This window comes from Actinomyces urogenitalis (genome assembly GCF_002861525.1).
Lineage (GTDB): Bacteria > Actinomycetota > Actinomycetes > Actinomycetales > Actinomycetaceae > Actinomyces > Actinomyces urogenitalis.
Window position 1 is genome coordinate 115,344 of record NZ_PKHA01000002.1, and the last position, 56,651, is coordinate 171,994.

General features: G+C 68.3%; 49 protein-coding genes (2 of these 49 cut by a window edge). 24 read left to right on the plus strand and 25 right to left on the minus strand.

Annotated features, from left to right (window positions below; translation table 11 throughout):
- Window positions 1-359, plus strand: partial view of a hypothetical protein gene (locus tag CYJ26_RS03225; protein ID WP_006549097.1) — the 3' end only. 610 nt of this gene lie to the left of the window's left edge; 359 of the gene's 969 nt are visible here — the last part of the coding sequence; its start codon lies beyond the left edge, outside the window; its stop codon occupies window positions 357-359.
- Window positions 356-1,183, plus strand: a complete 828-nt coding sequence (gene hisN, locus CYJ26_RS03230; RefSeq protein WP_034236609.1) for a histidinol-phosphatase — start codon at window positions 356-358, stop codon at window positions 1,181-1,183. The genes CYJ26_RS03225 and hisN overlap by 4 nt, the downstream gene beginning before the upstream one ends.
- A 20-nt stretch (window positions 1,184-1,203) precedes the next feature.
- Here the strand turns inward: hisN and CYJ26_RS03235 are convergent, their stop codons facing one another.
- Entirely contained in the window at window positions 1,204-2,718 is a 1,515-nt protein-coding gene (locus CYJ26_RS03235) for an NAD-dependent epimerase/dehydratase family protein (RefSeq protein WP_316279343.1), read from the minus strand.
- A gap of 120 nt (window positions 2,719-2,838) precedes the next feature.
- Here CYJ26_RS03235 and CYJ26_RS03240 point away from each other — a divergent pair, with 120 nt between their 5' ends.
- The 3 genes from CYJ26_RS03240 to CYJ26_RS03250 all read left to right on the plus strand — a co-directional run bounded on the left by CYJ26_RS03240 (window position 2,839) and on the right by CYJ26_RS03250 (window position 8,308).
- The gene (locus CYJ26_RS03240; protein ID WP_006549094.1) at window positions 2,839-3,699 is read left to right on the plus strand and encodes an undecaprenyl-diphosphate phosphatase; all 861 of its coding nucleotides are present in this window, start codon (window positions 2,839-2,841) and stop codon (window positions 3,697-3,699) included.
- 71 nt (window positions 3,700-3,770) lie between these two features.
- The gene (locus CYJ26_RS03245; RefSeq protein ID WP_006549093.1) at window positions 3,771-5,096 is read left to right on the plus strand and encodes a metallophosphoesterase family protein; all 1,326 of its coding nucleotides are present in this window, start codon (window positions 3,771-3,773) and stop codon (window positions 5,094-5,096) included.
- Between the two features lie 20 nt (window positions 5,097-5,116).
- Window positions 5,117-8,308, plus strand: coding sequence for an AAA family ATPase (locus tag CYJ26_RS03250; RefSeq protein ID WP_180950836.1), 3,192 nt, complete (start codon window positions 5,117-5,119; stop codon window positions 8,306-8,308).
- 5 nt (window positions 8,309-8,313) lie between these two features.
- Here the strand turns inward: CYJ26_RS03250 and CYJ26_RS03255 are convergent, their stop codons facing one another.
- From CYJ26_RS03255 to CYJ26_RS03280, 5 genes are all read right to left on the minus strand, one after another.
- Entirely contained in the window at window positions 8,314-8,781 is a 468-nt protein-coding gene (locus CYJ26_RS03255) for a DUF6912 family protein (RefSeq protein ID WP_101637936.1), read from the minus strand.
- A gap of 604 nt (window positions 8,782-9,385) precedes the next feature.
- Entirely contained in the window at window positions 9,386-9,853 is a 468-nt protein-coding gene (locus tag CYJ26_RS03265; RefSeq protein WP_180950837.1) for a metallophosphoesterase family protein, read from the minus strand.
- Entirely contained in the window at window positions 9,798-11,042 is a 1,245-nt protein-coding gene (locus CYJ26_RS03270; protein ID WP_101637938.1) for a metallophosphoesterase family protein, read from the minus strand. Before CYJ26_RS03270 ends, CYJ26_RS03265 begins: the two co-directional genes overlap by 56 nt.
- Complete coding sequence (locus tag CYJ26_RS03275; RefSeq protein WP_101637939.1) at window positions 11,039-11,929, minus strand: LamG domain-containing protein; 891 nt, start codon at window positions 11,927-11,929, stop codon at window positions 11,039-11,041. The genes CYJ26_RS03270 and CYJ26_RS03275 overlap by 4 nt, the downstream gene beginning before the upstream one ends.
- Before the next feature lie 236 nt (window positions 11,930-12,165).
- Complete coding sequence (locus CYJ26_RS03280; protein WP_101637940.1) at window positions 12,166-13,488, minus strand: CpaE/TadZ family protein; 1,323 nt, start codon at window positions 13,486-13,488, stop codon at window positions 12,166-12,168.
- 110 nt (window positions 13,489-13,598) lie between these two features.
- Between CYJ26_RS03280 and CYJ26_RS03285 the strand changes: the two genes are divergently transcribed.
- Window positions 13,599-13,820 carry a helix-turn-helix domain-containing protein gene (locus CYJ26_RS03285; RefSeq protein ID WP_101637941.1) on the plus strand — a complete coding sequence of 74 codons (222 nt, stop codon included), beginning with the start codon at window positions 13,599-13,601 and terminating at the stop codon, window positions 13,818-13,820.
- A gap of 29 nt (window positions 13,821-13,849) precedes the next feature.
- Here the strand turns inward: CYJ26_RS03285 and CYJ26_RS03290 are convergent, their stop codons facing one another.
- On the minus strand, window positions 13,850-14,383 hold the full coding sequence (locus CYJ26_RS03290) for a Fis family transcriptional regulator (RefSeq protein WP_145990756.1): 534 nt from the start codon (window positions 14,381-14,383) through the stop codon (window positions 13,850-13,852).
- A gap of 124 nt (window positions 14,384-14,507) precedes the next feature.
- Between CYJ26_RS03290 and CYJ26_RS03295 the strand changes: the two genes are divergently transcribed.
- A complete protein-coding gene (locus tag CYJ26_RS03295) occupies window positions 14,508-15,584 on the plus strand; it encodes a LysM peptidoglycan-binding domain-containing protein (protein ID WP_101637943.1) in 1,077 nt (358 codons plus the stop codon).
- Window positions 15,585-15,613: 29 nt separating this feature from the next.
- Window positions 15,614-16,252, plus strand: coding sequence for an Rv3235 family protein (locus tag CYJ26_RS10795; protein ID WP_006549080.1), 639 nt, complete (start codon window positions 15,614-15,616; stop codon window positions 16,250-16,252).
- A gap of 35 nt (window positions 16,253-16,287) precedes the next feature.
- On the opposite strand, the gene secA is transcribed toward CYJ26_RS10795, so the two are convergent.
- On the minus strand, window positions 16,288-19,065 hold the full coding sequence (gene secA / locus CYJ26_RS03305) for a preprotein translocase subunit SecA (protein WP_101637944.1): 2,778 nt from the start codon (window positions 19,063-19,065) through the stop codon (window positions 16,288-16,290).
- Between the two features lie 261 nt (window positions 19,066-19,326).
- Between secA and CYJ26_RS03310 the strand changes: the two genes are divergently transcribed.
- Together CYJ26_RS03310 and hpf are read left to right on the plus strand one after the other, a co-directional pair.
- Window positions 19,327-20,253, plus strand: coding sequence for a phosphoribosyltransferase family protein (locus CYJ26_RS03310; RefSeq protein ID WP_101637945.1), 927 nt, complete (start codon window positions 19,327-19,329; stop codon window positions 20,251-20,253).
- A gap of 206 nt (window positions 20,254-20,459) precedes the next feature.
- Window positions 20,460-21,104, plus strand: coding sequence for a ribosome hibernation-promoting factor, HPF/YfiA family (gene hpf, locus CYJ26_RS03315; RefSeq protein WP_006549077.1), 645 nt, complete (start codon window positions 20,460-20,462; stop codon window positions 21,102-21,104).
- A gap of 156 nt (window positions 21,105-21,260) precedes the next feature.
- On the opposite strand, the gene mtrB is transcribed toward hpf, so the two are convergent.
- Together mtrB and mtrA are read right to left on the minus strand one after the other, a co-directional pair.
- On the minus strand, window positions 21,261-23,183 hold the full coding sequence (gene mtrB / locus CYJ26_RS03320) for an MtrAB system histidine kinase MtrB (protein ID WP_244902002.1): 1,923 nt from the start codon (window positions 23,181-23,183) through the stop codon (window positions 21,261-21,263).
- A gap of 26 nt (window positions 23,184-23,209) precedes the next feature.
- Window positions 23,210-23,893, minus strand: coding sequence for an MtrAB system response regulator MtrA (gene mtrA, locus CYJ26_RS03325; RefSeq protein WP_006549075.1), 684 nt, complete (start codon window positions 23,891-23,893; stop codon window positions 23,210-23,212).
- 158 nt (window positions 23,894-24,051) lie between these two features.
- Between mtrA and CYJ26_RS03330 the strand changes: the two genes are divergently transcribed.
- The 5 genes from CYJ26_RS03330 to CYJ26_RS03350 all read left to right on the plus strand — a co-directional run bounded on the left by CYJ26_RS03330 (window position 24,052) and on the right by CYJ26_RS03350 (window position 29,657).
- Complete coding sequence (locus CYJ26_RS03330) at window positions 24,052-25,323, plus strand: DUF7847 domain-containing protein (protein WP_145990757.1); 1,272 nt, start codon at window positions 24,052-24,054, stop codon at window positions 25,321-25,323.
- Between the two features lie 19 nt (window positions 25,324-25,342).
- Window positions 25,343-26,005 carry a DUF4129 domain-containing protein gene (locus CYJ26_RS03335; RefSeq protein WP_244902003.1) on the plus strand — a complete coding sequence of 221 codons (663 nt, stop codon included), beginning with the start codon at window positions 25,343-25,345 and terminating at the stop codon, window positions 26,003-26,005.
- A complete protein-coding gene (locus CYJ26_RS03340) occupies window positions 26,002-27,258 on the plus strand; it encodes a DUF4350 domain-containing protein (RefSeq protein WP_101637948.1) in 1,257 nt (418 codons plus the stop codon). The genes CYJ26_RS03335 and CYJ26_RS03340 overlap by 4 nt, the downstream gene beginning before the upstream one ends.
- Window positions 27,255-28,280, plus strand: a complete 1,026-nt coding sequence (locus CYJ26_RS03345; protein WP_006549071.1) for an AAA family ATPase — start codon at window positions 27,255-27,257, stop codon at window positions 28,278-28,280. The genes CYJ26_RS03340 and CYJ26_RS03345 overlap by 4 nt, the downstream gene beginning before the upstream one ends.
- Before the next feature lie 84 nt (window positions 28,281-28,364).
- Window positions 28,365-29,657, plus strand: coding sequence for a DUF58 domain-containing protein (locus tag CYJ26_RS03350; RefSeq protein ID WP_034236580.1), 1,293 nt, complete (start codon window positions 28,365-28,367; stop codon window positions 29,655-29,657).
- Window positions 29,658-29,662: 5 nt separating this feature from the next.
- Here CYJ26_RS03350 and CYJ26_RS03355 read toward each other — a convergent pair whose 3' ends face one another.
- Window positions 29,663-30,658 (minus strand): stage II sporulation protein M, encoded by a 996-nt coding sequence (locus CYJ26_RS03355; protein WP_101637949.1) that lies wholly within the window; start codon window positions 30,656-30,658, stop codon window positions 29,663-29,665.
- 14 nt (window positions 30,659-30,672) lie between these two features.
- Here CYJ26_RS03355 and CYJ26_RS03360 point away from each other — a divergent pair, with 14 nt between their 5' ends.
- Window positions 30,673-31,524 carry an RDD family protein gene (locus tag CYJ26_RS03360; protein WP_006549068.1) on the plus strand — a complete coding sequence of 284 codons (852 nt, stop codon included), beginning with the start codon at window positions 30,673-30,675 and terminating at the stop codon, window positions 31,522-31,524.
- 341 nt (window positions 31,525-31,865) lie between these two features.
- On the opposite strand, the gene CYJ26_RS03365 is transcribed toward CYJ26_RS03360, so the two are convergent.
- Window positions 31,866-32,087, minus strand: a complete 222-nt coding sequence (locus tag CYJ26_RS03365; RefSeq protein ID WP_006549067.1) for a Trm112 family protein — start codon at window positions 32,085-32,087, stop codon at window positions 31,866-31,868.
- A 1-nt stretch (window position 32,088) separates the two neighbouring features.
- Window positions 32,089-32,523, minus strand: coding sequence for a DUF3499 domain-containing protein (locus tag CYJ26_RS03370; protein ID WP_034236576.1), 435 nt, complete (start codon window positions 32,521-32,523; stop codon window positions 32,089-32,091).
- A gap of 136 nt (window positions 32,524-32,659) precedes the next feature.
- On the opposite strand from CYJ26_RS03370, the gene CYJ26_RS03375 reads away from it, so the two are divergent.
- The gene (locus CYJ26_RS03375; protein ID WP_231550241.1) at window positions 32,660-33,121 is read left to right on the plus strand and encodes a metallopeptidase family protein; all 462 of its coding nucleotides are present in this window, start codon (window positions 32,660-32,662) and stop codon (window positions 33,119-33,121) included.
- A 75-nt stretch (window positions 33,122-33,196) separates the two neighbouring features.
- Here CYJ26_RS03375 and CYJ26_RS03380 read toward each other — a convergent pair whose 3' ends face one another.
- From CYJ26_RS03380 to CYJ26_RS03390, 3 genes are read right to left on the minus strand one after another with little or no spacing between them, the layout of a single operon-like run.
- Window positions 33,197-34,753, minus strand: coding sequence for a DUF5719 family protein (locus CYJ26_RS03380; protein WP_101637950.1), 1,557 nt, complete (start codon window positions 34,751-34,753; stop codon window positions 33,197-33,199).
- Complete coding sequence (locus CYJ26_RS03385; RefSeq protein WP_101637951.1) at window positions 34,750-38,820, minus strand: glycosyltransferase; 4,071 nt, start codon at window positions 38,818-38,820, stop codon at window positions 34,750-34,752. Before CYJ26_RS03385 ends, CYJ26_RS03380 begins: the two co-directional genes overlap by 4 nt.
- A 27-nt stretch (window positions 38,821-38,847) precedes the next feature.
- Entirely contained in the window at window positions 38,848-39,096 is a 249-nt protein-coding gene (locus tag CYJ26_RS03390; protein WP_180950843.1) for a WhiB family transcriptional regulator, read from the minus strand.
- Between the two features lie 329 nt (window positions 39,097-39,425).
- Here CYJ26_RS03390 and CYJ26_RS03395 point away from each other — a divergent pair, with 329 nt between their 5' ends.
- Window positions 39,426-40,229 carry a TIGR03089 family protein gene (locus tag CYJ26_RS03395; RefSeq protein ID WP_034236629.1) on the plus strand — a complete coding sequence of 268 codons (804 nt, stop codon included), beginning with the start codon at window positions 39,426-39,428 and terminating at the stop codon, window positions 40,227-40,229.
- A gap of 11 nt (window positions 40,230-40,240) precedes the next feature.
- Here CYJ26_RS03395 and manA read toward each other — a convergent pair whose 3' ends face one another.
- Complete coding sequence (gene manA / locus CYJ26_RS03400) at window positions 40,241-41,431, minus strand: mannose-6-phosphate isomerase, class I (RefSeq protein WP_006549060.1); 1,191 nt, start codon at window positions 41,429-41,431, stop codon at window positions 40,241-40,243.
- 113 nt (window positions 41,432-41,544) lie between these two features.
- Here manA and rfbA point away from each other — a divergent pair, with 113 nt between their 5' ends.
- The gene (gene rfbA, locus CYJ26_RS03405) at window positions 41,545-42,417 is read left to right on the plus strand and encodes a glucose-1-phosphate thymidylyltransferase RfbA (RefSeq protein WP_101637952.1); all 873 of its coding nucleotides are present in this window, start codon (window positions 41,545-41,547) and stop codon (window positions 42,415-42,417) included.
- A gap of 212 nt (window positions 42,418-42,629) precedes the next feature.
- Here the strand turns inward: rfbA and CYJ26_RS03410 are convergent, their stop codons facing one another.
- From CYJ26_RS03410 to CYJ26_RS03420, 3 genes are read right to left on the minus strand one after another with little or no spacing between them, the layout of a single operon-like run.
- Window positions 42,630-43,883 (minus strand): lipopolysaccharide biosynthesis protein, encoded by a 1,254-nt coding sequence (locus CYJ26_RS03410; RefSeq protein ID WP_244902004.1) that lies wholly within the window; start codon window positions 43,881-43,883, stop codon window positions 42,630-42,632.
- 12 nt (window positions 43,884-43,895) lie between these two features.
- Window positions 43,896-44,789, minus strand: coding sequence for a glycosyltransferase family 2 protein (locus CYJ26_RS03415; protein ID WP_006549057.1), 894 nt, complete (start codon window positions 44,787-44,789; stop codon window positions 43,896-43,898).
- A gap of 7 nt (window positions 44,790-44,796) precedes the next feature.
- Complete coding sequence (locus tag CYJ26_RS03420) at window positions 44,797-45,636, minus strand: LicD family protein (protein ID WP_006549056.1); 840 nt, start codon at window positions 45,634-45,636, stop codon at window positions 44,797-44,799.
- Between the two features lie 269 nt (window positions 45,637-45,905).
- Here CYJ26_RS03420 and CYJ26_RS03425 point away from each other — a divergent pair, with 269 nt between their 5' ends.
- The 4 genes from CYJ26_RS03425 to CYJ26_RS03440 all read left to right on the plus strand — a co-directional run bounded on the left by CYJ26_RS03425 (window position 45,906) and on the right by CYJ26_RS03440 (window position 50,765).
- Window positions 45,906-47,726, plus strand: coding sequence for a phosphotransferase (locus CYJ26_RS03425; protein ID WP_244902015.1), 1,821 nt, complete (start codon window positions 45,906-45,908; stop codon window positions 47,724-47,726).
- 2 nt (window positions 47,727-47,728) lie between these two features.
- A complete protein-coding gene (locus CYJ26_RS03430) occupies window positions 47,729-48,682 on the plus strand; it encodes a DMT family transporter (RefSeq protein WP_006549054.1) in 954 nt (317 codons plus the stop codon).
- 64 nt (window positions 48,683-48,746) lie between these two features.
- A complete protein-coding gene (locus CYJ26_RS03435) occupies window positions 48,747-49,610 on the plus strand; it encodes a LicD family protein (RefSeq protein ID WP_082144791.1) in 864 nt (287 codons plus the stop codon).
- 45 nt (window positions 49,611-49,655) lie between these two features.
- The gene (locus CYJ26_RS03440; protein WP_006549052.1) at window positions 49,656-50,765 is read left to right on the plus strand and encodes a glycosyltransferase family 4 protein; all 1,110 of its coding nucleotides are present in this window, start codon (window positions 49,656-49,658) and stop codon (window positions 50,763-50,765) included.
- Between the two features lie 10 nt (window positions 50,766-50,775).
- On the opposite strand, the gene CYJ26_RS03445 is transcribed toward CYJ26_RS03440, so the two are convergent.
- The 5 genes from CYJ26_RS03445 to CYJ26_RS03465 all read right to left on the minus strand — a co-directional run bounded on the left by CYJ26_RS03445 (window position 50,776) and on the right by CYJ26_RS03465 (window position 56,172).
- On the minus strand, window positions 50,776-51,183 hold the full coding sequence (locus CYJ26_RS03445; RefSeq protein ID WP_048684804.1) for a DUF2304 domain-containing protein: 408 nt from the start codon (window positions 51,181-51,183) through the stop codon (window positions 50,776-50,778).
- Window positions 51,180-51,917, minus strand: a complete 738-nt coding sequence (locus CYJ26_RS03450; RefSeq protein WP_101637953.1) for a glycosyltransferase family 2 protein — start codon at window positions 51,915-51,917, stop codon at window positions 51,180-51,182. Before CYJ26_RS03450 ends, CYJ26_RS03445 begins: the two co-directional genes overlap by 4 nt.
- The gene (locus CYJ26_RS03455) at window positions 51,917-53,479 is read right to left on the minus strand and encodes a DUF2142 domain-containing protein (RefSeq protein ID WP_145990758.1); all 1,563 of its coding nucleotides are present in this window, start codon (window positions 53,477-53,479) and stop codon (window positions 51,917-51,919) included. The genes CYJ26_RS03450 and CYJ26_RS03455 overlap by 1 nt, the downstream gene beginning before the upstream one ends.
- Complete coding sequence (locus CYJ26_RS03460) at window positions 53,479-54,903, minus strand: sugar nucleotide-binding protein (RefSeq protein ID WP_101637955.1); 1,425 nt, start codon at window positions 54,901-54,903, stop codon at window positions 53,479-53,481. Before CYJ26_RS03460 ends, CYJ26_RS03455 begins: the two co-directional genes overlap by 1 nt.
- A gap of 141 nt (window positions 54,904-55,044) precedes the next feature.
- The gene (locus CYJ26_RS03465) at window positions 55,045-56,172 is read right to left on the minus strand and encodes a glycosyltransferase family 4 protein (protein ID WP_006549047.1); all 1,128 of its coding nucleotides are present in this window, start codon (window positions 56,170-56,172) and stop codon (window positions 55,045-55,047) included.
- Between the two features lie 68 nt (window positions 56,173-56,240).
- Between CYJ26_RS03465 and CYJ26_RS03470 the strand changes: the two genes are divergently transcribed.
- On the plus strand, window positions 56,241-56,651 hold the 5' end (the start) of the coding sequence (locus tag CYJ26_RS03470) for a glycosyltransferase family 4 protein (protein WP_101637956.1). The gene runs 738 nt beyond the window's last position; the window shows 411 of its 1,149 coding nt (coding positions 1-411); the start codon lies at window positions 56,241-56,243; its stop codon lies off the right edge, out of view.

Consider the following 56,651-nt stretch of genomic DNA (forward strand, 5'->3'; position numbering starts at 1 on the left):
AGGCCTACGGCGATGCCGGCAACCTGCGGGCGCGCTACCCTCTGGCGGCGGTGGGCTTCGCCTTCGTGGTCAGCGCGGCGATCCTGGCTGAGCCCACCCAGGTGGACAAGGCCGTGGACATGATGCTCAAGCTGCGTGACCGCGGGGACGGCAACGGCTACACGACCACCACCCTCATCTGCTACGAGCCGCTTCCCGGCGGCGAGGTCCGCCTGCGCCCGGAGGTCTTCCCCTCAGAGCTGGGCCCGGGTCCCTTCATGGAGGCCATGATCGACACCATCCTCCAGGCAGCCCCGTCCACCCGCCACGGCCGGGTGCGGGAGCTACGACGCCACGGCACAGCTACCCTCGGATCATGAGCCCGTCCGTCTCCCCCTCCCCCACCTCGCGCCGCTGGCGCGACGACCTCTACCTGGCCCACACCATCGCTGACCAGGTGGACCCCCTCACCCAGGCGCATTTCGAGCGCCAGGACTTCGAGGTTGAGACCAAGCCGGATCTCACCCCGGTCACCGAGGCGGACCGCGAGGCCGAGCAGCGCATCCGCGACTACCTGGCCCGGGCTCGCACTCGTGACTCCGTCTACGGGGAGGAGTTCGGCACCACCGGGCACTCTCCACGGCAGTGGGTCATTGACCCGATTGACGGCACGAAGAACTTCGTCCGTGGTGTGCCGGTGTGGGCCACGCTGCTGAGCCTGGTTGAGGACGGCGAGGTGGTCCTCGGACTGGTCTCAGCCCCGGCACTGGGCAGGCGCTGGTGGGCGGTCAAGGACGGCGGAGCCTGGAGCGGCCGCTCGTTGTCCTCAGCCCGGCGTCTACACGTGTCAGCGGTCTCGGAGATGGCCGACGCCTCACTGTCCTACTCCTCGCTGTCCGGCTGGGCCGCGCAAGGCAGGCTGCGCGGGATGCTCGGTCTCATGCAGTCCTGCTGGCGCACGCGCGCCTACGGCGACTTCTGGTCCTACATGCTGGTGGCCGAGGGCGCCGTCGACCTGGCGGCAGAGCCGGAGCTGGAGCTGTATGACATGGCGGCCCTGGTCCCCATCGTCACCGAGGCAGGGGGTCGCTTCACCTCCCTGGACGGTCAGGACGGCCCATGGGGCGGCAACGCCGTGGCCTCCAACGGACTTGTGCACACTGAGGCCCTGGCCTGCCTGTCTCAGGCCACCGACCCCGTCTGACGCTGCACGGCATCAACCGGTCAACGCGGCACGACCACCTGGGCCAGGAAGGCGTTCTCCTCGGCTTGGCGCTCGTACCCCTGCGTGTCCGCAGTGCAGCGCGGGCACCAGTGGCCTGCATGCAGCACCAGCACAGGACTCGCCGTGAACTCATGCCCCTGGCAGCAGCGCCAGGTCAGCAGCCGCCTGGCCTGCCCGGCCACCACGTCCGCGCTCAGCAGCTCTCCTCCGTGGAAGGCCGCCGCCTGCCGGTAGAGCGAAGCGTCCCACTGACGCATCCCCACGGACTCGTCGTATCCGTGGTCGAGGTAGCTGGGCCGGCGCGAGGGCGCGGGTACCACGAAACCTGACCAGTCCCCGATCTCCTCCCACGCCTGCCGTGAGCCGAAGAACGCCCGCACGGCCCGCTCGTCGCCGTCGTGCAGGGCCCGCAGCGTGCCACGCGGCGCCCGCGCCATCGGGCCCGTGACAAGGGCGCGGACCAACCAGCCCGGCCACAAGCCGGCCCTGCGCACGACCCACGGCGAGGCAGCCACGCACCGCGCGATCGCCGTCGTCGGGTCCTCGCTGCGGAAGGGGACGATCTGCTCCAGGGCGTCAGAGTCCGTGAACCAGTGCCCGTGGAAGCTGCCGGTAGCGAACCAGTTCCGCTCATACCACTGGCTGATCCCCCGTGCCCCCATCGCGCGAGCCAGACGAGTCAGGATCTCCCAGTTCGTCAGCCGCCAGGCCCGGCCACCACCGACGTTGTGCACGCGTGCGAACAGGCTCTCGTCGCACTCCCCCAGGGCGATCCTGGTCAGCAACCGCGCTGAGTCGAGGTCCGAGACCCACTCGATGACCCCGTCGAGAGGAACGTGGAGGGCGATGGGATCACGCTGGCGCAGGACCGCGGGAGACAGCATCCCGGTCTGTCTCAGCCACGTCCAGCGAGGCAGGCCAGAGTCCACCAGGATCCGCTCGGCGGCGATCTTGGACTGGGTGTACAGGTCCATGTCCGAGGCGCGCAGCGGGTCGCCCGCGCGCCCCCAGTGCACCGGCTGGGGACGCGGGCCGGTCTGTGCCACCGAGCCGACCCCGACCACGGTCACCCTGCTCGGGTCGGGCAGCGCCTTGACCCCGGCCACGATATTGCGCATCGTCCCCACGTTGACTCGCCGCGTGCGCACCGGGTCCTGGTCCGCCGCCGGCGAGACCATGCCGCCCAGGTGCACGACGAGGTCAGTCTCAGCCACCAGACGGGCCATGAGGGGTGCGTCCGTGAGGTCACCGCGCACCACCCTGACGGCGCCAGGCTCGCCGATCTCCTCCGCGGCGGCGTCCTGATCGCGCGTGGGCAGAACGAGTGCGGTGATGGCAAGGCGGTCAGCATGCTGCCTCAACGCCGTCAGCGTCACTCGCCCCCAGGCGCCGGTAGCGCCCGTCAGCAAGATCCGACGGCGTCCCTCGCCCCATGCAGGGCCCTCAAGACTGGTTTGACTCACCACGACTCGCTCCCGGGAGGGGCCCTTCAGGTTGCTGGGCCTCGCCCGCACCCCCTTCCAGGGTATGCCGACGGGAGCGAGGTGAGGCGGGCACCACGACCTTCCTGAGGTACGCCACCACGCCAGGCCGGTAGCCTCGTGCCAGCCCTACCACCTCACGCTGGGAGCGTCATGAACTGGCTGCACGCCGTCATCCTCGGCATCGTCGAGGGCATCACGGAGTTTCTTCCGGTCTCCTCGACCGGGCACCTCAACATCGCGGAGAAGCTGCTCGGCTATGACATCAACACCGTGGGCATGACCGCCTTCACCGCGGTTATCCAGGTCGGGGCGATCCTGGCGGCAGTGGTCTACTTCTGGCGCGACATCGTGAGGATCGTGGGTGCGTGGATCGCGGGCCTGGCCCACGCTGAGCGCCGCAGCAACCCGGACTACGTCCTGGGATGGGGCATCATCCTGGGCTCGGTGCCGGTGGCCGTGATCGGCCTGGCGTTCAAGGACTTCATTGAGGTCACCTCCCGCTCCCTGTGGGTCATCGCCGCGGCACTGATCGTGTGGAGCGCGGTGATGTGGCTGGCGGACCGTCGCTCTAGCGCCCCCGGTGCCGCACACGCCACCACGGGCAAGGGCATGGAGCAGGTCGGGGTCAAGGACGCGCTCATCATCGGCCTCTTCCAGGCGCTCGCGCCGATCTTCCCGGGCATCTCGCGATCCGGGGCCACGATCTCGGCCGGGTTGTTCCTACGCTTTGACCGGGTGACGGCGACTCGGTTGTCCTTCTACATGGGCATCCCGGCCCTCGTGGCTGCAGGCGCCCTGGAGGCTGTCACCGCGGCCTCGGAAATCTCCGCCGAGGTCGGATGGACGCCCACCCTGTTGGCTACTGTCACCAGTGGCGTCGTGGCCTATGCGACGATCGCCTGGCTGCTGCGCTTCGTCTCCGCCAACAAGTTCACCAGCTTCTTGGTCTACCGCGTGGCGCTGGGCCTGGTCATCATCGTCCTGGTGGCCACGGGGACGGTCGCTGCCTGAGCCTGTCCGTAGAGCGGCCCCGGCGGTCTCGTGCACGGATACGTGTCGCACCCCTGTGAGAGGGTGCGTCCATGCGGATCCTGCACACCTCAGACTGGCACCTCGGACGTACCTTCCACGGCCGAGTCCTCGATGATGCCCACGCCACCTTCGCGGACCACCTCGTCGAGCTCGTTGAGGCGGAGTCAGTCGACGCCGTCGTCATCGCCGGGGACGTGTATGACCGCGCCATCCCGCCCACGGACTCCGTTCGGCTGCTCAATGACACCCTCAACCGCCTCACGGACCGCACGCAGGTGGTGCTCGCGCCGGGCAACCACGACTCCGCCCAGCGCCTGGGCTTCGGCTCGGCGCTCTTCCGCCCGTCCCTGGCCGTGCGCGCGCAGGTGGCTGAGGTAGATCAGCCGGTCATCGTGCCCGATCCGGACGGCGGAGACGGCCTGCTGGTCTACGCCCTGCCCTACCTCGATCCGGACGCGACCCGCGGGGTCCTGCCAGCACTCCTGAGCGAGCGGACAGGAGAGGTCTGGGCAGACCCAGAGGACTCTGAGGAACCCGCAGCCGGGGAGCCAGCTGGACCGCCACAACCTGCGCGCCTGGCTCGCAGCCACGAGGCCGTGGTCAGTGGGGCGCTGCGCCTGGTGGGCCAGGACCTGGCCCGACGGCGTGCCGCCAGCAGGACGCGCGTGCCGGTGGTGGTCATGGCCCACGCCTTCGTCGTCGGTGGGCAGGCCTGTGAGGACTCCGAGCGGGACATCCGCGTCGGCGGGGTGGACAGCGTGCCCTCCGAGGTCTTTGAGACCCTGGGCGGGTCTGCGGTCGCCGACTCCAGCGGCGGGCTGGACTACGTGGCACTCGGGCACCTCCACCGTCCCCAGGAGATCCACCTTCCGCAGCGCCCGAGCGCGGGATCGGGCGCATCGGCGCGTCCCCGCCTGGTCTACTCCGGCAGTCCTCTGCCGTTCTCCTTCTCCGAGGCCCCGTGGCCCAAGTCCTCGGTCCTGGTGGACCTGACGGCCGAGGGCGTGACGAGGCTCGAGCGGATCCCCACGCCAGTGGCGCACCGCATCGAGACGGTCACCGGCACCATGGAGGAGCTGGAAGGCCCCGCCTTCGACTACGCCGTAGGAGCCTGGGTACGTGCCATCGTGCGCGGTCCCCTGCCGCTGGGCGCTCCCGCGCGCCTGCGCCAGCGTTTCGGTGAGGTGCTGGCCATCGCCCGGCAGGATGATGGCCAGGCTCCCCGCCAGGCAGCGAGCGTGACCAGGGCCGCTGATCCCCTGGAGGTGGCTCATGAGTTTCTTCACGCCGCGGCGCAGAGCGAACCGACTGCCGCTGAGCAGCTGGTCCTCACCCAGGCCTATGAGGCCGTTCTCGCAGCGAGGAGGAGCGCCTGATGCGCCTGCACCGCCTGACGATGACTGCCGTTGGACCTTATCCCGGCACCGAGGTCATCGATTTTGACCGCTTCGCCGTCTCCGGGCGGTTCCTGCTCACAGGGCCTACGGGCGCCGGCAAGACGACGATCATCGACGCCATCGTCTTCGCCCTGTACGGGGACGTGGCCGGGGACAAGGACTCCTCCAAGGACCGTATCCGCTCCCGTCTGGCCGGTCCCGGCACCGAGACCGTCGTCGAGCTGGTCTTCTCCACCTCCGCCGGCACCTACCGTGTGCGCCGCACCCCGGCCTACGAGAGGCTCAAGCTGCGCGGCAGCGGAACCACCACGCAAAAGGCCTCGCTCAAGGTCTGGCGGCTTACTGACCCTGCCGGCCGGCCGAGCCAGGACGCTGCTCTGCGCCCGGATGAGGCCGGAGCGGAGCTGCTACGCGCCATCGGGCTGAGCCGTGAGCAATTCACCCAGACCATCGTGCTGCCTCAGGGCAAGTTCGCGACCTTCCTACGTGCCTCGTCTGACGAGCGTCACAAGCTCCTGCGTGACGTCTTTGGCACACGGGTCTATGACGAGCTTCAGGAGGAGCTGCGTCGCCGCTCCCTGGCGGCGCGAGGGCAGGTCGAGCAGTCGCATCAGCGTCTGCTCGCCGCTGCTGAGGCCTTCGCCGAGGTTATCTCGCCCGAGGAGGCCGACCAGCACAGTCCGGAGCGCACGGCGTCCCAGCAGGCGGGGGCAAGCGAGGCATCGCCGTCCCCGAGCGCACCAGAGGAGGCGGAGGCGCTCCACCCCACCGCCGCCGAGCGGCTGCGTCGCGCCGTCGAGGCTGCCACGCCCGGCCAGGAGGTGATCATCGAGATCACCTCGTCGGTGACCGGGCAGACGGCGGCGCGGCTGCGCGAGGCCCAGGACGAAGTCGCCTGCGCACAGCGCAGGCGTGAGACGGCACGTGGGGCGCTGGATAAGGCCCAGGCGCTGACCGAACTGCTGGCACAGCGTCGCGCTCTCCTCCAGGCTCACGATGAGCTGGAGGCTGGCGCTCAGGACGCCGCCCTGACTGCCCGCACCCTGGAGCTGGCCCAGCGGGCGGCCTCGGTGGCAGTCATGGTCGAGCGAGCTCGCAAGGATGCTGAGGCTGCCAGCCAGGTCCTGACGCAGGAGCCTGGCCAGCAGCCGCAGGACGAGGCCACGACCGTGCTCCTCGCCCAGGCGCTCAGTGAGTGCGAGCAGACCCTGGGCACGGTGCGCGACTGGGACCAGGTGGCGCACGCCCCGCAGCCGGGCACCGCTCTCCAGCTACCAGCCTCCGACCGTCTGCTCGCGCACCTGGAGGCGCAGGCGCGCGAGCAACGCAACCAGGCCGCCGCCCTGGCGGAGGCCGAGGCCACGGAGTCCCAGGTCTCTGGTCGCCGCGAGCACCTGGACGCCCTGCGCCAGGAGCAGGAGCGTCAGTCCGAGCAGACCGAACAGACCCGTCAGGCGCTGGCCTCGCTTCCGCAGCGCGGCGAACAGCTACGTGCGCTCCTGGCCACGGCGCACCAGGCCCAGGAGCGCCTGCCCGACCTTCGCTCCGCCTACGAGGCCGCCGGGCGCCGGGCCGAGGCTGCCGAGCAGGCTCAGCCCGTCTCCACCGCGCTCGCTCAGGCCCGGAAGTGCGCCGAACAGGCCCGCAAGGAGGCTGACGCAGTTGAGAAGCAGGCCCACGCCCTGCGCAGCGCCTGGATCAACGCCACCTCGGCATCCCTGGTCGGAGAACTCTCACCAGGCCAGCCGTGTCCCGTATGCGGCTCGTCCGAGCATCCACACCCTGCCTCCGCCGTCGCCGAGCCCGTCTCACGCGCGGACCTGGACGCCGCCGACCAGTCCTCGGCTCGCGCCCGCCAGAACCTGGAGGCTGCCCGCGCCGAGGTCACAGCTCTCCAGGCCCGGCTCACCCAGCTCTCCGCCGCAGCCGAGGGCCGCTCGCCCGAGCAGGCAGCAGCGCAGCTCACCGCTGCGCGCACGGCCCTGACCGGAGCCCAGGAGGAGGCCGAACCACGCACGCGCCTGCAGGAGGAGCTGGACTCACTGACAGCACGAGAGTCCGAGCTCCGCCAGCAGCTGAGCGAGCACAAGGAGGCAGCCGCAGCCACAGCCGCCACGCTCGCCTCCGAGCAGCAAGCACTAGACCGTGACCTGGAGCAGATCGCGACAGCACGAGGTACCTACACCACCGTGGCGTCGCGGCGCGCCGAGCTCGGGCGCCTCGCGCAGGTGGCTGAGGCCTTGACGGCCCACTGGCGCACGATCGGCGCACTCGTGCAGACCTCACGCAGCTCCCAGCAGGACCTCGCAGGCGAGATGACCAAGGCCGGCTTCAGCTCTCGTACTGGTCTGGAGGCGGCACGGCGCTCAGAGGCTGAGGTGAAGCATCTGTCCAGCCTCGTGCGCGAGCGCGACGCCGAGGCTGCGCGCGTGCGCGCAGGCCTGGCCCGCCCGGAGATCAGCATGCTCACGGGCCAGGAGGAGCCCGGGCTCGAGCAGGCTCGGACGGTCCTGGCCGAGGCCGAGCAGGCCTGGCAGTCCGCGGTCTCACAGCACGCCAGCGTCCAGGCACAGACTGAGTCTGTGCGTACGCGTGCGCGCCGCCTGCGCCAGGCCGCAGCCGATCTGACCACCGTGGTCGGGGACAACGCCGCCCTCCTCCACGTGGCGGCGCTGGCGGCGGGTGAGAACCCCGAGGCTACGCCGCTGGCCACGTGGGTCCTGACCGAACGATTCAAGGACGTGCTCACCTTCGCCAACCACCGCTTAGAGACCATGTCCGGCGGACGCTACGAGCTCATCCAGGTGGACGAGGAAAAGAACAGCGCCCGCCGGCGGGGCCTGGGCATGGGCGTCCTGGACCGCCTTGGCGGGGAACGGACTCGTGACCCACGCACCCTGTCCGGAGGCGAGACCTTCTACGTCTCCCTCGCCCTGGCCCTAGCCCTGGCGGACGTCGTGGCCACCGAGTCCGGCGGGATCCTCATGGAAACCCTCTTCGTGGACGAGGGCTTCGGCTCCTTGGACCCTCAGACCCTCCAGGACGTCCTCAACGAGCTCGGCCAGCTCCAGCAGGGCGGGCGCACGGTCGGCATCGTCAGCCACGTCGAGGAGCTGCGCCGTCAGATCCCCGACCAGGTCAGGGTCACCGCAACGCCTGAGGGCTCACGACTGACAGTCGTGGCCTCCTAGCCACCTCAACCGAGCTGGGACGCCAGGTGCCCTCGCTCGGAGACGTCGAACCACAGCAGGTCAGCATCCGCGGCACGCTCAAAGGCCTCCTCGTCCCCGGTGCGAGCCAGCCGGACGTCAGACTCAGCCTCAACGTCGTCAACGAGGAGGGCGGCGACGTCATCCCAGCTGACCGGGACCGTCACCTCCACCGTCCCGGGCAGGGTGTCCCCCTCGACCGCCAGCTCACGCAGGTCAGCGGGGTCAACGTCAGCCGCCACCACCACACGGCGGTCCGCAAGCCCGCTAGCCTCCGGCTCCGCCAGACGTACCAGGGAGGAGTCCGCGGCGCACAGGCTCGCCGAGACCTCCAGGCCCTCCTCGTCCTCCTCCGGCAGGGCGGCGGCCAGGGCCTGCGTTGCCGCATGGGCCGTGCGGGGGCTGATCTCTGCAGCGGACAGGTCGGCGGCTGTGGCCGGCAGGTAGATGCGCATGGCACCAGTGTGCCCTGCTATGAGGCGGGACGGCGGTTACGGCGCAGTCCCTGTCTCACGCCGTGGGGCTCTGGCTGGCGTTGCCTGACGCCAACCAGAGCCCCACGGTCACGCCCCCGGCTCAGGCCCGGCGACGTCGCAGCACGATCCCGCCCAGGACGAGGGCGAGGGCACTGACGCCCAGGAGGGTACTCGCGCCGGTGCGCGCCAGACCCGTCCGGCCCGCGGCCGCCCCTCCCCTGGCCTGGGCTGAGCCCTTGGAGCTGTGGGCCTCGCCCTTCGGCGAGCCGGCACCCTCGGCACAGCCTTGAGAGGAGTCACCGCTGCCCGATGCCTCCACGGCACCGGAGTCCACTGCCCCGGAGCCGGAGCCGCCACCTGCACCGGCTGCACCACCGGTGGAGCCTGAACCTGCGTCTGTTGTCCCGTTCCCGGTGCCCGAGTCGCTGCCCGGATCCTGCGGCTTCTCACCCTCGCCTCCAGGGGCGGGCTGCTCCGGCTCGTCGTCCTGCCGGCCTCCGGTGCCAGCGAAGACCGAGTACTGGATGATGCCGCCTTCCTGAGCGAGGAGCGTCTGCTCCTGAGCGGCCCGGGCGCTGGCGCCCTACCCCAGGTCCCTGCTCACGGCGAACCAGCCGTAAGGCGTTCCCTCCGTCAGCCCACTCCACTCCACGCTCGCCGGCTGGCCGGACTCTTGGCGCGCGGTCCCAATCAGCCGGTCGCTCGGGGTCAGTCCCAGCAGGGTGTCCGTGGTCAGGCTCGCGGTCCGTCCGTGGAAGGCGATCGGCAGCCGCAGGTCATCCTCGGTGCCGTTGTAGCGCTTCTTCGTGTCGTACTCGCTGGCCCCGAAGTTGTCGAGGTAGGCGGAGTAGGTGTCCACGCTCATCTGCCCGGCCTTGAGGTCGAACTGAAGAAGGCGGAAGAAGGAGGAACCGAACCGCAGGCCGGTGTTCTTCCCGTAGCCACCGATCCTCGTCAGCCCCAGGTCGTCGGAACCGATCTCGTAGAACTGGTAGTCAGCGAGCAGCTCGGCGACGTTGTGCCCCGCGCTGCCCACGTCCTTGCGCACCATGATGCTCACCCCGTGCTCGTGACCGGACAGGACCAAGGCCACATTGGAATTGTCGGCGATCACCAGGTCGTTGATGATCTCGCCGTCGTGAGACAGCTTGGTACCGCGCCCGTCCGGGCTGGAGGAGTACGCGTGGTAGGCGTGGGTGGATGATCGCGTTGCGGGTGGAGTACTGCTTGAGGACGCTGGAGGCCCACTGCGCCTCCTCCGGCGTCACGTCGTAGCCCAGGTTGACGGTGACGAAGTCCTGACCGCCAGCGGAGAACAGGTTGTAGCTGTTCTGGTTGTCCCCCTCCTTCCACGGGTGGTACTGCGCGCCCGCGGCCTTCCAGGACTCAGAGGCCGCCAGGGCCTGGTAGCGCTCAGGACCGAAGTAGTCGTTGTAGACGCTGGCCTCTCCGACGTCGCCGCCTGCGAGGTTGTCATCGTTACCAGGAAGGATGGCGTGGGGAACGCCGGTGTCCTCCAGCAGTTTCTGGGTCTGGGAGGCGAACTCGAGCTGCTTGCGCGCCCGCGCCTCATCACTCGCCCCGCCGTTCCAGTTCTCGATGATGTCACCGGTGTGGGCCACAAAGGCGATCTTGCGCGTGGCGGCGTTGTCCGCCAGCCACTGGTAGGAGTCACGGTAGGCCTCGGCCCACTGGCTGCGCTCGGCCTGCCCTCGCCACACCACTCGCTGGCCGGGGCGGGCGTAGTCAATCTCGCCGACCAGCACCGGAAGCTCACTGGTGGCCGGTGCCTGTGCCGTGCGTTCGTCGTCGGGGCTCAACGGGTCCTCCAGGGCAGCAGCGTCCTGGACCTGGATATCGGCGGCCACGCTCTGCCCATCGAAGTCGGCCACGTGGATCCAACCCTGGCGCAGGGAACCGACGGTGGCGACGTCGCCCGCAATGAAGGTGGTCTGGAGCCCCGCACCGCTGGGGTTGGTGGCCCTGGCGGTCAGAAGTGCCGCCCCCTGCCCGGACTGCTGCGTGACGCCGTCGGCTGTAGGGATGGAGGAGGAGGTGAAGGTGACGGCACCCTCGATCGCCTCGCCCAGGGCGTCGGTACCGGTGTAGGTGATGGTGTGCTCACCTCCAGCCAGTCCCTGGCCGATCGTTTGTCCCAGCTGGATCGGGCTGCCGTCCAGGGCGTAGCTGAGCTCGCCGGCCAGCAGCTGAGGGTGGTCAACCGTGCCCTCGAAGGTCACGGGGCCTCCAGGTGGGCTCCGGTGGCAGGGCTGGAGGCCGTGAAGCTCACCTGGTCCGTGGTACGCGAGGCGAAGGCCTGGGCGTAAAGTGCCTCGACCTCCTGGGCGCTAACGGCGCGGCTGAAGACACCGGCGTGCGCCAGGCTCACCGTGCCATTGAACTGTGGGTCGCCGGTGGAGGAGGTGTCTGCCCCGATGAAGAGCTTCCGCGTGGCAGGCTTGGGGGCGGTGATCGTGCCCGCCCAGGTCGAGGTCTGTGCGACCTTGCGACCGTTGAGGTAGAGGATGAGGTCGTTGCCGTCCCACACGCCTACTGCGTGGTACCACTGGCCGGCACGGATATCGACGCCCGGCCCGAAGTACCGGGTCTTCTTCTCCTCGTTGGTGACGTTGACCATCATCTTCAGCGTCGAGCCGTAGATGGTCAGGGAGTAACCACCCGCCTCCTTCGCACCGCAGAAGTTGCCGGTCGTCTCCTCGGATCCGCCCGGCAGCGGCGCGTCAAAGCAGAAGGTGCACTCGATCGTCACCTGCTGGGCCGTGGCCTCGTAGCCGTCTAGGTAGTCGTAGCCGATGGCGTTGGAGCCGTCGAAGCCCATCACCGGCCGTCCCAGTGCCTCGTCGGTGGACACAGGGGCTTGCGGGCCGTAGACCGTGACGGTGCGGCCACTGGCACGGTCCTGGGTTCCCTCGTCGACGTCCAGGACGTCGGGAACCGGCGCCTCAACCTGCGGCTCGGGCAGCGAGGGGCGGGCGGCGGAGAGGGCTGAGTGGGAGACGGGCAGGGCGGTCGACGGCGTGGCGCTGGCGGCAGGCAGGGCGCCCAGCGTCAGCGCCACCGCGAGCGAGAGGGAGGGGACCAGGACGGTCCGGGTGGTACGGGGCATGACGTGTCAGCTCTCCTCGGGAGGGAAACTCGGGACTCACTGGCGCGCCGTCGGACCTCGCCGGACGGCGATGTGACGGGCGCCTCGTCATGTATACGCAGCCCCGGCAAGCAGGAAGCGAGCAGGACGTGTCCCCCACCACAACGGTGAGCGGCCGGTAGCCGACCCTCCAGCGCACGAGGGGTAACCAGCCGCTGTGCGCGGGCTGGGTCACGGCCGTCCTGGGAGATGCCTGCCTAGGTCAGCGACCGCGTCCGCCAGGTCAGCCAGGCGAGGACCGCCCGGCTCCTGCACGGCCCACGCCCGGGGCACGCCGGCGCAGGGTCACAGGCGGCGGGAGCCAGGTGGTTGACCAGGCCGGTCAGTGCCAGACCAAGCGGGCTGTCCGCATCGTCCTCCAGCACGCTGCGTCCGTGCCTGAGCGCACGGTCCACCTGCGGCCCCTCGGGCAGGAGGACCAGCTCCTCCGAGCCAACCCTGTCCGCCAGAACCCGACGCACGGCCCGGGCAGGGTCTGGCCCGGCGCTGGCGGTACGCACCCGGTTGACCACAACCTGGAGCCGTCCCCTGACTGCCTCCATCTGCCGCAGGCCCGTCAGCAGCTGGGTCAGCCTGCGCATGCCGACGGCGTCAGCCTGCCCGACGACGACGATGACGTCCGCCTGGCGCAGGAGGGAGGCCACCAGCGCTCCTCGGCCCGGTTCCAGGGTGTAGGAGTCCACCTCCTCCTCAACCTCCCCGCCGGCCACGTCCACCACCGTCCAGGCCGCCAGGTGCCGGCTCAGTTCCCACACGTGCTCCATAGCCACTGGCGGCAGCTCACGCCATCTCCCCGCACGCCCCACCCCGCCAAGGACGCGCTCTCCCGGGCCGACGGGCACGAGGAGGGCCGCGAGCGCCTCCTGGTCCAGGGTGCTACGTGAAGCCAGGCGGGCAGCCGTGGCGACGGAGGCAGGCTGCTCACCCAGGCCGAGAACCTGATTGAGGCTCGGGGCCTGGACGTCGGCGTCGACCAGGATGGAGCCGCCTCGCTGTGCCAGGGCATGTGCCAAGGCAGCCGCGACGGTGGTCCGGCCCGGTGCGCCGTGCGGTCCCCACACCGCGACCAGCGCTCCGGCCGCCCCGACGCCGCTGCCACCACCGCCGACCTTGCCGACGCCGTCGCGCCCGCGCTCTGCGCGCGCGACCTCCTGGAGCTCTCGCACCACCGCTGCCTCCGGGCAGCCTCGGGGCAGCACCGTCCAGCCCGGCTGCCCCCAGTCGCCCTCTCCGGGCCCCACGAGCAGGACCCCACCGACACCTGCCCGTCGCAGGCGCTCGGGCACGGTCCGGTCCAGCTCGGCAAGGGCAGTGTCAAGGACGGCCAGGTGAACCTGCCGGGTGATGCTCACTGACAGCAGCTCAGTCACGCTCGCGCACTGACGCGCGACCCTCAGTCCGGTGCCGCAGCGGTCCAGGGCTCGCGCCAGAGCCGGGTGGCCGTCCGCCACGGCCAGGGCGACTGCCGTGGGGACCAGGCAGGCTGCACGGTGGGAACGGTGCCAGGGGATCGAGCTCACGAGAGCCTCCTTGCATACTCATGACCCCATATCAGGGTCATGAGAGTGAATTGACGTCGGATGGTGTGTTGCTCGCCGGTTTCCGTGTCCTCTAGGCAGACAATCCTTCTATGAGTGCCTCATTCCTGACCATCGCAGACGTCGCCGAAAGGCTCCAGCTGTCCGCCCAGGCCGTCCGCGCCCTCATCCTGTCGGGGGACCTGCCAGCGATCCAGGTCGGCGCCCGCAAGCTGTGGCGGATCCCCGAGGACGCCTTTGACGAGTACGTCGAGCGCCAGCTCGCCTCCACACGCCAGATGGTGGCCTCGGAGAGGTCCTCTCAGCACTCCTGAAGCTCGATCAGCTCAGGGCGTCGAGGGCGTTAGCACTCCCTGACGACCTCGATCGCCCCTAGCACGATCGCGACCCGCTGACCTCCCCCTCCCACAGGCACTCGATGGCTCAGCTCGACGGCGAGCTCAACGTAGTCCTGACCGACCTGCACGATCGTGCCCGTCACGCTGCCGGCAGGCAGACTGAGACTGACTCGCGCCCTGCGCCGTCGCAGATCGCGCAACGCCGCCCGCGCACTGCGCCATCTGCGCGCCTGGCCAGCTTCGCCAACAGTCTGTGGAACAACGACGGCGATCGCGGCCGTTCGCACCATGACCACCCCGCCGCCAGGCGCCTGGCCGATCAGGACATCATCGCCCAGGTGCCGCGCGAGGAGGTCCACTAAGGCCCCGCCGCGCGTGAGCACGCGCAGCCGCTGGCCGAGCCTGGCACGCAGACGCGCCTCCAGCTTCACCGTCGCAGCCTCAGCCTCAGCCAGGTCCGCTCCCTGACCTGCAACCTGAGCCCGCCGTTCAGCATCAAAGACGCTCTCGAGCTCGTCGAGATAGGTGATCGGGTCCATGACCCCAACCCCATCACTCAGCGAGAAGGCTCGCATGGGACCTCACTCCCCCTCTTGACACTCCTCCCACAATTGTCGATGATCAAACAGCCTCAAACATCATAGTCGATTCCCGGAGGTCACCATGTCACTGCGTATGCGCCTGTCAGCGATGACGGCACTCGCCTTCCTCCTCACCGTCGTCCTCGCCACCGTCACGGTTGGCGGGACCCAGACGCTGCTCACGGTCCCCCAGGAGCCCTGGGGCCCGATCTGCCTGGCCTGGCTCGGCGTGCTGTCCTGCGCGGTCCTCACGCTCGCGGGCGCCTGGCACGTGGCCTCCGGCCTGCTGGCCCTGGCCGCCACCCGAGATGAGGACGTTGTCTCCAGCTGCCTGGGCCAGGCCCTCCTGCGAGCAGTGGCACGCCGCGGAGCACCAGCGATGCGCCGCACCGTTGCCGGCACACTGCTGCTCGGGATGGCGACGGCGAGCCCTGCAGCCGCCCAGGGCACCACCCCTGGCGACGATCTGGGCTGGTCCCCGACCAGTTCGCAGGCCGATTCCCCGGCTCCTGAGCAGCCTGCGGCGCCGCAACCCGGTCCCCTGGAGGAGTCCGCGCCCGACGGCGCAGCCGGGAGCGAGGGCTCCTCCGCCCAGGGCGAGCAGGGCGGAGACCCTGGGCAGGACGTCCTCTCCCAGCCAGCCGAGCCGCCGGTCGAGGAAGCACCCGCGCCCTCCCCCGGCGATGAGGCGACGCTGCGCCCAGCCCAGCCGCGCCCCTCTGAGCTCGTACCCCCGAACGCCTCGGTGTCCACGGACGCCGCCGCGCCCGCCGGCGCCCCACACGGCGAGGCAGGACCGGCGCCGGCGCCCCTCTTCCAGGCAGGCCAGGCCACGCAGGGCGCGGACCAGAGGGCCACAGGCCACCGACCGGCCTCACCCCGCCCTCAGGAACGCCCCCGCTCACCGCACCCTTCGCAGTCGCACCAGGCCACCCCGCAAGCGGGTTCCAGGCCCACGGTCACGGTGGAACCCGGGGACTCGCTGTGGCAGATCACGCGCCGCCTGCTTCAGGCCGCAAAGGACGGCGAGGTCACCGACGCCGAGGTCCTCACCTCCTGGCCCGAGCTCTACGCACTCAACGTCGCCGTCATCGGCCCAGACCCCTCCTTGATCCACCCTGGCACCGTGCTCACGGTGCCCGCCAGCCTGCGCGGCTAACGATCCCTGCTGGCAAGGACGCATGCGCTATGGCCACCCTCACCGCACCGGACCTGCGAACGCCGCAGGCTGTCCGCCTGGCTCCGGTCCATATCTCGACCCCTGCCGACGCCCTCGCTCTCGCTGAGCGGCTCACCAGCCCTGCGCCCGAGCTCACGCACTGCCCCACTCACCCTCTCCAAGAACCTGGGAGCCGGCCGGGCCGAGGTCCGGCCCGGTGGGACCGGTTCCGCTTCGTGCCGACCGTCGAGCAGACCGAGGCCTCAATCGAGTCCATCCGTGAGGCGCGGACCGGTCAGGAGGCCCCCTCCTCGGGTGAGCAGTCTCCTGGCACCAGGCAGGTGGCCACGGCGACGCGAATGGCTCAGGCCCTGGTCACGGCAGCAGCCGAGGTCCTGGCAGGACTGCGCCCGGTCGATCACCTGTCCGGCTGGACCACGCCAGAGCTCTTTGACGCCCTGGCACGTCGGGCAGGCCTGGCTCGCAGGATCCTGGGCGAGGTCACCTCACCCCGCCCGCGTCCGCGGCGGGCCAGCGTCCAGCTCACCCCTTCAGGCGCGTGCGAGGCCATGGTCCTGCTCGACGTCGGGCCGCAGCTGCGCGCTGCCGCCGCTCGCCTGGAGATGCACCGCGGCCGCTGGATCCTCGCCGTCGTGGAGATCGGCTGAGGCCCCGCGGCCGCGATGGTGGGCGATGCCCCCTCTCAGCGGCGGCGCTTGGCCGCGCGACGCTCAGCGCGATTCATGCCAGCAGCCTCGCCGTCCTCGTTGGCAGAGACGCTCCCGTCCTCGCCCGGAGCCGAGTAGCTCACGCGCTGGTTCATCGCCTCGCGCCCGGTGTCCCCCATGACGGTGCCACCAGCCAGGCTCCCGGCGGCGTCCCCGCCAGCCTGCGCGATCGTGCGGGCCAGCTCAGTCTTGCCCTCCTCCTCGGCGCGCTTGGCAGCGGCGTCGAAACGAGCGGCGTTCGCGAAGACCTGCTCCACGGTCTCCTCGCGGATACCCTCCATCATGGCCTTGAACATGTGGGCACCCTCGTTGGCGTACTCGACGAGCGGGTCCCTCTGGGCCATCGCCCGCAGGCCAATGCCCTCCTTGAGATAGTCCATCTCGTACAGGTGCTCACGCCAGCGCTTGTCCACCACGGCCAGCAGCACGCGCCGCTCCAAGGTCCGCATGGGCTCAGGCCCCAGCTGGGCCAGCGCCACCGGGTTGTCGTCCAGGCGCCGCTCGGCGTCCTCGTAGGCGACGGCCGCGTCCTCGGTCAGCTCAGCGCCCAGGCGCTCGGCCGTCAGCTGGTCAAGGCTGCCCACGGCGCCCAGGATCTCGTTCTTGGTCAGCCCCACCGGGTAGAGGTGGGCCAGGTCGTCCCACAGGGCGTCCAGGTCCCACTGGTCAGGACGGCCCTCGCTGGTGCGCGAGGCCACCACCGTGTCCACGGTCCGTGCGCGGAAGGCCTCCATCTGCGGCTCCAGGTCCTCCCCGTCCAGCACCCGGCGACGCTCGGAGTAGACCTTCTCGCGCTGCTCGGTCATGACGTCGTCGTACTTGAGGACGTTCTTGCGGATCTCGTAGTTACGCGACTCCACCTGGCGCTGAGCCGAGGCAATGGCCTTGGAGACCATCTTGGACTCCAGCGGGACGTCGTCGGGGTAGGCGTCGGAGGCCATGATGCGCTGGGCCAGGCCGGAGGCGAACATGCGCATGAGGTCATCCTCCATAGACAGGTAGAAACGGGACTCGCCCGGGTCTCCCTGACGGCCGGAGCGGCCTCGCAGCTGGTTGTCGATACGGCGCGACTCGTGGCGCTCAGTGCCCAGCACGTACAGGCCACCGAGCTCGACGACCTCGTCGTGCTCGGCCTTGCAGGCCTCACGAGCGGCCTCCAGAGCAGCCGGCCAGGCCTTCTCGTACTCCTCGGAGTCCTCCTCCGGGTCCAGTCCCGACTCCTTGAGGGCGGTGACCGCGATGTGCTCGGCGTTGCCACCGAGCATGATGTCGGTACCACGACCGGCCATGTTGGTCGCCACGGTGACCGCACCCTTGCGCCCGGCCATCGCGACCACGGCCGCCTCACGAGCGTGCTGCTTGGCGTTGAGGACCTCGTGGGGGATGCCGCGCCGGGTGAGCATCTGGGACAGCTGCTCGGACTTCTCCACGCTCGTGGTACCCACGAGCACCGGCTGACCGGCTGCGTGGCGCTCCTCGATGTCGTCGACCACAGCCTGCAACTTGGAGCGCACCGACTTGTAGACCAGGTCGGGCTGATCGGTGCGGATCATCGGCTTGTTCGTGGGGATGGGCACCACACCGATCTTGTAGGTGCCGGCGAACTCGGCTGCCTCGGTCTCAGCGGTACCGGTCATGCCTGAGCGCGAACCCTCAGGGTAGAGACGGAAGTAGTTCTGCAGGGTGATCGTGGCCAGGGTCTGGTTCTCGGCCTTGATCTCCACCCGCTCCTTGGCCTCGATGGCCTGGTGCATGCCCTCGTTGTAACGGCGCCCGGGCAGCACACGTCCGGTGTGCTCGTCGACGATGAGCACCTCGCCGTCGCGGACGATGTAGTCCTTGTCCAGGTGGAAGAGCTCCTTGGCCTTGATGGCGTTGTTGAGGAAGCCGATGAGCGGGGTGTTCTCGGACTCGTAGAGGTTGTCGATCCCCAGGTAGTCCTCAACCCGGGCGATACCCGGAGCCAGCACACCCACGGTGCGCTTCTTCTCGTCGACCTCGTAGTCCTTGCCGGCGGTCAGGCGCTCAGCGACCTTGGCGAACTCCTGGTACCACTTGTTGACGTCCCCGGTGGCAGGCCCAGAGATGATGAGCGGGGTACGGGCCTCGTCGATCAGGATGGAGTCGACCTCGTCGACGATGACGAAGGCGTGCCCGCGCTGGACCAGGTCCTCGGGGCGCTGGGCCATGTTGTCACGCAGGTAGTCGAAGCCGAACTCGTTGTTCGTGCCGTAGGTGATGTCCATGGCGTACTGCTGGCGGCGCTCGGCTGGGCTCTGCCCGGCCAGGATGCATCCGGTGGTCAGCCCCAGGAAGCGGTGGATACGGCCCATCAGGTCGGACTGGTACTCAGCCAGGTAGTCGTTCACCGTCACCACGTGGACGCCCTTGCCGGTCAGTGCACGCAAGTAGGAGGGCATGGTGGCGACCAGGGTCTTACCCTCACCGGTCTTCATCTCAGCGATGTTGCCCAGGTGCAGGGCCGCGCCGCCCATGATCTGGACGTGGTAGGGGCGCATGCCCAGCACACGGTCAGCCGCCTCGCACACGGTGGCGAAGGCCTCAGGCAGCAGGGCGTCCAGGCTCTCGCCATCGGCGTAACGCGTCTTGAGCTCGTCGGTCGCCTCCCTGAGCTCAGCATCGGTGAACTCACGGTAGGCGTCCGCAAGCGACTCGACCTGGTGCGCGATGGCGTCGAGCTTCTTGAGGGTGCGCCCCTCTCCGATGCGAAGGATCCGGTCGACAAGCGACATACTGGTTTCTCCCTGTGGTGACGGCGGAGCGTGTCCGCAGGGCGCAGCCGCAGCCGCACCCGGAAGCCACGTCCTGACGGTCCTGCCCCAGGCCGAAAGAGCCACGACGGGTGCAGGCGTCGTTCATCGTAGTGGACTGTGCCCGCCCCACGCCTCTGCCGGTACCTCGCACAAGAGTGCCGCTGTCCACACCGAGGGTGCCTGGGCGCTGCCCGCCGCCGGCTGTGGAGGAGGCCGACGACGGCGAGGCAGGCTCGTTCCATGCCCTCACCTCCGCCCGTGGCCACCAGGGACGCGCCACCACCGTCCAGGACGCCGCCGTCAGGTCCTCCTACCTGGTTACCCGCTCACGCCCGGAGGGTTGCACGGTGGCTGCAACGCCTCGTCCACGACGCTGCCGGCGCGCTCATCCCTGCCCGGTGCGCCGGGTGCGGCACCTGGGACACCCGGCTGTGCGAGCGCTGCCGCAGTCTCCTGGACGGCCCGCTGTCCGAGGTCATCCACGCCGACGGCGCCGAGGACCTGCCCATCCACGCCCTGGCGGCCTACGCCGGCCCGGTACGCGCCCTGGTCCTGGGGTGGAAGAACGGTGGGCGTGAGGACCTGGCCGAGGTCATGCATGAGGCAGGCCAGCGGGCGGCGGGCCTGTGGACCGCGGGACTGGAGACCTCGCTGGTGCGCGAGGTGACCCAGGCAGGCAGGCTGCTGGTTGTCCCCGCCCCCTCAGGACTCACGCGACGCCTGCGCGGCCGCCTCGTGGCGGCGGACCTTGCCGACGCCGTGGCACGCGGCATCGCACGCTCCTGGCCTGGGCAGGGCGACCTGCTCGTGGCCTGCGCCGACGTCCTGCGCCGCCGGCCACAGCTGCGCGGGGCCCATCAGAGCGGACGGTCGGCACGTCGTCGGCGCTCGAACCGGGCATCACCCCCGCGCGTGCTGGCACCGGTCGAGGGATGGCCCGTGCTCCTGGTCGACGACGTCGTCACCACGGGCTCGACCCTCGGCTCGTGCGCCCGGGCCCTGGAGGCTGCCCGGGCCCGGTGCCTGGGCGCCGTCGTCCTGGCGGCCGCCCCCTCACCCCGGGCCCAGGTGACTGCCGTTCCCGGCGGGCCGGCGCCCTCGCGCCTGTCCAGGACCCGTCCTGCCGGCCGCGTGTCAGCGCATGGCGATCAGGCGGCGGGGAAGTGAGCGGCAGGCGTCCACATGGTGTAAGTTGTGTGGCACAACGCACACAAGGCACGGGGATCCCATGGCGGTGTCCCCGTCCCGCCCTCACCGGGCGGACGGCACGCAGGAGGTGGTCACGTTCCATCCAGAGCCCGTCGCGAGGTGCGGCGGGTGGCTCCGTTCGATCCGCTGAGAAGGATCATCAGGACCCAGAAAGAGGTTCCACCATGGACATCACCGTCGTCGGCCGTAACGCTGAGATCTCCTCTCGACTGCGCGACTACGTCGAGGAGAAGGCCACCAAGGTCGAGCAGTTCGACCCCCGAGTCCAGCGCGTCGAGGTCGAGGTGACCCACGAGCGCAACCCACGCCAGGCCGACACCGCAGAGCGTGCCGAGATCACCGTTATCTCCAAGGGCCCGATCATCCGGGCCGAGGCCTCCTCCTCCGACCGCTTCGCCGCCTTCGACATCGCCATGGGGAAGCTGACCGAGCGTCTGCGCCGGGCCCGTGACCGCAAGAAGGACCACCGGCGTTACCCCGTGGACGTCCCGGAGGGCACCCAGGCCCCGGCTGCCGAGGAACTGCGCAGCCTGCACGAGACCGACGACGCCCCGATCGAGGACTCGCCCAAGGCGCCCACCGAGAAGGGCGTGGCAGTGGAGTCGCAGCTGGGAGACTCTCCCGTCATCGTGCGCCAGAAGCTGCACGACGCGACGCCCATGACCGTGGACGAAGCCCTGTACCAGATGGAGCTGGTGGGACACCCCTTCTACCTGTTCATTGAGAAGTCGACCAAGCAGCCCTGCGCTGTCTACCACCGCCACGGCTGGACCTACGGCGTCATCCGTCTTGACGCCCAGGTGCTCTAGCCACAGCACAGGCCTCTCGCCGCACTGACTGGGGGCGGCGTCGGTCACCGTACCGACGCCGCCCCTGTGCGTGCCCGCACTGCATGGGACCGAGGCCGGCTCAATCGCACCCGCCCCAGCTGCCAGAGCCGGCCGGGGTGCTTGGCCCCAAGCCTCTTAGTCCTCAGCCTCAGCGGGGGTCTGCGCCGTCGGCACCTCGTGGGGGCCGTGGACCGTCACGCCGCTGCCGCCACGAGAGACCTGCCTCATCCGATGCGGTCGTCGCACGCTGGGGGGAAGCACCACCGCTGCCACGCCCTCACTGGCACCTACGCCGGCGCCGGCCTTCTCCCCACCCACAACCGGCACCTCGGCAGCCAGCTCGGTCGAGCGCCGCGTCACCGGGGTGGTGGGAAGCGCAGCAGACCCAGGCGTCCCCAGGGTGCCGCTGGTGGGGACGTAGCGGGCGATCTCCGGAACGTCGTCGGGCACCACGGGCAGCGGGCGGTGGCCTTGCAAGTCACCGGGAGCGCCCTCCTCGCCGAGCAGCCTGGGCAGCGTGAGCAGGAAGGACGCTCCCTCCCCGGGCCACCCCCAGGCCTCCAGCGCCCCGCCGTGCAGCGAGGCGTCCTCACTGGCGATTGACAGCCCCAGGCCAGAACCGCCCAGGGTGCGCTGACGCGAGGTGTCGGCGCGGTAGAAGCGGTCAAAGACCTTGCTCGCGACCTCTGGCGTCATCCCGACTCCGTGGTCACGCACCCGCACTGCCACGGCCACCTCGTCCCCGGCCACGGTGAGGTCGATCTGGGTGCCCTCGGCGTGCTCAAGGGCGTTGAGCAGGAGGTTGCGCACGATCCGCTCGACCCGGACGGTATCCATCTGCGCGATCACCGGCCCATCAGGAAGGTCGAGGGTGACGTGGGCACCCATGCGCTCGATGTGGGTCTGGCTGTCCTGGACCACGGAGGTCACCAGCAGCCGCAGGTCCTGATCGACGGCGGAGAGCTGGACCTTGCCGGAATCCACCCGGGAGATGGTCAGGAGGTCGTCGAAGAGCTTGCGCAGCCGAGAGGTCTCGGAGACCAGGACGTCCAGGCTGCGGCGGGCCAGAGGCGAGGCGATCTCGTCACGAGCCTCCTCCAGCTGCTCGGCAGCCAGCCCGATCGAGGTCAGTGGCGTGCGCATCTCGTGGGAGACGTCGGTGACGAACAGCCGCTGGACCGCAGACAGGCGCTCCCAGCTGTCGATCTGGTGCTCCAGGGAGTCAGCCATCTCGTTGAAGGCCCTGCCCAGCGAGGCGATCTCGTCCTCACCACTGACCTTGACGCGTTCGTCCAGGTGGCCGTCGGTCAGGCGCCGCGCTGCCTCCGAGGTGCGCCGGATCGGCAGCAGGACCCTCCACGCCAGCGCCCACACCGCCAGGACGAGCATGAGCAGGAAGGCCGCCGCCGCCAGCGCCGTGCTGCGCGTGGTCAAACTGACCAGGCGCTGCTCGGGAGACAGGCTGTAGAACAGGTAGAGGTCATAGGCCCCGGCCTGAGGCATCGTGACCTGGGAGCCGATGACCACGCCCGGCACCCGCTCGGTGGGATCAGGCAGGGTGATCTGCCGCCACGCCTGGGTTCCCTCCGCGCTGCCGGCCAGCTCGGCAGACAGGTCCTGGCTGATCAGGGGCAGCAGGTCCTCGTCTGAGGCCAGGTCCCCGATCGAGGCCTCACCGGCGGCGTCCCGGTTGCGCACGAGCGCCACACCCATCCGCCGGGCGTTACCGGAGCCCTGGCCCAGACGGTCAACGATCTGCTGGGCCGCCGTCGTCAGCTCCTCGGGCGTGGCACTCTCCAGCAGGTCGAGCTCGGCCTGCACGCTCACAGTCCTCATGCGGGCGTCGGCCAGCAGGAAGACCCTGCGCTCGGCGTAGACGTCGTCGCGGATCATGGCGGAGACCACGAGGAACAGCAGGAGGATGAGGACGATGCCGCCGGTCAGCGCCGAGACCACCATCCTGGCCGGCAGGCTGCGCCGCACCACCCGGACGGGGTTGATCCAGTCACGCCAGCGCCCTCGCCTCGCGCCCGTGTCCGACGGCGTCGTCTCACTCACGCTCGGTGTCGCGGACCGCCCCGCGCTCACCGGGGGTCGCCGGCCCGGTAGCCCACGCCGCGGACGGTGACGACGATGGTGGGGTGCTCCGGGTCCTTCTCGACCTTGGAACGCAGGCGCTGGACGTGGACGTTGACCAGGCGCGTGTCCGCCGCGTGCTGGTGGCCCCACACCCGCGCCAGCAGCTCCTCGCGGGTGAAGGCCTTAGAGGGGGTGCGTGCCAGGGTCAGCAGCAGGTCGAACTCCAGGGGGGTCAGAGCCAGGGCAGCGCCGTCCCGGGTCACCCGGTGGCCCAGGACGTCGATATCGACGTCGCCCACACGCACGTGCTCCACCGCCCCGGCCTCGGTGCCCCGGCGCAGTCGCGTACGCACCCGGGCCAGCAGCTCCTTGGACTTAAAGGGCTTGGTCACGTAGTCGTCCGCTCCGGCCTCCAGCCCGGCGACGACGTCCTGGGTGTCCGTGCGGGCGGTGAGCATGATGACCGGCACGTCCGACTCAGCGCGGATGAGCCGGCAGATCTCCACGCCGTCCAGCCCCGGAAGCATGAGGTCCAGGAGGACCAGGTGGGGGTTGACCTCCCGGAAGGTGGCGAGCGCCTGGGCACCGTCAGCGCAGAAGAAGGGCTCATAGTGCTCGGACTCGAGCATGATGCCGATCATCTCTGCCAGGGCGGTGTCGTCATCGACGACGAGGATCCGGGTCGTCATGCCTCATATCCTGGCACGCCCGCGAGGTTCACACAGCAGATTCCCTCCGCGGAACCAGGCCGCAGCGCAGGAATCATCCTCCAGCCTGGCACGGTCGGCTCCTCAGCTCCTCCTGTGGAGGGAGGCCAGCCAGGTCCGCCGCGTGCAAGCATGTGGTCATGAGCAGTGACGAGACCCCCTGGCAGTCGCCTTCAGCAGGCCCCTCCGGGAACGACGACGCCGCGCAGCCCTCCTGGTCCCCTGACCAGCCCTCGGCCTCCTTAGGCGCCGGCACCAGCGCTCCGAGCACCCAGCCCAGGTTCGGCGCCTACGGCGCGACCCCGCCGGGCCAGGCCACCTCGGGATCCTGGCAGTCTGGATACCCGGGCTACGAGCCGGCCCAGGGACAGGCGGACCCGGCGCAGCCCTACGGCGCGCCCGGTTCCTCCGGCGTGCCCGGCGGCTTCTTCCTCGCCCCCAAGCCCGGGATCATCCCGCTGCGCCCCTTGAGCATCGGCGAGATCATCAGCGGCGCCTTCGAGTCTCTGCGCGCCAACCCCAAGGCTATGTTCGTCCCGGCGCTCATCGTCATGAGCGTGCTGGGGGTCATCTCGGCCGTCCTGAGCTTCACCAGCTCGCTCGGCCTGGACTCGCTGGCGACCTCCTCCACCTCTGACCTGGAGTCCGTGGTCGTCGGCCTGGACCTGACGACCTCGACCTCCCCGGCCTCGCTTCTGACCACACTCCTCGGCTCCGGCGCGACGACGCTGCTGATGTCCCTGGCCAGCACCGTCCTGACCGGTCTGCTCATCGTCGCAGTCTCTCGTTCCGTCCTGGGACGTCTGGCCACCCCCGGCGAGGTCTGGCAGCGCACTCGTTCGCGCGTGTGGGCGCTGATCGGGCAGTCGTTGCTGACCTCCCTGATCGTCTACGGGGTCCTCGCCGTGGGCACAGGAGTCACCGTCGCGGCAAGCGTCGGGATGTTCACCACCTTTGGTTCCCAGCGCTCGGCCCTGCTCACGGTGGTGTTCGCCCTGGCCATCGTCGTGCTCGCCCTGACCACGGTGTGCCTCACGGCCTTCCTGTGGGTGCGGCTGTCCATGGCGCCAGCAGCGCTCGTGCTGGAGAACGTCGGGGTGCTGACCGCGATGAGCCGCTCGTGGGAGCTGACGCGGCAGGGCTTCTGGCGAGTCTTCGGCGTCCTGGTGCTGGCCGCCATCATCTCCAACGTCGCGGTGTCCGTGGTGGGAGGTGTCACCGGGATCGTGGCGGGGATCGTCGGCGCGATCATCGGGTCCTTCGCGCTTGTCAGCGCCCTGTCCTCGCTGCTGGGCGCGCTGCTGAGCGCCGTCATCATGCCCTTTACCGCGGCGGTGACGGCCCTGACCTACATCGACCTGCGCATGCGCCGCGAAGGTCTGGACGTCGAGCTGCGCCAGGCTGCCGCCTGATTCCCGTCAGGACCCGATGATGACCGCTCTCGCCCTCTTGGCTTCCACTGCGCTCGCCGCGGACGTGCCGGCGACCCCGAGCGCCGAGGAGGCGCGCCAGGCCGCCGTCGAAGAGCTGTCCAAGCCGGCCTACCACCCACGCCCGAGCCTGCTGGAGCAGATCTGGCAGTGGCTGATCAGCCACCTGCAGCTGACCCAGGTCATCCCGGGGGCACCGGCCTGGTTGTCCATGCTCATCGTCGCCGTGGCCCTGGCCGTCCTGCTGGGGCTGCTCGTCGTCCTGCTACGCCGGGTCACGCTCACCGGCCGCTCCCGGCGGCGAGGCGCCTCACTGTTTGACGACGACCGCGACTCCGCCGCCCTGACCCAGGCCGCCGACCAGGCCGCGCGCAGCGGTGACTGGGCGACCGCCGTCGTCGAACGCTTCCGCGCCATCATCCGCTCCCTGGACGAACGCGGCCTCATTGACGACTACCCGGGGATGACGGCGCACGAGGCCGCCGAGGTCAGCGCGGCGGCGCTGGGGACCTTGGGCGGGGAGCTGCGCCAGGCCGCTAATCTGTTCGACTCGGTACGCTACGGCGAGGTGGTCTCGACCGCGGTCCAGGACGAGTGGATGCGCCGTCTGGCCCAGGCGATCGCGCAGACCCGTCCCCTCGCCACCCAGGCGGTGGCCTCATGAGCACCGCGTCCGTGCGCTCGCAGACTCCCGCACCCTCCTCCCCCACGTCCTTGGACGACTCCCAGGTGGTGGGCGAGACCTGGCGCGCACGAGTACGCCGGTGGCGCCCTCTTCTGCTGGCCTTGGCCGTCTTCGTCGTCATCTCCGTGGCGACGGCGCTCATGCGCCCCTCGGTGTCCAAGGTGCCCTACGCCCTGGACAATCCAGGATCCAACGGCGCACAGGCCCTGGGCGCGCTCCTGCGCGAGGAGGGAGTCTCCCCGCGCACCGTCAGGTCCGTCAGCGAGGTCCTCCAGGCCACCGCAGGCTCGTCAGGCGCCTCCGATTCCTCCCAGCGGGTCACGGTCGCGCTCATCCACGCCGGCCAGCTCTCGGCGTCTGAGCGGTCCGCGCTGGCACGCTCCGGAGCGGATGTCACCGTCATCGGCTCAACCTACGAGGACCTGACCGGGCTGACCGAGCTCGTGCCCAGCGGAGTCTCCTCCTCGACCGGCAAGCGGCTGCCCCCCCAGTGCTCTGACCCTGACGCCCAGGCCGCGCAGTCCCTCGATGGCATTGCCGGCTCACTGGCCCTGTCCGACGACGTGGCCGCCGGTTCCCCCGCCCCCGACGGGGTCGTCGCTTGCTTCCCGGTTAGCGCTGAGGGGGACTACGCCTACGTCGTCGCACCGCTGGAGGGCGGAGGGACACTGCGGGTCATCTCCGACGCCTCGGTGGTGACCAACGACCGCCTGGCCCAGGAGGGCAACGCGGCACTTGGCGTGCGCGCACTGGGCCACCACGAGACCCTCCTGTGGATGGACGCCTCCCACAAGGCCGCCCTGACTGTGTGGAACCCGGGCTCGCTCCCGGCCTGGCTCTCCGTCACCGGATTCCAGGCGCTGCTGGCGCTGGGCGTGCTGGCCCTGGTCCGCGGCCGGCGCTTTGGCCGTCTCGTGGACGAGGACCTGCCGGTGCTCGTCCGCGCCACCGAGACCACCCGGGGGCGTGCGCGCCTGTACCACCTGGTCGGTGACCGTCACCGGGCCGCCCGTGCCCTGCGCGCCGGAACCGCGCGGCGGCTCGGCCACCGCCTGGGCGTGCCGGCCAGCGCTGAGCCCGGCACCCTCGTGGAGGCAGTCGCCTCAGCCACGGGCCACAGCCAGCGCCAGGTCCACCAGCTCCTGTACGGCCCTGTGCCAGACTCCAACAGGTCCCTGGCGGACCTGGCTTCCCAGCTTGACCATCTCGAGAGCGAGGTCTCCCACCGATGACTACCAACACTCCTGACGGCACCACGTCCTTTCGGCACACCGCTCAGGACACCGCCTCACCGCGCGCTGAGGCCTACGACCCGCGCGAGCGCCTGGTGGCGCTGCGCTCGGAAATGAGCAAGGCCGTGGTCGGCCAGGACGCTGCAGTCACTGGACTGGTCATCGCCATGCTCGCCGGCGGGCACGTCCTGCTGGAGGGCGTGCCTGGCGTGGCCAAGACCTTGCTCGTGCGCAGCCTGGCCCAGGCCATGGACGTGGAGACCAAGCGTGTCCAGTTCACTCCTGACCTCATGCCTGGTGACGTCACCGGCTCCCTCGTCTACGACGCTCGCTCAGCCGAGTTCTCCTTCCGGCCCGGGCCGGTCTTCACCAACCTGCTGCTGGCTGACGAGATCAACCGCACCCCACCCAAGACCCAGGCCGCGCTGCTGGAGGCCATGGAGGAGCGCCAGGTCTCCGTGGACGGCACGCCCCGCGCGCTTCCTGACCCCTTCATGGTGGTGGCCACGCAGAACCCGGTCGAGTACGAGGGAACCTATCCCCTGCCCGAGGCCCAGCTCGACCGGTTCCTGCTCAAGCTGGTCCTGCCGCTGCCCGAGCGCGCCCAGGAGATCGAGGTGCTCACGCGCCACGCCTCCGGCTTCAACCCGCGCGACCTGGTAGCCGCCGGGCTTGAGGCGGTTGCCTCCCCCGCGGACCTGGCAGCCGCGCGTGAGCAGGTACGCACCGTCGGCGCCTCGCCTGAGCTGCTGGCCTACGTCGTCGACCTCGTGCGAGCCACCCGCCAGGCCCCCAGCGTCGCGCTGGGCGTGTCTCCGCGTGGGGCGACGGCGCTGCTGGCCACAGCCCGCGCGTGGGCGTGGCTGTCCGGGCGTTCCTTCGTCACGCCTGACGACGTCAAGGCGCTGGCGGTTCCTGCCCTGCGCCACCGCATCCAGCTTCGGGCCGAGGCGGAGATGGAGGGCGTGACCACCGAGTCCGTCATCACCGGCGTCCTGCGCTCGGTGCCCGTCCCGCGTTGAGAACCTGCCGGCCCTGCCGGTCCCAGTGCATCGGCCGTGCAGGCCTGCCCGTTTCATCACGTACCAGATCTCGCAGGAGGAACGATGTACCTGACCACCCGCAGCGTGTGGCTGACGGCGCTGGGCTGTCTCGTGGTCCTCCTGGTTCCCCGACCCGTCAGCGTGCTGGCCTGGTGCGCCGGCGTGGTAGCGCTGGTGGCCCTGGACGTCCTGGCGGCTCCCTCCCCACGCGCCTTGCGGGTGGAGCGAAGCCTGGCCCGTGCCATCCGCCTGGGCGAGTCGACGACGGCGACCCTCACCGTCGCCAACGACGGCCGGCGCACGGCCCGCCTGGAGCTGCGTGACGCGTGGCCGCCGTCGGCCGGAGCCAGCAACGAGCGAGGCCGGCTGGAGGTGCCTGCCGGCCAGCGACGTCGTCATCGCACCGTGCTGACCCCGACTCGCCGGGGTGACCGCACGGCGGACCTGGTGACCGTACGCTCCCGAGGTCCGCTGGGACTGGCCGGGAGGCAGGCCTCCTTGCGCAGCCCGGCGCGGCTGCGCGTGCTGCCGGCCTTCGCCTCGCGGCGCCACCTGCCCAGTCGTCTGGCGCGGCTGCGCGAGATGGACGGCCGCAGCGCCGTCATGGTGCGCGGGGCCGGCACCGAGTTCGATTCCCTGCGCGAGTACGTCGTCGGGGACGACGTGCGCTCCATCGACTGGCGCTCGACTGCGCGTCGGGGCGAGGTCGTGGTGCGTACCTGGCGTCCGGAGCGGGACCGACGCGTCCTCATCGTCATCGACACCGGCCGCCTGTCCGCTGCCAGGCTGGGAGACGAGCCGCGCCTGGACGCCCAGATCGAGGCCTGCCTCCTGCTGGCGGCGTTGGCCTCGCGCGCGGGCGACCGCGTGGACGTGCTCACGATGAGTGAGCAGGTGGGGGTCCAGGTGCGTGGGGAGTCCGGGCCGGCGCTCATGAGCGCCCTGGCCGATGCCCTGGCCCCGGTCAGCCCTGAGCTCAGCGAGACCGACTGGGCCGCCTTGGCGCAGACCGTGCGCCGCGCCCTGTCCCAGCGCGCACTCGTCGTCGTACTCACGGCGCTGGACGGTGCCGGCACGGACGCCGGGCTTCTGCGCTCATTGGCGGCGCTGGCGCGCGACCACACGGTCCTGGTGGCCTCCGCCTCGGACCCGGAGCTGGAGGAGCTGCGCAGCCGGCGCGAGGACGCCGAGGACGCCTACCTGGCGGCCTCGGCTGAGCGCGACCTGCTGGAGCTGGCGGCGGTGCAGGACCGGCTGCGCCGTGGCGGTATCGAGGTGGTGGAGGCTCCGGCCGTCCGCCTGGCGCCGGCCATGGCGGACTCCTACCTGGCCCTCAAGGCCGCGGGGCGGCTATGAGTGCCTCAGCCCACCTGGGCCGGAACCTGACCGGCTTCCTCATTGGCCAGGTCCCCGCTGTACCCGGCCAGGACCACACGCCGTCCCAGCCCCACGGTGTAGGCCCACAGGACCGCGAGGGCGAGCACGCCGGCCACGATCTTGAGCGCCCAGGGAACCGGGGCGGGAGTCACGAAGGCCTCGATGAGACCGGCCACACCCAGCGCCGCCGTCAGCGCCACGGCAACGGTGAACAGGGAACGACCCTCCTGCCCCAGGGCAACCGCACGCGAACGCGGGCCCGGAACCAGCATGGTCCAGAAGAGCTTGAGGCCTGCGGCGCCGGCGATGAAGATGCAGGTCAGCTCCAGCAGACCGTGCGGGGAGATCAGCACCAGGAAGAGGCCAAACATGTCATGGTCGGCCATGATGGCGCCGGCCTGCCCCACGTTGACCGCGTTGGCCAGCAGCATGTAGCCCGGAACGATGCCGGTGATCCCTCCAGCCACGCACAGGGCTGCGATACGGGCGTTGTTGGTCCAGACCATGGAGGCGAAGTCAGGGGCCGAGTAGGCGGAGTAGTAGGCCTCGAAGGACTTGTGGGCGTAGGCGTCCAGCTCGGACGGGCTGCCCAGGGCGGCCATGGCAGAAGGCTCACGCAGGGTCCACACGCCTACGACCACAGCGATGAGCAGCTCGATCGCCGTGACACCCAGCGTCCACCAGCGCAGGCGGTAGAGCGCCGCTGGGATGCTCACCGTGACGTAGCGACGCAGGTCGCTGACCCGCAGGTCACGAGCACCGGTGATGCGTCCGCGGGCGGCCGCCACGCGAGTGGACATCTCGGCCAGCAGCTGCGGGTCCGGGGCGCCGGTGCGAAGGCGGGACAGGTCACGGGCTGCACTGCGGTAGAGCGTGACCAGCTCGTCGACCTGGGCCCCGCTGAGGCGGGGAGCGGCTACGAGGTGGTCCAGCCGTTCCCACTGGTCGCGGTGGGCCACACTGAAGGCGTCAATATCCACGAAAGGAGTGTGGCATGACGTGGTTGAGTGACACCTCCTCCGAGCGGATGATGGTCCCTGAGCGCGTGGTCATCGGGGAGGCGGTGGCTCTCGAGGTCACCGCGGCCTCGGTGGGAGCGCGGATCTTGTCCGGGCTCATCGACTACGCGCTGTACACCCTGGGCGGGATCGTCACCCTGCTCCTGTGGCTGACGCTGTACGTCAGGCTCGGAGAGCCGGGCAGCGCCGGCTCCGGCGTCCTTGTGTCGCTGGTGGTCCTGTGCTGGATGGTGGTCGTGCCGGTGGCCGTCGAGACGCTGTCTCGGGGACGCAGCGCAGGCCGCATGGTCACTGGGACCCGTGTGGTGCGGGACGACGGTGGTGCGGTTCGCTTCCGCCATGCGCTGGTGCGTGCGCTCACGGCGGTGATCGAGATCTGGGCGACCTCGGGAGGGATCGCCATCGCCTCATGCATCGTCACCCGGCGTGGCAAGCGGCTGGGCGACCTGCTGGCCGGGACCTACGTGCTCACCGTCCGTTCAGGCGCTCTGAGCGCTCCCCCGTTGCTCATGCCTCCCGAGCTCGCGCAGTGGGCCGCCCAGGCGGACATGCGGGCGCTGCCGGGCACGCTGGCGCTTGCGGCACGGACCTTCCTCCAGCGGGCCTCCACTCTGGCGCCGCAGGCACGCGCCCGGGTGGGTCAGGAGCTGGCCGCTCAGGTCTCGCAGTACGTCACTGTCCCGCCCACAGGCACGCACCCAGAGCGTTTCCTGGCTGCCGTGCTGTGCGAGCGTCGCGACCGTGAGCTGGAGATGGCCTTGGGCGACCGCGCACTGGAGGAGCGTGAGCTCGAGCGCTCGCAGCGGCTGCCCTACGGCGTGGTCTGAGCCGCCGAGCCCTGCGCGTACTGCTCCCGCTGCCCCGTTCTGGCGCTGGTCGCTACCCCGCCCTCACCACCGCTACCCCTTCACGCCAACCGCTACCCCATAGCGCGCGCCACCGGGTAGCGAAGGAAACAAAGGAGTAGCGAAGACGGCCAAGGGGTAGCGAGAAACCGACGCATGTGGCGATGACGGACAGGCGAAGAACGCCGCGGGGCAGCGGCAGTACCGACAGACGGGGGGCGGCGCAGCGGCAGTACGGGAGAGGGGGCAGCAGCGCCCAGGGGCGGCGCAGCGGCAGCACGGAAGAGAGAGGCAGCAGTGCCGCGCAACGGCGCAGAGCCGCCTTAGTTCTCCAGAGGACTCGCCTCGTGGGCCAGAAGAATCGGCACACCGTCACGGACTGGGTAGACCAGACCACCGCCGCGAGAAGCCAGCCCCACCTCGCCAGAGGGGCCGCGGACGTCCACAAGCTCTTCTCCCGTCACCGGGCAGCGCAACAACGCGCGGATCTGCGCGTCCGCACCGCTGACAGACCCGTCAACTGGCGTCCAGGCCTGGGTACTCATCTCAGTCCTCCTTCTGCCCACGCAACACCCGCAGGTGACCACGTCGCATGATCTCGGAACCATCCATCTCCGGCAGGGTCTCCGACGCCTGCTGCGTCAGCGGCGAGGGCAAGATCCCGCCAGGACGCCCCGTCCGCTCCGCCGGCTGAGGGCGGGGACGCTGGTGACGCGAGGCATCCCTCACAGCATCCGCAAGGGCAAGAAGATCGTCCTCACTGGGGGGCTCAGGCTCGAAGCTTGCCGCCAGGCGGATGACCTGCCAGCCTCTCGGGGCGGTAAAGGACTCGACGTGCTTCTCGCACAGGTCGTAGGCCTCAGGCTGACGCTCAGTGGCCAAGGGGCCAAGCACAATCGTGGAGTCGGCGTAGACACTCGTCAGCGTCGCGACGGCGGGATTCTCGCAACCTGGTCTGCGGCAGCTTCTGACGGTTCTCACCGTCGCAGGCTACCGCGCCTCCTGCCCGGGCCCGGCAGCGCCACTCGGTCACGGGGCCGGATCTCCCACGGCGCAACCCGAAGCGGTGGGAGCAACGATCACCTGTCCCGGCCCCGACGACTCGTAGGGTTGAGGCGTGACCTCCTTGCCCGCCCCTGAGCCAGACAGCCGCCCGGCCCTCACTACACCCGGACGTCGGCGCGACCGCCACGGACGCGGCCTGCGCGGACCGCTGCTGCCGCCTCACCTGCCGGCCTGGCGTACACGAGCCGAGAAGTTCGACGAGATGGTCGCCTCAGCTGCTGAGGATCTTTCACGGCGCTGGCCGGTGGTCAAGACGATCCAGTTCGCCGTTGAGGAGGTTCCCCCCTCCGACCCTGCACCGTGGGAGCGCGGCGTGGTGCTGGGACGCGGCTTCTCCGCCGAGCCTCGGGCAGGACTGCCCTCCCGCATCATCATCTACCGCCAACCAGTCTCTTCTCGCGCCGACGGTGAAGACGAGCTGGCTGAGCTCGTCCGGCAGGTCGTGGTGGAGCAAGTGGCGCAGATGCTCGGTCGCCGGCCCGAGGACATCGACCCCACTGCCTTCGGTTCCTGAGCCGCGATCCCCAGCGTCCAAGGACGGGGCCTCTGTCCCGGCACGCCGCTTTGGACGCCCCGTACCCCGTGGGGCTCAGCGCAGCTGGAGGGACCTGGCCGAGGCCGCTGCGGCGTCGGCCACGGGCGGGACGACGGCGATCAGCGTGCCCGCAGCGTCGCCCTCCACGCTCTGGGTGAGCACCGCAGCCGCACGCACCTGGGAGCCCTGAGGGGCGGAGAGTGTCAACGCCCCCGTTCCCTGGGGCAGCGTGTCGGCGTCCAGGTCGACGCTCACCGTCTTGCCGCCCGGCACCGTGACCTCCTGAGACCAGGAGCCCGTCGCCGCCGCCAGGGTGACGGTGGCCGACTGCCTCGCCGGGTTGGTCAGCACAAGCGTAGAGGTAATGGTCTGTCCGCGACCCGGCGCCGGCACCGTCAGGGCGGCGTCCGCCACCACAGCAGCGTCCTGCGCCTGCACCCAGGCCACGTCACGCATCAACGTGCCCGACCCGGCCGGATACTCCCCCGCTGTCCGCACGAGCCGCGCGGCGCCAGCCACCGGCTGGTCGGAGGTCACGCGGATCCCGTAGGTCCCCGCTGCCACGCCCTCCAGGCTCACGTCAAAGACGGCGCCGGGATCGATCACGAGCGACTGCGCACCAGGAAGCTCTTTCTCCCCGTCAGCACCGACGAGCGTGACCGAGACGGTGGCCTCAGCCTCGGAAGGGTTGACGATCCGAAGCGCCGGGCCAGCCGCGGCCTGCACGCCACCGCCGTCCTGAGCACCAGAGTGCGCCTCGCCGCCCGAGCTACCCGCATCCGAGCTCCCAGCATCCTTCTCAGGATCCGCCAGGACCACCCCAGGCACCAGCAAGTCCGTGGAGGGAGCGGCCCCCGCCGTCAAGACGTCCGTGCCGGCCGGGGTCTCGCCGTCGAGAGACTCCGTGGCCAGCGAGGGGATGAGCATCCCGCCGTCAGCCTCCACGGAGACCGCCACGCGCGCGTCAGCTGACGATGCCGACTCCAGGAGCACCGAGGCCGAGCCACCGGCCGGCACCGCGACCTGTCCGCCAGAAGGCAGGGTGAGCGGCCCCGTCGAGCCGTAGAGCGTGACGGTCGCCGTGACCGTGGTGCGGCCGGGGTTGACCAGGCGCAGCTCAGAGGAGGAGCCCAGCGCCGCCGAGCCGCCAACGATCCAGGACACCGCCGACGCCGGGGCGCAGGCCGAGGCGGTCAGGCCTCTCAGGTCGCCCGAGGCGGTCGAGGTTGTCACGAGCCCGGTGGCCGAGGCCTCGGAGTCCTGCCCGGGGGCGAGGGTGAGGACTCCGCCCACGGCGTCGTCGGTAGACAACGTGGAGTCCTCCAGCCGCTGGCCCCCATAGGCCGCTCGCGTCCCCGCGCCGAGAACCGTGATCGAGGTGGCCGAGCTGGTCTGCCCCAGGTCGACGGCGCCCACCGAGTTACCAGGGCTGGCAGGGCAGGCGTAGACGGACTCAGTCACGGCAGCGGGCACGCTGATTGCGCCGACCTCGGCCTGGGCGGCGGTCGGGGTCAAGGTGGCCCACCAGGTCGCGCCAGCTGCGCCGGCCAGGAGACCAGCTGCAGCCAGGAGGGCCGTGCCTCGGCGAAGGAAGGTACGCGGAGTCGTCATCGTAGGCTCCTCCGACGCCGCAGGGGCAGGGCCGCCAGGGCGGTCAGGACCCACACGACCCAGATCACGCAGGTTGCCGCCTCGGCCAGCGGCGAGGCGTGGCTCAGGGTCAGGGTCCCGCAGACCCCGGCCGGAACGGTGAAGGCCTGGCGCCAGTCGCTGCCGGAGACGCTGGTGGCCTCCAGCTCGGTTCCGCCGATGGAGGCGGTCCAGCCCTGCGAGGCCCGCTCGGCCAGGACGAGCGTGCGCTCATCCTCGGAGGCGGTCACCTGAGCGCCTGGCTCGTCGGACACCGTAGTGGCCTGGCCGGTGGAGTCCACGAGCGAGAGCCGAGCAACCTCAGCCGCCTGGGAGGGGCCGACCCTCCACGAGACACCGACCGGGGTCTGGGCCAGGGACTCCAGGCCGGGGGTGGCTTCCAGCCCGGCCCGTGCACTGGCGGTGACCTCGTCGCCGGCGCGCTCGGTCAGTAGAACGACGGCGACGCCGTGGCGAGCCAGCTCGTCGGCAACCTGCTCGTCCTGGCCGCCCACGGCCCGCGCGACGAGGTCGGCGAGTTCCTGGTCAGCGCGGTCGCTCAGGGTCAGAGGCACGAGGGCGCTGTCAGCCGCCGCGGCGCCGTCGGTCGACGCCGTCCCAGCCACCCCGCCCCGGGCCTGCGGTCGCAGCGGGGCCTGCAGCGCGCCGGTCGCGCCTGCCACCCGCGCGCCCAGCTGGGCCGCCAGGACGTCCGGGGTGGTGTCGAGCAAGCGGGTGCCGTCGCCCCGCCACAGGCTTACGCTCATGCCCTCCGAGGTGGAGGTCAGGACGAGCACCCGACCGGCGGCTGAGGAACGCTCCATCTCCGCTGCGATGACGGGGATCTGCTGTGAGGCCGGGCGCAGCGCCATGACCAGAGCCTGGCTGCCCGTGCCGGAGGAGCTGAGCACGGCAGCCGCCCAGGCCACGCCAAGGACCAGGGGAGCCAGGAGCGCCGCGCACCCCAGGCCGGCTACGGTCAGGTGTCGCCACCCGAAGTGGTGACGCACCAAGGTGGCCCGGGCGGCGTCCGCCCCTGCCAGGGCGGAGGTGAGCAGTCCTGCGAGCATGAGGCTGAGTCCGGGCCCCGGCCATCCAGTCACGAGCAGGGAGCCGGTGCCGTCCACGGCCGTGCCGATGGCGGTGACATGACGCACCGCGAGGGCCGCAAGCACCAGGCCGCACACCGCCATCAGGACCCCGGCCCGGGCCCGGTGCCCGCGCACTCCGCTCACCAGCAGGCCGCTGAGCGCCAGGACCGGCAGGACAGCGAGCGCGAGGAGCAGCACCATGCTGGCGACGACGGCGTGCACGGACCCCTCGGTCAGTGCCTCCAGGGAGACAGGAAGGCCGAGGGCAAGCTCCAGGCCACCCGGGGTCGGCGCGGCAACCGGCGCGCCCGGATCGGTCAGCAGGTAGCGCAGGCCTTGACGCCAGGCAGCGAGGCCTCCGAGCTCCTGCACGATCCGCACAGCGTGCCACAGGGCGGGCAGCGCGGTGACAGCCACCGGCACCACCGTCAGCGCCAGGCGCGCCAGACGGCGCGGCGAGACCAGGATAAGCAGGACCAGCGCCGGCAGGATGACCAGGGCCGTTGCCGGGGCCGCGGCCACGACCAGGCTGAGCAGCAGACCGGCTACCGCGGCAGCCGTGGGCGATCCGTTGCCGTACTGCTCAGTCGCTGCGGCGCGCACCGCCGCGCCACGGGTGGTCTGAGCGGAGACGAGAACGCCCTGAGCGTCGTCGAGCACCGGGGTGGCCGGGTCATCATCAACGGGCCCGTTGGAGGGACCGTGCGACGGCGGCGGCGAGGCTTGCGAGGCTGGTGAGGGCTCGGCCGCGTCATCGCCCGGCTGCGCTCCGCCCGAGTCCTCGGAGTCCGCCGCCAGGACGCCCGAGTCCTCCGCCTGAGCCGCGTCCTCGGCCCGGGCAGCGTCGGCCACCTCAGCGTCCGGCTCGCGGTCAGTGTCCGGCTCGCGGTCGGCGTCCTCACCCAGGTGAGCGAGAGACTCAACCGCCTCAGAGGCGAAGCGGTCCAGCTCGGCGCGCTCGGCCTCAGAGACGTGACGTGCACCCACCAGCCCGGAGAGGATGACATCACGCCGGTCCGCCCCGATAGCGCGGGCCAGGGCGGTAGCCGCCCACGGCAGGGCAAGGTGCACGACCAGCGGCGCCAGGCGTCCCTGGCCAAGAGCGAGCAGGAGGGTGGGGGTGGTGGCCCACACGAGCGCGGCCCAGGCGCGCAGGCTCGTGCGCCTGGTGATAGTGCCGGCGGCGTACCAGGCGCCCGCCGCGGCCAGGGGCAGTGCTGCGACGAGCAGGACATGGACCGCCAGGTCACCGCTGATGCCCAGCATCGAGGCGACCGCCAGGGGCAGGGCCAGCATGGCCAGGAAGGGACTGAGGGTGCCGGTATAGCCGTCGCCAGCCTGGTTCCAGGTGCTCCAGGCAGCGTCCCACAGCTGCCGCCAGCCGGAGTCCAGGGAGGCTAGGGCTCCACCGGTCAGGGCACGAGTGGTCAGCACGTGCGAGGTCGCGACCAGTGCCAGGGCGAGGGTGAGCAGCAGGACCACACCGAGAACCCGACGACGACGGCGAGCCAGACCCGCCAGCTCGCGCAGCTCCAGCTCGCTCGGGGCGGCAGCGCGAGCGGCCCGCTCGCGCGCCTGACGAGCGCGATCTCGGCGCACCGCGCGGATCTCGGAGGCCGGCAGGTAGAGCTCGGCCAGGACGGAGCGTGAGACGGTGGCGCGCGAGCCCAGACGCCGTCGGTCACGGCGCAGTCGCCGCGCCGAACGCAGCGTCGCAGCGGCTGCGGCAAGCTCGTCACGGGCCAGAGCCGGGTCCTTGGTCAGCAGCCTCCAAGCGCCACGCCCCAGTCCCAGCACGAGGAACCAGAGCAGCAACGCCGGCAGCGGCCGAGAGGAGAAGGCGGCCCAGGACCGCAGCTGGGCCATGCGACGCGCACGGAAGGAGGAATCGGCGTCGGGCTGTGGCTCGGCGTCCGCGGGAAGCGCGGCGTCCTTGCCAGCGGGGCGAGGCCCTGGGGCCGCCTGCGCCCGGGCGCCCAGCTCACCCGTGGCCCGCAGGCCGAGGTAGGAGGCACGGCGGTGGCGCAGCACGGCCCGCGGGACGACGACGACGCGCCGCCCTTCCAGCCGCAGGGCGCGGGAGATGGTCAGGCCGTCGGCGAAGACGGAGACGTCATCAGCCACCGAGCTCAAGGAGGCCCAGGCCGCACGGTCCACCAGGGCGCCCGCGGTCCCCACGGCCAGGACGTCGCTGCGGTCGTCGTGCTGACCCTGGTCGATCTCGCCGTCGATGACGTCGTTCGCGCGCCGGGCAGCGGCCGTGGTGCGCAGCCCGACTTCCAGGAGCTGGTCCGGGTGGTCCCAGTCGACCTGCTTGGGGCCGGCCATCGCGACCGAGCGGGCGTTGCTCACCGCGCCCAGCAACCTCTCCAGGCACTCGGGCTCGGGTGCGCAGTCATCGTGGAGGAGCCACAGCCAGGAGTCCTGGGCGGCGGCAGTCGAATCCATGACCGCGGCGTGGGCGCGGCTCTCGGCGCGCGTGATGGGTGACAGGCTCCCGGCCGGGCCGGTGAGCTGGCCGCGGCCGGAGCTGGTGTCATAGTGCAGGCCCTGGCCGGTGGCCAGGGAGGACGTCGGCCAGGAGGTGCCGGTGGCGCGCAAGCCACGCGGGGCGCGGCGGCGGTTGCCCTGCTCCAGCAGGGCTGCGTAGCGCTCCAGGCCGGTGCGCACGGCGGCGATGAAGGTGGGGGCCTCGGGCGCGCGCACAATGCGGACGTCGGCGACCGAGTCGAGTCCGGAGGTGTCCACCACCTCCTCTACGGGGGTGCCGTCACCCAGGCCGTTGGCGCGCGAGGCGGCGTCCACCACCAGGACCACGCCCGGAACCACGGTCTGGCAGGCGACGGCGCGAAGGGCAGACGGCAGGTATGGCGTCACGCCACATGTCACGACGACGGCAAGCGTGGTCAGACCGGGCGTGGCGGCGTGAGCTGCGAAGGCGGAGACCGCCGACGTCATCGCTGAGTCACAACCATCCGGTCACACTCAGACGGCGCGCCGCTTGAGCTTGCGACGCTCACGCTCGGACAACCCGCCCCAGATACCAAAACGCTCGTCATTGGCCAGGGCGTACTCCAGGCACTCCTCACGGACCTCGCAGGTCGCGCACACGCGCTTGGCCTCACGAGTGGATCCGCCCTTCTCAGGGAAGAAGGCCTCCGGGTCCGTCTGGGCGCACAGGGCGCGCTCCTGCCACGCGAGAGGACCGTCGTCGGCCTCCTCGCCACCGAAGATGAGGCGAAGAGCCGCGTCGTCGGCCTCGTCGGTCCGCTGCAGCGGACCGTCTCCGAGGATGTTCCACACGATGGCGTCCCTTCCGAATGGCTCATGGGTGTACGGATGAAATTACACGGGTGTAGGCAGGGTCCGTCAAGCGGAGTAGCCGACTTCACCAACCACGGACCTTAGGTACACCTCACCGCGATATCCGCGAGACACACACGGGCGCCGCGCAGGCGAGGCCGGTGGCCCGCTCACGCCCCGCCTGGAGCCAGAGGAGCTCGGGCACGCGCCTGGCTGACGCGCGCCTGGCCCGCGACCCCACCGTCAGGTTGAATGCCGCCATGACTGCTCCCGCGGACCCCTTGCTCCCGCTCCTGCCCCAGGCCGCCGACTCCTTCCGCCCGTGGCTGGTGTGGTACGCGGCCGGCGAGCGGGTGGAGCTGACCGGCCACGTGCTGGCGATGTGGGCGGCCAAGAGCGCGGGCTTTCTTGAGGCCGAGGCAGGCACGGCGCCGCGCGTGAGGCTTGCGCTGGGGCCGAGTTGGCGGCTGGTCACCTGGTGCCTGGGAACCTGGCTGGCCGGCGGAAGCGTGGTGCTGGGCGACGACGGCGCTCCGGCCGAGGTCTCAGTCGCCTTCACGCCTGGGGACCTCGACCCGGTGGCCGAGGTCCAGGTGCTCGTACCACGCGCGCCGCTGGCGGTGCGCTGGGAAGGCGAGGAGGGCAGCGGCTCAGCCGGGCTGCCGCCACTCGTGCTCGACGGCGTGGCTGACGTCATGACCTATGCCGACTCCTTCCCACCGGCGACGGCCGGCCCCGGGCACGCGGCGCTCACGCTGCCGCGCCACGAGCTGGGCGCGTGGCGCGGCAGCGAGGCGGACAAGGAGCACGAGGCGGTAGGCGAGCCGACCTGGGCCACGCTCAGCCGGCAGGAGACAGCCCACGAGGCCGCCCGGCTGCCTGAGGAGGGGCCAGCCGTGCTCATCCAGGAGTCCGCGAGCGCGACGGCGATGCTGGCCGTCCTGGCCGCCTGGCGCGCCGGCCGCACGGCCGTGCTCGTGGCGCCCGATGCTGAGGAGTCCCTCGTGGCCACCGCGGCGCGCCAGGAGCGGGCCGCGCGAATGAGCCTGTCGGCTGGCTGCTGACGTTCCTCACCCTAGGGCACGTCAGCCTGAATGACCGTCCCATGACCTTCAAGCCACACAGTGCGCTCGTCAGCGCCGACGAACAGTGCCTGACCGGCACTCAGTTCAGCACTACCTGCTGAAGTTGTGGCTGTGGTCACCCCCTCAACGGCCAGCAAGATCCTCGGTCCACGTCCAGGGAGAGCCAAGCGATCGTCCTCCGGGACGATCGTGGTGACCATGAGCTCGAAGTCGTCCACGGGGGCGTAGTAGACCCGGGTGGCGCGCGAGAGGTACTCGGGAGCCGGACGCACTGGCGGCGCCGCAACGTAGTCAACGCAGGCAAGCATGGCCGGGATGTCAATGTGCTTGGAGGTCAGCCCAGCTCTCAGCACATTGTCCGAGTTAGCCATAATCTCCACACCCAGACCGGAGATATAGGCGTGAACAGCTCCTGCCGGGACGAAGAGCGCTTCTCCAGGCCGCAGCGTGACCGGGTTGAGCAGGAGAGCCGCCGCGATGCCTGGGTCGCCAGGGAAGGCCTGCGCCATGGTGAGGGCATTGGAATCCACTCGGCGGGACGGTGAGTCTCCCGCCTCCAGACGCTGGCCAAGCTCCTCGACCAGCTCCGTCACCTCCTGGGCCGAGGGTCGCGTGCCCGCGGAGACCAGCTCGGAGAAGACCTGACGGATGCCAAAGCGCGTGGGATTGAGGCGCAGCCCGCGGCGGATGCGCCGTGCCAGCCCGGAGCCCAGCCCTCCGAGCACCTCGGCTGCCCGGCGCGGAGCCCGGAAACCGGCGACCGCCTCGAACTGAGTGAGCGCCAGCACCATCTCCGGTTTGTGGTTGGAGTCTCGGTAATTCCGTACTGGCGAATCCACCGGGATACCAGCCTGACTCTCCAGCTCATAGCCTTCCTGTGCCTGAGCAAGGGAGGGATGCACCTGGAGAGACAGCGCCTTGTCCGGAGCGATGATCTTGAGCAGGTACGGCAGCTGCGGGCCAAAACGCCGTACCACGTCCTCCCCCAGAAGCCGATCAGGCGAGGACTCCAGGAGGGAGGCGAGAGTGGCCCCAGTGGTCAAGCGTGTGGGGCCGGCCGGGTGAGCACCGAACCACAGCTCAGCCCAGGGCCGGCCGTCCGCCTCAGTACCGAGCAGCTGCGGGATCGCTGTGCGTGAGCCCCAGTCATAGGACTGACGGGCACCGTCGAGTCGCTCCATAAACGCCACGCTAGCCGACGGCGCGCCGAATACGCGGGACCCGCCAGGTTTCTCCCGGCACTCGTACTCGCGCCTCGCCCCACAACTGGCCAAAGTAGGCCACACTTGCCCCTATGCGAGGCATCATCCTGGCCGGTGGCTCCGGCACGCGACTCAACCCCATCACGCTTGGCACCTCCAAGCAGCTGGTGCCGGTCTATGACAAGCCGATGGTCTACTACCCCCTGAGCACCCTCATGCTCTCAGGGATCCAGGACGTCCTGGTCATCACCACCCCGCACGACGCTCCGGCTTTCCATCGCCTGCTTGGTGATGGCTCACAGCTGGGTGTCAACCTGTCCTACACCGTCCAGGAGGTCCCCAACGGTCTGGCACAGGCTTTCGTCCTGGGCGCGGACTTCATTGGAGATCAGCCCGCCGCGCTGGTCCTGGGAGACAACATCTTCTACGGCCCTGGCATGGGCACGCGCCTGCGCCGCCACACCAACCCCGCTGGCGGTGTGGTCTACGCCTACCAGGTGGCGGACCCCACGGCCTATGGCGTGGTGGAGTTCGATCAGGACTTCAAGGCCATCTCGATTGAGGAGAAGCCCGCTCAGCCCAAGTCCGACTACGCCGTTCCCGGTCTGTACTTCTATGACAACGACGTCGTGGAGATCGCTAAGAACCTCCAGCCCTCGGCGCGTGGCGAGTACGAGATCACTGACGTCAACAGGACCTACTTAGAGGCCGGCCGTCTTGAGGTGGAGGTCCTCCCCCGCGGTACCGCCTGGTTGGACACGGGAACCTTTGACTCACTGGCTGACGCGACGAGCTTTATCCGCACGATCCAGCACCGTCAGGGCCTCAATATCGGCTGCCCCGAGGAGATCGCCTGGCGCATGGGCTTCATTGACGACGACGGCCTGCGTGAGCGCGCCGAGCCCCTGGTCAAGTCCGGCTACGGCCAGTACCTGCTGGACCTGCTGGAGCGCGAGCGGCGCTGAGCAGAGAGGCCTGACGACACCCTCAGGGCGGGTTCTGCACTGCTGCGGAGCCCGCTCTCAGGCTCTGTTGAACCCCTCGTACCGCAGTCGTTGTGAGCCGAGAGCCCCTCCCCCGTGAGACTCCTACCATGACGACAAATATCCGTAGTTGAGAGTCCTTCAAACCCTCCCCTCAAGAAGAGAACAACTTCGCATCATGCAGGTGCTGAGATCTAGCGCCCCAGGCGCCGGTAGTCGCGCGCGAAGAAGAGCGCCATGACCGCCAGGGCGACGCCATAGGAGGCAACACCCGCCCAGCTCACACCATTCATGCCGAAGGCACGCACCGTATACGTCGAGCAGACAGCCGTGGTCACGACGGCTGCGATATTGCCGATCAAGGCCCCCCTGAAATCGCGCAGGGCGAGGAGCAGATCGTTGAAGAACCAGGCGAATGCCGTGAAGACCGTGCAGATGATCGTGGGCTGAAGCAGCGAAATATAGGGCAGAACCTTCTCTCCGAACATGAGCCACAGCAAGGGACGGCCAAAGATCAGGAGCGCCACAGCCAGCACCGCAGCCAGAGCCAGCACAGCGAGAGTTGTCTTACCCAGGAGGCGCAAGCCCGCTCGTCTCTCACGATAGAAGGACTCCGCGAACTCTCCCATCAGCGGGCCATAGACATAGGCCGCCCCCATCTGGACGATGACAACGGGTGCCGCAATCGAGGAGTAGATACCGAGCGCTGCTTCCCCCATTTCCCGAGCAAGCTCCTGGCGAGGAATAGCGAGAACGGCAGAGCTCGCCACCTGAGCAAGCACGAGAGGCAGCAGGGCGAGGAGGGTCCGAACCGCTGTCGGCAAATCGAGGATGGGCGTGATGGAGTCAAAGCGCCTCGTGCGCGGTACGTCATAGAAGATTCCGACGGCGACTGCCGCGAGCGCCATGGCGCCCACCGCGACTTCCAGGGAGTTGGTGAGCCACAGGCCTAGGCAGAAGACAGCCAACGTACTCAGGCCCTGCAGGATGTAGGACAGACCGATGTAGTCCATGCGTCGATGACGTTGATCGATGGCATGGAAGCCCTCAATAAAGGCCGTCGCAATGGAGTAGATGAGGTAGAGCGTCACCACGCCCAAGGAGGCAAGACCATTGGTGAGCAGCGAGTAGACGACGCCCAGAACGAAGGCGATCGTCGAGCTAAGGATCCGTAGACCGATGTACTCCCCCGAAGCACGCTCACCCCTGATATCGGTAACGTGCAAGGTACGCAGACGAAATTCTGCAAACGGAATCGCCAGACTTGAGACTGTGGAGGCCAAGGTAAGTACACCGTTGCCATCAAAGCCCGTCGACAGCCGTACGACGGCGATGGTGACAAGGTAATTACATGCCAGTCGCACCATCGAGCCTGTGGTATTCCACAGCATATTGGTACGCAGAGACAGGCCGTCCTGAGATCCGTTCAGCTCGGAACTAGCAGGCACGGCACCACTTCCTCATCTAAAAAGCGTACGGCGGACGACCTTGGCGGGCAGGAAGAGGGAGGCCGCCAGCAGCCGCGAGGGCGCGCTACGGACCGGGTCCTTCTTCCCAGCAAGATCACAGCCCACCAGGTAGAGCATGGTTTCACGGATGCGTCCCTTGACAGTGGTGGATCGCTGGGCACAGTATCGCTTGTGCTTCCAATAGCCAATGGGGTTGCGTTTGGCATTGGCCACGAAGTTGTGGGTGAGCCCATCGGGCAGGTAGTGGCAAATGGTGAGAATCGTGTTGTCGGTAAGCATGTCGTAGTGCTCGTCGAGCCGGTAATACACGGAGGTCTCCGCAATGAAGATCTCACCTGGCGCCACGTCGTAGGGGTAGTCCCGCAGCACCTCAGTGCGGTGGATGAGAGAGGTGTCGCCACGAAAGCCCATCGTCTCGAACAGATCCCAGTACTTCACGTCGATACCATCGGCGGGCATCCAGGTATCCATAGGAGTGGCTTCATCTGTCCCGCGCAGTGCGACGAAGCCTGCGTAACGATCCTGGCCTTCGATACGCTTCCAGACCTTGAGGATGTGCTCAACCGCAGTGGGCACTAGCCAGTCATCTGAGTCGACGACGAAGAAAAGCGGACTTCCCGTGCGCTTGACGCCGCGATTGATCGCCCGAGGCTTTCCGCCGTTGTCCACGTGGAGGTAGTCGATACGGATGCGTGCTTCCTCTTGCCAGGAGCGGACGAGCTCGTCGGTGCCGTCGCTTGAGCCGTCGTCGACGATCAGCCACTCAAAATCGTGGGAGGTCTGAGCAAGTAAGCTTTCATAGAGCTTGCGCAGGGTATACGCACGCTGGTAGGTCGGGGTGAAGACGCAGACCGTGGGCGGTGTTGCAGGTGGTCGATCAGTCATCGTGTCCTCACTTCTCACTGTCCCCACCTACCCACACCACTCTTCTCAGGTGGGCTGGAGGCCGCTGATCGGGGGGGGGGATCTGTTCCCACGTCCCGTAGTAGGCGGTGAGGACATCGGCGGCTTTCGCAGGAACCGGAAAGCGTTCGCCCTCGAAGAACGCTTCCCCCACAGGGAAGAGGTCACTGGGGGCAAGGATGTTGCGCTCCATACGGTCGTCAACAAGCAGGACATAACGCGCGCGCGGGGAGCGCGCCGCCGGATCTAGGTTCACCGACCGAGCAAGCTCGTCAGCTCGGCGCGCCAGCCGATACTGATCAATGCGGCGAGTGAGCGGATAGATGGCGTATTTGAGAGCTCGTGCCCGAGCTGACGTCGCAAAGCGTGGGTCGGTGGCCGCCACGTGTCGCCAATAGACGAGGCGATACGCCTGGGCAGCGACGCGCTTCAGACGCGGCGACTCAATATCGACATAGTCGAGAGGAAAAATATCGACCCACAAGCCCGAAGCATGACGCTCATTGAGGAAAGACTCCTCGGCACGCGTCCGGGTATCAACAAGCTTGAAGAAGGGGTAGATCGAGGAGTGATCACGATAGGAAGTGAGCGTGTAACGAGAGCCCAGTTCCCCCACCCGAAAAAGGCGATAGAGCTCTTCATAGTCACTGCGAGGCATGTAGACATCGATGTCATCGTCCCAGGGAATAAAGCCCTTGTGGCGCATCGCGCCGATGAGGGTGCCATAGGCCAGGGCGTAGCGCAGCCCATGTGCTCGACAGACACGATCCAGCTCGCGTAGACACCCGAGCTCTACCTCTCGAATCTCCTCCATCGTTAACGCAGCCATCACCGACCCTCTCGCAGATTCCACTACGTCGCTCCTGGACTCACCGTGCCGCCGCCATGTTAGTCGCAGGTCATAGCAAGTCGCCGCAACTACCCGCGCGTTGCTCGCAGGACCTGGCCGAGGCCTAGCACATCACCGAGGGGCCATCCACTACCGGCTCTCGACGAAGATCCCGTGTTCACTTGACGAGTGCGGTACATTGAGTTCAAACACGAACCCTTCAGTTTAAGAACTGAACAAGGGAGGCAAGAGTAGTGAGTGAGACCATGATGCCGCTCAGGCACACCCAGTTCCACATCCTTAACACCGTGCGCGCGAGCAGCGAGAGACTCACGCAACGCGAACTCGCTGAGGCAGCAGGAGTCTCCCTGGGCACCGTGAACTCACGACTGCGTGAGCTGCAGGCAGCGGGCTACCTCTCCCCCGAAGGCGCCCTGACGCCGTCGGGCCTAGAGGCCCTGGCCCCCTACAAGGTGGACAACGCTGTCATTATGGCCGCAGGGTTGTCACAACGCTTCGCTCCGATCTCCTACGAGCGTCCCAAAGGCACTCTCAAGGTCCGCGGCGAGGTCCTCATCGAGCGCCAGATCAGACAGCTGCACGAGGCCGGTATCACTGACATCACGGTGGTTGTGGGTTACAAGAAGGAGTACTTCTTCTACCTCGCCGAGCGCTTCGGCGCCACGATCGTCGTCAACGACGACTACCTCACCCGCAACAACAACGGGTCACTGTGGCGGGTCCGCGAGCAGCTGGGAAACACCTACGTGTGCTCCTCTGACGACTACTTCACCACCAACCCCTTCGAGCCCTACGTCTACCAGGCCTACTACTCCGCCCAGTACGTCGAGGGCCCTACTCAGGAGTGGTGCATCACCACCGGCAAGGGCGGACGCATCACCGGAGCGAGCGTCGGGGGCGCCGACGCGTGGACGATGCTGGGCCACGTCTACTTCGACCGAGCGTTCTCCACCAGGTTCGTCCAGATCCTGGAGCAGGTCTACGACCTGCCAGAGACCGAGGGAAAGCTGTGGGAGTCGATCTACCTGGACCACGTCAAGGAGCTCGACATGGTGATGCGCAAGTACCCCGCCGGCGTCATCAACGAGTTCGACTCAGTGGACGAGATCCGCTCCTTCGACCCGCTGTTCATGGAGAACGTGGACTCCGAGGTCTTTGACACGATCTCCAGGGCCCTGGACTGCGCCAAGTCCGAGATCACCGACTTCTATCCCCTCAAGCAGGGCATCACAAACCTGTCGTGCCACTTCGCCGTGGGCGACAATGAGTACGTCTACCGCCACCCCGGTATCGGTACCGAGAAGCTTGTCAATCGTCAGGCAGAGCTCGAGGCACTTACGCTCGCCAGCGAGCTGGGGCTGGATGAGACCTTCGTCCAAGGCGACGCCACACACGGCTGGAAGATCTCTCGTTTTGTCCCTGGTGCTCGCAACCTTGACGTCTCAAGTCCTGAGGAGCTTCGGCGCGCCATGGAGATGGCGCGCGAGCTGCACGGCTGCGGACGCACGCTTCCCCGTACCTTCGACTTCGTCAGTGAGGGGATGCGTTACGAGGCCCTGCTGGAGCAGCTCGGACCGATCGATGTTCCCGGCTACCAAGAGCTGCGAGACAAGGTGATGCGGCTCAAGGACCACGCCAGTGCGGACGGCTTCCCCACCGGACCGAGCCACAACGACTTCTTCCCGCTCAACTTCCTCGTGATCGAGGACGGGACGATAGAGCTCATCGACTGGGAGTACGCCGGCATGTCCGACGTCGCCAGCGACTTTGGAACCATGGTCGTGTGCACACAGATGACGCCCGCGCACGGCGAGGAGGCCCTGGGCTACTACTTCGGTCGGACACCTACTGATGCTGAGCGACGCCACTTCTGGGCCTATGTGGTCTTCGCAGGCTGGTGCTGGTACGTGTGGGCGCTCCTCAAGGAGGCAGAGGGCGACGACGTCGGCGAGTGGCTGTTTATCTACTACCGTCACGCTGCCGCCTACGTGGATCAGCTGCTCGAGGCCTACGAGAGAGGCAGCGCCCCGGTCCTGACAGGTGTCCTGGCAGGAAGCAAGGAGAGCTGACCATGCGTTACGGAATTCTTAGCGGCGCCCTGTGGGGACTGGACACCGTCATTCTTGGTATGGCACTGCTGCTGGCCCCGTTCCTGGGGGCGGGCCAGTCCTCAATCGCCTCAGCCCTTCTTCACGACCTCGCCTGCGCGCTGATCCTTCTAGTGTACATGGGGGTGCGTGGGAGGCTCAGGCACACGCTCCGGGCGGCTCGCACCCGCAGCGGCCGGGCGGTCATGGGGGCTGCGCTCCTTGGCGGACCGCTCGGAATGTCTGGCTATCTCATCGCTATCGACAACATCGGACCGGCCTACACCGCGATCATCTCCACCTTCTACCCCGCAGTCGGGACGGCGTTGGCAGCATTGTTCCTCAAGGAGCGGATGCGTCCGCGGCAGGTCGTGGCGCTCATGGTGGCCCTGGGCGCCGTCATCATGGTGGGATGGTCCTCCTCAGGCGCCGAGGTCCCAGGCTCGGCCGTGCTGGGGACCCTCGCAGCACTGGCGTGCGTCATCGGCTGGGGCTCAGAGGCGGTCATCCTCGCCTGGGGCATGCGCGACGAGACGGTGGACAACGAGACGGCGCTTCAGCTGCGTGAGACCACCTCGGCGCTGGTGTACCTGGTGGTCGTCGCCCCCGTGGCTGGCGCGCTGGGGCTGGGACTACGTGCCTCAGTCACGCCAGCGGCCGCGGTGGTTGCGGCTGCGGCGCTGGCAGGAACGGTGTCCTACCTCTTCTACTACAAGGCGATCAACACCATTGGCGCCTCACGAGGGATGGCTCTGAACATCTCCTACTCGGCGTGGGCCGTGATCTTCGCCTTCCTGCTCCAGCACACCGTGCCCACGGCCTACCAGGTCGTGTGCTGCGTGGTGATCCTCACCGCAACCGTCCTCGCGGCGACGCCCCACTGGGCCAGCCTGCTGCGCGTTCGAGCGCAGGGTGCGGCTTCCGAGCCGCCTTCATGAGCCCGTGACACAATAACCCTAGCGCAGCGCGGGCTGCATGACGTCTCACCGAAGGGGCACATCTGTGGCAGAGCTTGGCGATCCGCAACTCCTGGCAAAGATTCAGCGCGCAGCAACGGATGTGCTCGCTGAGCTCGACCGTGTCTGCCAGGAGCTGGACATTCGCTACGTCGCCTACGGCGGCAGCGCGATTGGCGCGGTGCGTCACCAAGGCTTCATCCCGTGGGACGACGACGTCGACGTCTGCATGCCACGTGAGGACTATGAACGCTTCCTGCGCGAGGCACCGCCACTCCTAGCCCCGGAATTTGAGGTGGTCTCCCAGCTCACTCATCCCGACTACCCCCGTCCTTTCGGCGTACTGGGCATTGTAGATTCGGTCTTTACACCCAGTGTGGCTCGAAACCGCGCCTTCCAGGTGCCTCTTGGCATCGACCTGTTCCCGCTGGACCGCATTCCCAAGGATCGCCGCGCGTTCAAGCGCCAGAGCGCTGAGAGCTGGGTCTGGGGGCGCCTCATGTTTCTCCACGGCACGCCGACGCCAGACACTGGCCTGACCGGCCCCGCCAAGACTCTGGCTAAGGCCGTCTTCCACGCCACACATCAGGGTCTCAAAGTGCTCCACGTGTCCGCATCCCATCTCTACCGTCAATGGGAGAAGGTGGCCACTCGCTACAACAACACTGGTTCCCCGGTGCTCGGTGACTACTGCACACAGGATCCGTTGCGCTGGTCTGCCCGCGAGGATGAGCTCTTCCCCTCCATCCGCATGCCTTTTGGAGACATTGAGGTGGAGGTCGCTCGCAAGTTCGACGCAGTCCTCACTCGTGGCTACGGCGACTACATGAACCTGCCACCCGAGGACCAGAGGGTGAACCACGCAGCGGTCGAGGTGAGCTTCGGCGTCTGGCAGGACCCCGAGCAGTAACGAGCGCCGAGACGGCTCAGGATCGCCACGAAGGAAGCGAGGAACATGAAGATCGCCATGGTTGTCAACAGCTACCCGCCTCGCGTGGGTGGCTTGGAGTACCACATCGAGAATCTCGCCCAGGGACTGAGCGACCTCGGCCATGAGGTGTGGGTGCTCACGATCTCCTCCACGCCGGGCCGCCGTATCGATGGTGAGGTACGGGTACTCACAGGCCGCGCCCATCTGCCCATCGCGGATGTCATTACGCTGCCGAGCCTGGGTACGACACAGGCACTCACCCGATTCCTCGTCCAACACGGGATCGACCTCGTGTCGACCCATACACGTTTTTTCCCGATGAGCTTCGTGGGCCTTCAGGCCGCACGCCGCGCTGGGATTCCCGTCATCCATACCGAACACGGCAGCGGTTACGTTGCCAACTCCTCTCCCGTCATCTTCGTGGGCTCGCGTGCTGTCGACCTCACGATGGGCCGCTACGTGCTCACGCATGCCGACAAGGTGCTCGGGGTCTCCGAGCCGGCTGCGCGGTTCGCAGAAAAGCTTGGTGCCCCTGCGGCAGAGGTCTTCTACAACGCGATTACTCCGCCCCAGCCCACGCCCCCCTCCCCCGACCGTCCTACTCACCTTGTCTTTGTGGGCCGCGTCGTCGCAGGAAAGGGGTGGGACACCTTCCTTGAGGCAGTACGCCGGCTACGCGAGCGCGGCACGGAGGTAACGGGCGAGATACTGGGTGACGGAGCGGAGCGAGAACGTGCCGTTGCATATGCTCAGGAGCTGGGCGTGAGCGAGGTCGTCGCCGTGCGCGGTCGAGTGAGCCAGGAGCAGGTACGTCAGGCCTTGCGCGGCTCAACCCTCGTCAACCCCACCGTCCTCTCGGAGGGTTTCCAAACCACCCTGCTGGAGGCCATCGCTGAGCGTGGGCGTGTCGTCACCTTTGATGTACCGGGAGCCTATCTTCTCCGTAAGCAAGGTGCGCCGGTCACGATCTGTGAAAGCAAAGATGCCGCGGGACTGTCTCAAGCGCTGATCGAGATGCTGAGTGCACCGCCTGGTCCTGCGGATCCGTCCTTCATCACGCAGTGGACGTGGCCAGTACGTGCGGCGCAGTACGCCACGATCGCCGAGCAGGTCATCGCGGCGCAGGTTCGCTGAGTCGGCCCGCTCAGGCTGCGCCGTCAGCCGTATCTTCCTGACTACCCTCATTCTCGACGGCGGAGCACGCCTTAAGCTCATCGACTTCCGCCCGCAAGATAGCAATTTCCTCAGTGAGGCGACGACGGTCCTCACTCGCCTGGGACAAGTCCACGCTGAAGCGCAGGGAAAGCAGAAGCAGAATGATGCCTGCAGTGAAGAAACCGAGGTTGAGAGGCACCTGCACGCCCAAGAGGGTGGAAAGGCGCTTCAGGGCTCCGGGTACGACAGAGAAGAAAAGACTGCCGAGCGCAATGACGATCCACCACGTGGCATAGCCCTCCTTCATCCCGGAGTTGCGCATCCGCAGGAAGACAGCGCCGAGAACGATGAGGCCAAAAAGAAGTCCCAGTAGGTAAGTCGAGAAGGCAGGATTCATATCTGGTCACCGTCCTCACGCAGGTTGGCGTCATAGCGACGAGTCAGAGCAATCCCGAGAGCGAGGAAAGCACGAAGAAGGAATCGTGCGGCCTGAAGAGGATTGTGCGACGGCGTACCACCCGCACGAGGTCGCATCTCGACGGCGACCTGCCGGATGGTGAGTCCCGAACGTACGGCGATGACGAGAGCCTCAATAGTGTCGCCGAGGTACTCGGCAGGATACTCACGGGCGAAGAGGGCGATTGCTCGGCGGCCAGCAAGCTTGAACCCGGAGGTGGTATCTGTAAGTTTTATGCCACAGATACGGGACAGGATCACCGCGAGCACGACCATGGCCCAGTAGCGCGGGCCACGCACCTCGTAGGTTCCCTTGCCAGCGAAGCGCGCACCAATGACGAGATCTGCATCCTCGCGCTCGGCAGCAGCCAGTAGCGCGGGAATTTCGGCCGGATCGTGCTGGCCGTCAGCGTCGAGCTGGACGGCATAGTCATAGCCGTGACGTTCGGCGTAGAGATAGCCAGCACGCATGGCTCCGCCAACGCCGAGGTTCAACGGTAGGTCAAGGACCTTGACCCCTGCCTCATGAGCAATGCGCGCGGTGCGGTCCGTGGACCCATCAGAGACAACAAGAATCTCGGCCCCTTCAGGTGCACGCTCCTTTATCTCGTCCAGGACGGATCCCAGAACTGCTTCCTCGTTCCAGGCAGGAATGATGACGAGAACGTGATTCATCAGGCCCTCGTCCCCGAGTTAGTGTTGAAGGACAAATTCTGTCGCGCAACAGACAGCGCAATCGCCAGGAAGACAAAAGCCGTAAGGCTGGTGCCGACCCACACAGCAAAAGGTGAGACTGGCATATCCCACCACCACTCGATCCCATTCAAGAGCGTGCGAGGCTGCCCCCCTAAAACACCGCGAGTAAAACGAAGAATCGTGATGTATAGAGTCAGCGAGTGTGCAACACCGATAAGAAGCACTATGGCCACGTGCTGCGGTCGGCTGAGCAGAGCCGTATCGTCAAGGTCTAGAGCAAGGAGCAAGAAGAAAAGAACTCCAAACAGAGGCAAGATATAACGCGCCTGATAACCAAAGAGGACAGGAAACACGCCAGCCCCGTGGAAAACAGCCGGCAAGCAGACAAGAGCACCAAATATCACGAGAGCCGCGAACCACTTCCTTAGACTGCCTCGCCTGAGAGCCACCATGAGAACAGCACCTGCTGCAATCAAGGACAAGGCGTAAGGAGCGTGTTCGCCAGTGGGGACGTCAACCCATCCAGGCGACCAACTGGAACCATAGAATCCAGCAAGGTAACGCGGCGCTGAAGCAAGTGCCCAGAGGAAGTTTGGTAGAGAGAACCCCGCTCCGCCTCCACTACCTCCACCGTTGGTCGGGAGGGCGGTCTGATTGGTGGTTCCGAGCATTGAATACACGCCCCACAGGCCCGCCATCCACATAAAAGCAAACTCAGGCCAGCGCGACCTGAAGTTCCATCGGATCGCGAAGGTGAGGGCAAGGGCCACGACAAGCATGTAAAAACTCACGTCAAAACGTGAAGAAAGACACAGAATCGCCCCTATCGCTGCCGCAGAAATGAGCGCCCAGCGCCGCCATCCATGCGACTGCGCGGCAGAAAAGGCAGCCGTCGTGAAGGAAAAAAGACCGGCGATTGCCCACGAGGTCGGATTGTTGGAGGCGATAAAGTATACACCCATCGGAAACCAGCACGCCGCAACCGCTAGCCCTATGGCGCGGCGCACGGAAGGCCGAGACATCGCCGAGATCGCCCCGATCAATATCACGGAGATGAGCACATTTACCGCTCGCATCCGGACGACGGAGCTCTCTATATCTTTACCAATCAACAAGTGGTGGAACTGGTAGTAACCAACGGGATAACCACCATCGTCATAGCGGAATGAATAGGTGTATCGATCATCCTTCATGCCCGAAGCGCAGGCAGCAGACTTAGCGGTCTCAAAGGAATAGCAAGTCATCGCCCGGGGACTCACACCCTCAGGAACACTGATCCAAGTCCCATCCTGCCCCTCTGTGGTCTGGCAATGCTCCGCAACTGGTCGCGGACACCAGATACTGCCCAGGTGATAGTCGTCGTCAGGCGATGAAGCAACTGGAGAAGCAACCGCCCATCCGAGGCCGGTCAGCAACATGGCAAGAAGCGCCGCAAAATAGAGGAAGTAGGAACGCCGCCCAGACTTCTCACCCTGCGCTCGCCGAGCAACGACAGGTCTTGCACTCACTTCCTCACACAGTTCCACAGTAGACTTAACCATCACGAAAGTGTCTCCACGTAAGCCTCCAGACGCGCCATCGAGTCCGCCGACGTAAAGCCGGCGGCTTTGATCTTGCTCAGGTCTAGCGCGGAGTGAGCGGGGCGCGGGGCGATACCTTCCTTGCCGGCGTAGTACTCCTGCGTACTCACACTGGTGACCTCACTCGGGTCGTGGCCCAGCAGCTCGTAGACACGGCGCGCGACCTCGAACCATGAGACCACAGGCCCCTCACCGGAGAGGTTGTAGGTACCGTACTCGGCCTGTGTGGTGAGCAGGTGGATGATGCCGGCAGCAAGATCCGTCGTGAAGGTGAGTCGACCAGTCTGGTCCCCCACCACTGAGGGCTTCACGCCGCGCTCGGCCAGGCCCGCCATGGTCTTGACGAAGTTCTTGCCATCGCCGACCACCCAGCTAGTACGTACCAGATAGTGGCGCGGGGTGGCAGCCACAGCAGCGTCGCCACCAGCCTTCGACTGGCCATAGACGCCCAGGGGGCTCGGAGACTCGTCCTCGGTGTGGATCTTCTGCGCGCCATCAAAGGTGTACTCGCTGGAGATGTGCACCAAGGTCAGTGCGTGCTCGGAGGCGACACGAGCCAGGTTCGCGGGACCTGTAGCGTTAGCGCGCCAGGCAGCCGGGCGCCCCTCAGCCGTCTCAGCGGCATCGACAGCAGTCCACGCCGCGGCGTTGACGATGACGTCGTAGTCAGACCAGTCGATCTCGGCCAGGGCCGCAGCATCAGCGATGTCGATCTCCGGCAGGTCCACACCAGTGGCACTGAAACCAGCCTTGGGGAGCTGAGCCATCAGAGCTCGACCCAGCTGGCCCTTCGCACCAGTCACCAGGACGCGACGGCCAGCAGTCTCAGGCGCCGGGAAGGGCGTGACCTCAGCCAGACGCGGGTGCGCCTTGTCCTTGTCAGAGAGGACGGCCTCCTCCAACGGGATAGGCCACGGTACGTTGGCCGTCTCATCGGCAAGGTTCAAGAAGGTGTAGCGCGCCTCAGGCGACCAGTGGTCGTTGACAAGGTAGGTGTAGGCGGTGTTCGGCTCCAAGGTCTGGTAGGCGTTACCCACACCCTTAGGCACGAAGACAGCCACAGACGGGTCAATCTCGGTGGTGTAGACCGTTCCGAAAGAAGGGCCTTCGCGCAGATCCACCCAGGCACCGAAGACTCGGCCCGTCGCGACAGAAACAAACTTGTCCCAGGGCTCAGCGTGGATACCGCGGGTGACGCCCACCTCGTCATTGAACGAGATGTTGTTCTGGACAGGACCGAAGTCTGGAAGGCCAAGAGCAACCATCTTCTCCCGCTGCCAGTTCTCCTTGAACCAGCCGCGGTTGTCCCCGTGCACACTGAGGTCGATGCGCAGGAAGCCCGGAATGGGCGTGGTCTCGATCCCCAAGGGCTTGGTGTCGCTCATAGTCTCCATCCGAAGTAAATCCGTGGGCTGCTCATCGAAGGCCTGCACAGATCTGGGAGCAATCCATGCACGTGCCAACTTTACGTCCCTGCGCACATGGGGCACGTGCAGACCCCGTGGCACTGCGTCAGCATAATCGCTTCACGCAGCCGCAGCCGCGTGGTATGCCTCAAGATGGGCGCGAGCAGAAGCACGCCAGGTGAACTGTCCGCTGACGGCCCGCTCTTGCGCCGCGGTCCCAAGTGCTGCTCGCCGACATGGATCAGCGGCCAAGTCACTTAGGGCCTGCGCGATGGATTCAGCGCTCGTGCCGCAATAGGCGACGGCCTCTCCCCCGACCTCCGGCAGGCTGGTCTCTCGCGTGGTGAGCACTGCCGCACCGCATGCCATGGCTTCCAGCACAGGCAGCCCGAAGCCCTCAGCGATTGAGGGGTAGGCCAGCACCTGAGAGCCGGACAGGAAGCCTGGCAGGTCCTCAAGCGGGAGGTAGCCGGGACGGATCACCGTCATATGGCCGGGAACCTGAGCCAACGCTGGTTCGATCCCCTCATCCCACCCCTTGCCACCAGCCAGGACCAGGGCAGGCGGCTCGGGAGCGTGTTCAAAAGCCTGCACCCACCCTCGGACGAGGTTCGGCACGTTCTTGCGCGGCTCTAGCGTCCCGAGGAAGCCGATGTAGTCGCCTCCCTCCAAGCCCAGAGAGGCCGCCACACGAGCCCGTTCAGCATCGTCGACAGGATGGAAGACCTCGGTATCCACTCCGTGATAGGCCACGTAGAAGTGTGAAGGGTCGCCGTCGACGAAGCGCAAGGTCTCATCCCGCGTAGCAGCCGAAGGGACGACCAGGGCATCCGCGCCACGCACAGCACGGCGGATGGCACGGGTGAAGAAACGACGTTTGAGACGCGTATGGGCTTGTGGGTGGGAGAAGAAGGTGGCGTCATGCAAGGTGACCACCAGCGGTACCCGGTGCAAGGCCGGGTAGGTGTAGTGAGGAGAATGCAGTACATCGGGCCGCAGGCGGCGGATGAGCTCCGGTAGTCCCGTCTGCTCCCAGGCCATGCGCGCCCCACGGTTGGTGAAGGCCGGCGGTACAGCGAAGAGCCTGGCCTGGGGCACCTTGGCGGAGAAGTGCTCGACGTCGCGCTCCTGCACAGCCATCGCTAGCTGGACGCCTTCTGCCACCAGCTCCGGCACAAGATCATCCACGTAGCGGCCGACACCGCCCAGATTGGCGGGGATCGCCGTGGCGTCGAGAAGAACCTTCATGGACCTGAGACTAGCGAGGAAACGAGGCACAGTGCTGGGGCACACACCCTGCCCGTACCCTTAGGGTCATGTGCCTCTCGCCTTCGACGACGCCCTCGCCCTCTGCCGCCTCGCCGCGTGTCGCCATGGTGGTGGAGCAGATGTACCAACCCGTCCCTGGCGGGAGCGGCACGTACATCACCGAGCTCGCTCAGGCCGCACTGGCACGTGGGGCACGAATCGCCGGGTTAACAGCGCATCATGGGGACTCGCTCGACCCCGCCGACGTCGGACTGCCGGCAGCCATGCCTCTGCGCTCCTCACGCCTGCCTCGCCTGGCCCTCTATGAATCCTGGAACCACGGTGGCTACCCACGTGCAGAGGCCCTCCTGCCAGGCAGTGAGGTGGTGCACGCGACGACGTGGGCCATCCCGGGCACTACCCTGCCCCTGGCAGTCACTGTCCATGATCTGGCCTTCCTCCGATCACCCGAGCACTTC

What these genes read in the sequence shown, in the direction of transcription:
- hisN (WP_034236609.1), top strand. Translation starts at nt 356, where the DNA reads ATGAGCCCGTCCGTCTCCCCCTCCCCCACCTCGCGCCGCTGGCGCGAC.
- CYJ26_RS03240 (WP_006549094.1), top strand. Translation starts at nt 2,839, where the DNA reads ATGAACTGGCTGCACGCCGTCATCCTCGGCATCGTCGAGGGCATCACG.
- CYJ26_RS03245 (WP_006549093.1), top strand. Translation starts at nt 3,771, where the DNA reads ATGCGGATCCTGCACACCTCAGACTGGCACCTCGGACGTACCTTCCAC.
- CYJ26_RS03250 (WP_180950836.1), top strand. Translation starts at nt 5,117, where the DNA reads ATGACTGCCGTTGGACCTTATCCCGGCACCGAGGTCATCGATTTTGAC.
- CYJ26_RS03255 (WP_101637936.1), bottom strand. Translation starts at nt 8,781, where the DNA reads ATGCGCATCTACCTGCCGGCCACAGCCGCCGACCTGTCCGCTGCAGAG.
- CYJ26_RS03265 (WP_180950837.1), bottom strand. Translation starts at nt 9,853, where the DNA reads ATGGTGCGCAAGGACGTGGGCAGCGCGGGGCACAACGTCGCCGAGCTG.
- CYJ26_RS03275 (WP_101637939.1), bottom strand. Translation starts at nt 11,929, where the DNA reads ATGCCCCGTACCACCCGGACCGTCCTGGTCCCCTCCCTCTCGCTCGCG.
- CYJ26_RS03285 (WP_101637941.1), top strand. Translation starts at nt 13,599, where the DNA reads ATGAGTGCCTCATTCCTGACCATCGCAGACGTCGCCGAAAGGCTCCAG.
- CYJ26_RS03290 (WP_145990756.1), bottom strand. Translation starts at nt 14,383, where the DNA reads ATGGACCCGATCACCTATCTCGACGAGCTCGAGAGCGTCTTTGATGCT.
- CYJ26_RS03295 (WP_101637943.1), top strand. Translation starts at nt 14,508, where the DNA reads ATGTCACTGCGTATGCGCCTGTCAGCGATGACGGCACTCGCCTTCCTC.
- CYJ26_RS10795 (WP_006549080.1), top strand. Translation starts at nt 15,614, where the DNA reads ATGGCCACCCTCACCGCACCGGACCTGCGAACGCCGCAGGCTGTCCGC.
- secA (WP_101637944.1), bottom strand. Translation starts at nt 19,065, where the DNA reads ATGTCGCTTGTCGACCGGATCCTTCGCATCGGAGAGGGGCGCACCCTC.
- CYJ26_RS03310 (WP_101637945.1), top strand. Translation starts at nt 19,327, where the DNA reads ATGCCCTCACCTCCGCCCGTGGCCACCAGGGACGCGCCACCACCGTCC.
- hpf (WP_006549077.1), top strand. Translation starts at nt 20,460, where the DNA reads ATGGACATCACCGTCGTCGGCCGTAACGCTGAGATCTCCTCTCGACTG.
- mtrA (WP_006549075.1), bottom strand. Translation starts at nt 23,893, where the DNA reads ATGACGACCCGGATCCTCGTCGTCGATGACGACACCGCCCTGGCAGAG.
- CYJ26_RS03330 (WP_145990757.1), top strand. Translation starts at nt 24,052, where the DNA reads ATGAGCAGTGACGAGACCCCCTGGCAGTCGCCTTCAGCAGGCCCCTCC.
- CYJ26_RS03335 (WP_244902003.1), top strand. Translation starts at nt 25,343, where the DNA reads ATGACCGCTCTCGCCCTCTTGGCTTCCACTGCGCTCGCCGCGGACGTG.
- CYJ26_RS03340 (WP_101637948.1), top strand. Translation starts at nt 26,002, where the DNA reads ATGAGCACCGCGTCCGTGCGCTCGCAGACTCCCGCACCCTCCTCCCCC.
- CYJ26_RS03345 (WP_006549071.1), top strand. Translation starts at nt 27,255, where the DNA reads ATGACTACCAACACTCCTGACGGCACCACGTCCTTTCGGCACACCGCT.
- CYJ26_RS03350 (WP_034236580.1), top strand. Translation starts at nt 28,365, where the DNA reads ATGTACCTGACCACCCGCAGCGTGTGGCTGACGGCGCTGGGCTGTCTC.
- CYJ26_RS03360 (WP_006549068.1), top strand. Translation starts at nt 30,673, where the DNA reads ATGACGTGGTTGAGTGACACCTCCTCCGAGCGGATGATGGTCCCTGAG.
- CYJ26_RS03365 (WP_006549067.1), bottom strand. Translation starts at nt 32,087, where the DNA reads ATGAGTACCCAGGCCTGGACGCCAGTTGACGGGTCTGTCAGCGGTGCG.
- CYJ26_RS03380 (WP_101637950.1), bottom strand. Translation starts at nt 34,753, where the DNA reads ATGACGACTCCGCGTACCTTCCTTCGCCGAGGCACGGCCCTCCTGGCT.
- CYJ26_RS03385 (WP_101637951.1), bottom strand. Translation starts at nt 38,820, where the DNA reads ATGACGTCGGCGGTCTCCGCCTTCGCAGCTCACGCCGCCACGCCCGGT.
- CYJ26_RS03395 (WP_034236629.1), top strand. Translation starts at nt 39,426, where the DNA reads ATGACTGCTCCCGCGGACCCCTTGCTCCCGCTCCTGCCCCAGGCCGCC.
- manA (WP_006549060.1), bottom strand. Translation starts at nt 41,431, where the DNA reads ATGGAGCGACTCGACGGTGCCCGTCAGTCCTATGACTGGGGCTCACGC.
- rfbA (WP_101637952.1), top strand. Translation starts at nt 41,545, where the DNA reads ATGCGAGGCATCATCCTGGCCGGTGGCTCCGGCACGCGACTCAACCCC.
- CYJ26_RS03415 (WP_006549057.1), bottom strand. Translation starts at nt 44,789, where the DNA reads ATGACTGATCGACCACCTGCAACACCGCCCACGGTCTGCGTCTTCACC.
- CYJ26_RS03420 (WP_006549056.1), bottom strand. Translation starts at nt 45,636, where the DNA reads ATGGCTGCGTTAACGATGGAGGAGATTCGAGAGGTAGAGCTCGGGTGT.
- CYJ26_RS03425 (WP_244902015.1), top strand. Translation starts at nt 45,906, where the DNA reads ATGCCGCTCAGGCACACCCAGTTCCACATCCTTAACACCGTGCGCGCG.
- CYJ26_RS03430 (WP_006549054.1), top strand. Translation starts at nt 47,729, where the DNA reads ATGCGTTACGGAATTCTTAGCGGCGCCCTGTGGGGACTGGACACCGTC.
- CYJ26_RS03440 (WP_006549052.1), top strand. Translation starts at nt 49,656, where the DNA reads ATGAAGATCGCCATGGTTGTCAACAGCTACCCGCCTCGCGTGGGTGGC.
- CYJ26_RS03445 (WP_048684804.1), bottom strand. Translation starts at nt 51,183, where the DNA reads ATGAATCCTGCCTTCTCGACTTACCTACTGGGACTTCTTTTTGGCCTC.
- CYJ26_RS03450 (WP_101637953.1), bottom strand. Translation starts at nt 51,917, where the DNA reads ATGAATCACGTTCTCGTCATCATTCCTGCCTGGAACGAGGAAGCAGTT.
- CYJ26_RS03455 (WP_145990758.1), bottom strand. Translation starts at nt 53,479, where the DNA reads ATGGTTAAGTCTACTGTGGAACTGTGTGAGGAAGTGAGTGCAAGACCT.
- CYJ26_RS03460 (WP_101637955.1), bottom strand. Translation starts at nt 54,903, where the DNA reads ATGAGCGACACCAAGCCCTTGGGGATCGAGACCACGCCCATTCCGGGC.
- CYJ26_RS03465 (WP_006549047.1), bottom strand. Translation starts at nt 56,172, where the DNA reads ATGAAGGTTCTTCTCGACGCCACGGCGATCCCCGCCAATCTGGGCGGT.